The sequence below is a fragment of the Streptomyces sp. NPDC101181 genome, assembly GCF_044767975.1.
Taxonomy (GTDB): Bacteria; Actinomycetota; Actinomycetes; order Streptomycetales; family Streptomycetaceae; genus Streptomyces.
Map to the genome: position 1 here is coordinate 749,407 of NZ_JBIWOX010000001.1, position 56,180 is coordinate 805,586.

The window sequence follows — 56,180 nt, forward strand, 5'->3', positions numbered from 1 at the left end:
GGACGGTCACCAGGCCCGCCGCCCAGGCCGCGAAGTCCAGCAGCGTCCACTCGTACGTCGTACGGGCCATAATCGCGATCCGGTCACCCGCCCGCAGCCCCTCCGCCATCAGGCCCTTCGCCACCGCCAGCACCTCGGCGGCGAACGCGGCGGCGCTCACGTCCTGCCAGGCGCCCCCGGCGTCCTTACGGCTGAGGACCGGTTCCGCCGGGGCCTCGCGGGCGTTGTCGAAGGGGATCTCGGCCAGTGAGCCGCGCCGCACGACCGGCGCGAACGTCGGTACGGAGACCTCCCGGACCCGGCCGTCGGGGCCGCGCCTCTTCGTCGGTTCGACCAGGGCGGGGGCGGGGGCGGGCACGGGAACAGGGGCGGGCGCGGAAGATGGCGTTGACACGTGCGGCTCCTCGGTTCGGGGGTCGGGCGGGTCGGTTCGCCGGGTCGTCCGTCCGGCAGGGAAACAGAAGAAGCAAGCCCGTCACGGGCGTTCGAGGATCGCGGTCACCCCCTGGCCGCCCGCCGCGCAGATCGAGATCAGCCCCCGTCCCGAGGCGGCCCGCTCCGTCGGCGGCTTCGTCGGCGTGGCCACGATCCGGGCGCCTGTCGCGGCGAGGGGGTGGCCGGTGGCCGGGGAGGACCCGGCCACGTTCAGCCGGAACCGGTCCACGGGGGCCGGGGGGCGTCGGAGCCGAGGACGGGGACCCGGCGCGACTGCGGCAGGGGCGTCAGCACGGTGACCGCCTGGTTCCGTGAGGTTCGGGAGTGCGCATCTCGACCAGCTCCTGACTCTTCAGTAACCTTACTCCGCAGTAAATCTACGACCGCGCAGGGAGTCAGGACAATGGCCGATCGCTATCTGCGTCTCACCGGCACGGCACCCGGCCGCCTCCTCACCCGCGGGCTCGGTCTGCCCCAGCCCGTCCCGTTGCGCCGCTGGAGCCCGGAGACCCCCGGGCTGGACGGGCCGCTGCTGCACCTGACCGCCGGGGAGTCCGTGGTCACGGCCGGGCTCGCGAAGGCACTGGCCGCCACCGGGCTCCCCGTGAAGCAGCGAGCCGCGCGCCCCGCCGGGATCGTGCTGGACGCCACCGGGGTCACCTCCGTCACCGGCCTCGCCGAGGTGCACGCGGCCCTGCACCCGGTCGTACGGTCGCTCGCTCCCGGTGGCCGGATCGTCGTCATCGGCAGGCGCCCCTCCTCCGAGGACCACCATCAGGCCGCCGCCCAGCAGGCGTTGGAGGGTTTCGTCCGGTCGCTGGGCAAGGAGACGGGGCGCGGCGCGACCGTGCACCTGGTGCGGCTCCCGGCCACCGGGACGCCGGATGCCGCCGGGTCCACCCTGCGCTTCCTGCTCTCCCCCCGGTCCGCCTACGTCAGCGGCCAGGTCATCGAGCTGACCGACGCCGCCCCGGACGCGGAGTCCGACCCGGCCGCCCCGCTCACCGGCCGCACCGCGCTGGTCACCGGGGCCGCCCGGGGCATCGGCGCGTCCGTCGGCTCGGTGCTGGCCCGCGACGGGGCGCACGTCATCGTGCTGGACGTCCCCCAGGCGCGGGAGGACCTGGCGCGCACCGCCCACCGGCTCGGGGCCACCGGGCTGGCGCTGGACATCACCGCACCCGACGCCGCCGCCCGGATGGCCGCCGCCGCACCGGACGGGATCGACGTCCTCGTGCACAACGCGGGCGTCACCCGGGACCGCCGCCTGGTGAACATGCCCGCCGACCGCTGGGCCCAGGTCCTCGACGTCAACCTGGACAGCGTGCTGCGCACCACCGACGAACTCCTGGCCTCGGGGGCCCTCAACCGGGGCGGCCGGGTCGTCGCCACCGCCTCCATCGCGGGCATCGCGGGCAACAGGGGCCAGACCAACTACGCCGCGAGCAAGGCGGGGATCATCGGCCTCGTCCGCTCGCTCGGCCCGCGCGCCGCCGCCGAACACGGCGTCACCGTCAACGCGGTGGCGCCCGGCTTCATCGAGACGAGGATGACCGCCGCGGTGCCGCTCCTCATCCGGGAGGCGGGCCGCCGGATGAACTCCCTCGCCCAGGGCGGCCTTCCGGTCGACGTGGCCGAGGCCGTCGCCTGGTTCGCGCAGCCCGGCTCCGCCGCCGCCAACGGCCAGGTGCTGCGGGTCTGCGGCCAGAGCCTGCTGGGGGCGTGAGCGGTGACCTCCCTCAGCGCCTCCCTCGTCCGCGGGGCCCTCTCCTCCCCGTTCAAGCGCCCCGGCCGCCCCGGCGCCACCCTGCCCGCCGACCGCCTCACCCGCCCGGCCGCACCGCTGCCGCCCGGTCCCCTGGCCGCGTACAGCAGGGTCTGCGGCTTCGCCGAGTCCGGTCTCGTGCCGCTCACCTACCCGCATGTGCGGGCGTTCCCGCTGGCCATGCGGCTGATGACCGGCCGGGCTTTCCCGCTGCCCGTCGTCGGGCTCGTCCACACCTGGATCGAGATCGCCTCGCGCCGGCCGGTGCGACCCGTCGAACCGCTCGAACTGACCGTGTACGCGGATGGGTTGGCACCGCACCGGCGCGGCACCGAGGTCACCGTAGTGACCGAGGCACGGGCGGGCGGGGAGCTGGTGTGGGAGTCCCGCAGCGGCTATCTGTCCCGGCACGGCCGGAAGGACGGCCCAGCCGCACCGCCCTCCACCCAGCCCGACGCCCTCGCGGCGCCCGGCACCGCCGCACCGCCTTCGGCCCCGCCCGCCGCCGTCGCGGCCGGCCTGCCCGCCCTCGCCGAGTGGCGGCTGCCCGGTGACCTCGGGCGGCGGTACGGGGCCGTCTCCGGCGACCGCAACCCGATCCACCTGCACCCGCTGACCGCCCGGCTGTTCGGGTTCCCCCGGGCCATCGCGCACGGCATGTGGACGGTGGCCCGCTGCCTGGCCGAAGCCCCGGACCCCGCCGGCATCCGTTCCGTACGGGCCGAGTTCAGGGCCCCGGTCCTGCTGCCCGCCACCGTGACGTTCGCGGCCGACCCGGACACGGCCGCCTTCGCGCTGCGGGGAGCCGAGGGGCGGGTCCATCTCACCGGCGTGACGGCTCGGTGACCCGGGCGGCCGGTCCTCGTCACGGGCCGACCCGCCCGGCGGGCGTCTCCTCCCCGGCGCGGGACCGGCGTACCGGCCACTCCAGGCCGGGGCGGGCCAGGGCGCGGTCATGGACGCGGCTCAGGAGCAGCAGGGCGCTCAGCGCGCCGATCAGGGCGCAGAACATGTCCCACTGGGTGTCCCACACATCTCCCTGCGTGCCCAGGAACGCGTCCGCGGCCTCGCCGCCGGTGACGGCCGCCAGCCATTCCAGCATCTCGAAGACGGCGCTGAAGGCCAGGCAGGCGCAGACGGTGAGCACGGGGAGCCAGCGGCTGCCGCGCAACGGTGAGGTGCGGAGCAGGAGTTCACGCACCAGGACGGCCGGGACGAAGCCCTGCACGAGGTGGCCGAAGCGGTCGTAGGGGTTGCGGTCCCAGCCGAGCCAGTCGCGCACCCAGTCACCGGCGGGCACCTCGGCGTAGGTGTAGTGGCCGCCCACCACGAGCACCAGGGCATGGGCCGCTAGCAGCCCGCAGAGCAGACCGCTCAGCGGGAAGCGGACGCGGGACAGGACGACCAGCGGGAGACCCACCATCACCCAGACCGTCTCCAGCAGCCAGGTGGTCGGGTCGGCGGCGCCGAACCTCGACACCACGAGCGCCGCGGTGACCGCGACGGCGAGGACGGCCGGCAGGCGGCGGCGCGAAGCCGGTGTCCCGGCCGGGGACGGGACGGAGTACGGGGTGGTGGCGGCCATCGCCTGCTCCTCGGAGGTCGGGGCGGGCCCCCAGTCTCGGCCCCGCGGGCGACCGCCTCCTTGAGTACGGGTACTCAACCAGCCGCCGCCGAAAGCGAGTTGTCATCGTCCCGCGTCGGCATCGCCCCTCCCGCCGTGCCCCCTCGCCCGACGCGGGTCCCGGGTCGCCGCGCGCGGGAGAGCCCTCAGGCCACCGGGGGCGTCCAGGGTCGGGCGTGCATCAGGTTCTCCAGGCCCGCCCAGGCGAAGTTCATCAGCGTCGCCGCCGCCTCCTTCGCCGAGACGCCCGGGGTGTCGTTGGCCCAGCCCGCCAGTGACTCCGCGGCCCCCACCAGGGCCTGGGCCAGCCCCGCCACGTCCCGGTCCGCGAGGGCGGGGTCCCGGTGCGCCTCGCGGGCGGCGGCGACGATCAGGCCCGTCACGAACGCCACGATCTCGTCCCGCATCACGACGACCTCGCTGATGAACGGCTCACCGTGCGACCGCGCCTGGCGGTGCAGCACCGCCCAGCCGTCCGGGTTCTCCGCGGTGTGGGTGAAGAACGCCGTGAGCCCCGACCAGAGTTGGCGGTCGGCCGGCACCGCGGGCTCGACCCCCGCGCGCACCGCCGCCACCAGGGCCTTCGCCTCGCGCCTGATGCAGGCGGAGAACAGGTCCTCCTTCGAGTTCAGGTAGAGGTAGACCAGCGGCTTGGAGACTCCGGCCAGCTCCGCGATCTCGTCCATCGAGGCGGCACGGTAGCCGCGTTGCCCGAAGGTCCGCACCGCGGCGTCCATCATCTGCCGCTCCCGCACGGCGCGCGGCATCCGCTTGCCCTTCACAGCACCCACGTCCGACGTCCTCCCCACCCCATGGTCCCGCTCGCTCCCCCGGCCGCGCGCCCCCGTTCCGCTCCCGGCAAGCGTACGGGGCACGACGACGCGCACCGGACACGGCGACGCCCCCGGTCCGCGTACGGCGTGTGCGTACGCGGACCGGGGGCGCGGCCCCGCGGGGATGCCCGGGTCAGGCCGTGACCGGGACCTTCCGGTCGCTCGGCCCGGCGGCCGGGACGGTCTCCTCCGCCTCCTCGTCGAGGGAGTCGATCGGGGAGGCCGAGGCGGAGTCGTACCGGTCGCGGTCGAGGATGTTCTCGCGGGCCGCGACGATGACCGGGACGACCGCCTGGCCGGCCACGTTGGTGGCGGTGCGGATCATGTCCAGGATCGGGTCGATGGCCATCAGCAGGCCGACGCCCTCCAGCGGGAGTCCCAGCGTGGACAGGGTGAGGGTCAGCATGACCGTCGCGCCGGTGAGACCGGCGGTGGCGGCCGAACCGATCACCGAGACGAAGGCGATGAGGATGTAGTCGCCGATGCCGAGCTGCACGTCGAAGATCTGCGCGATGAAGATCGCCGCGAGCGCCGGGTAGATCGCGGCGCAGCCGTCCATCTTGGTGGTCGCGCCGAACGGGACGGCGAAGGAGGTGTACTCCTTCGGGACGCCGAGGCGTTCGGTGACCCGCTGGGTGACCGGCATGGTGCCGACCGAGGAGCGGGAGACGAAGGCGAGCTGGATCGCGGGCCAGGCGCCCTTGAAGAACTGGACCGGGTTGACCTTGGCGACGGTGGCAAGGAGCAGCGGGTAGACGCCGAACAGCACCAGGGCGCAGCCGATGTAGACGTCGGCGGTGAACGTGGCGTACTTGCTGATCAGGTCCCAGCCGTAGTCGGCGATGGCGTAGCCGATGAGGCCGACGGTGCCGATCGGGGCGAGGCGGATGACCCACCACAGGGCCTTCTGGAGCAGCTCCAGGATCGACTGGCTGAGGGTGAGGATCGGCTGGGCGCGGTCGCCCAGCTTGAGCGCGGCGATACCGGCGACGGCGGCCATGAAGACGATCTGGAGCACGTTCAGCTCGGTGAACGGCGTGATCACGTTGGTCGGGACGATGCCGGTGAGGAAGTCGATCCAGCTGCCGCGGTTCTCGGGGAGCTGGCCGTCCTTGGGGGTCAGGCCGGTGCCGGCGCCGGGGTCGGTCAGCAGGCCGATGGTGAGGCCGATGGCGACCGCGATCAGCGAGGTGATCATGAACCAGAGCAGGGTCCGGGTCGCCAGCCGGGCGGCGTTGTTGACCTTGCGGAGGTTGGTGATCGACACCAGGATCGCGAAGAAGACGAGCGGGGCGACGGCCAGCTTCAGCAGCTGGACGAAGATCGAGCCGATCTTGTCGAGCGTGGTGACGAGCCAGGAGACGTCCTGGCTGCGGGCCAGCCAGCCCAGCAGTACGCCGAGGACCAGACCGGCGACGATCTGGGCCCAGAAGGGGACGTTGGGTATACGGGAACCGGGGCCGGAGCCGGTGGACGGCTGCTCGGCCTCGGGGGCGGCGGACGCGGAGTTCGCGGACACGGACACACTCCAGTGGGGACGCATCGGGACGTACAGGGACACCCGGACGGTCGTGCGGTGGAACGGGGACGGGGTCGCGGCGCCCGCGTCGAGGGGCGGCGCCGCTGCATGATGCCGTATCAGACGTTGCGGCAACAGACCGCGGACATACAGCGGCAGAGATCGACATGCAGGCGCGCCACGAGCGGGATGCTCGCGGCATGACGGAGGCGCACAGCTGTCTTCACGTCGAACACGTTAACACTTGAACTTTGGGGAACCCAAAGTGTTTCTTTGGCCCCGGGCGGCACCCGCCACCGGTTCGCGGGCGACGCCCCGGCGGGCGCGCACCCGGGGAACGCCGAAGGCCCCGTGCCGGAGCGGGTTGCTCCGGCACGGGGCCGACGGAAGGGAGGGGACGCGCGGCGCGCGTACGGGGAGGCGTGTGAGGAACCTTACCCGCGCCCGGGGGCTACTGGACGGCGTCCTCGCGGGTGCGGTTGGCGTCGAGACGGGCCTTGGTGCGGGCGGCGCCGGCGACGATCTGCTCGGACATCGCGTCGCGCTGCTTGCGCAGCAGCACATAGCTGAGGGGGGCGGAGAGGACGAGGCCGAGCAGGATCACCCACACCGCGTTGGAGCCGCCGAGCCCGGCGGGGATCAGCCCGAAGTGGACGGCGACACCGGCGACGACGAAACAGCCGACGAAGATCAGCAGGCGCAGCGCGGTGTACCGGATCATCGCGTTCGGCTTGGCAGCGGACACGGCTGGCCCTCTCTTCCCATCAACTCTCGACACGGTCCTGCCCGTCCAGTGAAGCATGGTCCGAATTCTCTCGGTTCAGGGGGTTGCCGGGGCCCCGGCACGGGCCGCGTCGGCACCGAGCGGCAGCAGCATGACGATGTCGTCGCGGTCGTCGCCGGGGGCGACCCGGATGGCGTCCGGGATCCGGCCCACCTCCTTGTAGCCGCAGGCCGCGTAGAAGCGGTCGTTGCCGGTGCCGCCCCGGCAGGTGAGCCGGACGGCCTCGATGCCCTCGATGGAGCGCGCGGCGTCGGCGGCGGCCGCCATGAGGTCGCGGCCGTAGCCCTGCCCCTGGAGGCGGGGGTGGACCATCACGGTGTAGAGCGTGAGCCAGTGCCGCATCAGCCGGTGGTCGTTGAGGGTGAGGAAGGCGGTGGCGACGACGGCCCCGCCCCCGTCCCGGCCGACCAGCAGCCTGACCCGCCCCTTCTCCATGGCGGTGAGGTGCTTGAGCAGGTCGGGCCGGATCTCCTCGGGGGTGACGGGTGCGACGAAGCCGACGGCCCCGCCCGCGTTGGTGACGTCGGCCCACAGGGCGGTGATCCCGTCGCGCAGGGCGGGGGTGAAGGAGGGGTCCAGCTCGAAAGTAAGTGCCATAGAGGCAGAGTAACTATTACCACTGGCCGCCTCAACCGGGTCCGAAACGCGGACGAGCCCCGGCGGGAACGGCGGCCGGGGCTTGTCGGGGGTGCGGGAGGGGCGTGCGCGTCAGACCCGCATCGGCTGCGGCGACTCGCGCCGGTCCGCGTCCGGACCCGGGTACTCACGCAGGATCTCGTACCGGGTGTTCCGCTCCACCGGCCGGAATCCGGCGTCGCGGATCAGGTCGAGCAGATCCTCGCGGCCGAGCTTGTTCGGCGTGCCGAAGTCGTCGGCGTCATGCGTGATCTTGTACTCGACGACCGAGCCGTCCATGTCGTCGGCGCCGTGCTGGAGCGCGAGCTGGGCGGTCTGCACACCGTGCATCACCCAGAACACCTTGACGTGCGGCACGTTGTCGAAGAGCAGCCGGGAGACCGCGAAGGTCTTCAGCGCCTCAGCGCCGGTCGCCATCGTCGTGCGCGCCTGGAGCTTGTTGCGGACCTTGCCGTCCTTCATGTCCACGAAGTCGTGCTGGTAGCGCAGCGGGATGAAGACCTGGAAGCCGCCGGTCTCGTCCTGCATCTCGCGCAGCCGCAGCACGTGGTCGACGCGGTGACGGGGCTCCTCGATGTGCCCGTACAGCATGGTCGAGGGGGTCTTGAGCCCCTTCTCGTGCGCGAGGCGGTGGATGCGCGACCAGTCCTCCCAGTGGGTGCGGTGGTCGACGATGTGCTGGCGGACCTCCCAGTCGAAGATCTCCGCGCCGCCGCCGGTCAGCGATTCGAGACCGGCCTCGATCAGCTCGTCGAGGATCTCGGAGGCGGTGAGGCCGGAGATCGTCTCGAAGTGGTGGATCTCCGTCGCCGTGAACGCCTTCAGCGCCACGTCCGGCAGGGCTTCCTTCAGCGCGCTGAGCGAGCGCGGGTAGTAGCGCCACGGGAGGGAGGGGTGGAGGCCGTTGACGATGTGCAGCTCGGTGAGGTTCTCGCCCTCCATCGCCTTGGCGAGGCGGACGGCCTCCTCGATACGCATCGTGTACGCGTCCTTCTCGCCCGGCTTGCGCTGGAAGGAGCAGTACGCGCACGAGGCGGTGCACACGTTGGTCATGTTGAGGTGGCGGTTGACGTTGAAGTGCACCACGTCGCCGTTCTTACGCGTGCGCACCTCGTGCGCCAGACCGCCCAGCCACGCCAGGTCGTCGGACGCGTAGAGCGCGATCCCGTCCTCGCGGGTCAGCCGCTCGCCGGCCCGGACCTTCTCCTCCAGCTCGCGCTTGAGTCCCGCGTCCACTAGGGCGCCTCCCATTTCTCCGTACGACCGACTCCGCTCAACGGTACGCCTACGACTCCTCGGGGAGTTCCCCGACCCGGTTCTCCCACTTGGTGGAGAGCACGATCGTGGTGCGGGTCCGGGAGACGCCCTTCGTCCCGCTCAGGCGGCGGATGGTCTTCTCCAAGCCGTCCACGTCCCCGACACGCACCTTGAGCATGTAGGAGTCGTCGCCCGCGATGAACCAGCAGTCCTCGATCTCCGCGAGGTCCTTCAGCCGATGCGCCACGTCCTCGTGGTCGGTGGCGTCCGAGAGCGAGATGCCGATGAGCGCGGTGACGCCGAGCCCCAGCGAGGCGGAGTCGACGGTGGCGCGGTAGCCGGTGATGACACCGGCCGACTCCAGCCGGTTGATGCGGTCGGTGACGCTGGGCCCGGAGAGCCCCACGAGCCGCCCCAGCTCGGCGTAGGAGGCCCTGCCGTTCTCCCTGAGGGCCTGGATGAGCTGCCTGTCCACCGCGTCCATATGACCGAAGCCTTCCATTGTTCAGCAGTACCGCAAGTTTACGTGTAGAATCTAAGGCGCGCAGGGTCGCAGCCCTGCAAATCTTCTAGAACATCCAAAAAAAGCTTTCGAATCTTCAGGAGTGAACCTCACCGTGTACACGATCGAGATGGCCTACGCCCGGATGCGCGAGTTGCAGGGTCTGGCCGACCGCTCGCGTGCCCACCAGCCCGCCGCCGCCCACCGCGTCGACAAGACCCGCACCCGGCGCCCGGCCCGCAAGCGCTGACCGGAGCCGACGGCGCCCGCGGGAACCGTCGGAACGGGAACTACCGGTCCTGAGCGTCGCGGGAGCCGCCACCGAGCTCTCCTTCCCACCGGCGGTACAGCCGGTGCGGCACACCCGCCGCGTCCAGCACCCGCCCCGCGACGAAGTCCACCAGGTCCTGGATGTGCGTCGCACCCGCGTAGAACGCCGGAGAGGCGGGCAGCACGACCGCGCCCGCCTCGTCCAGGGCCACCATCTGCTTCAGCGTCCGGCCGCTCAGCGGGGTCTCGCGCACCGCGACGACCAGCGGACGGCGCTCCTTGAGCGTCACGCTCGCGGCCCGCTGGAGCAGATCCTTCGACAGACCGAGCGCCACCCCGGCCACACAGGCCGTCGACGCGGGCACGACGAGCATCCCCCGCGCCGGGTACGAACCGGAGGACGGCCCCGCAGCCAGATCCCCGGCCGGCCAGTGCCGTACGCGCTCCAGCTCCGCCCCGCCCACCGCGAACGCGTCCGGCTTGCCGTCCGCCCCCCGCGCCAGCCAGGCCGCCAGGTCCTCGCGCCAGTGGCCGTCCCGGAACGCGATGCCGGTCTCGTCCAGCAGGGTGAGCCGCGAGGCCCGGCTCACCACCAGATCGACGCTCTCCCCCGCGGCGAGCAGCCCGCGCAGCACGGCCGCCGCGAACGGGGTCCCCGAAGCACCGGACACCCCGACAATCCAAGGCCGCCGCTGCTCATCAGTCACTGAAGTACCGGATTCCACACCGGCGAGCCTATCCGGCACGCCCCCGCACGCCGCACCCGGAACCACACGGGCGTCAAGGACGTTCCTCAGTTGACGGCCAACCCGGGGGCAGGGGCAGACCATGGGCGACTACTGGACCACCGACCGCGGCACGGGCAGCGGCACCACCGGCAGCGCCCGCGCGCTGACCGCGGGCATCCTGATGGTGAGCTGGGTCGCCCTGCTGTGGCTCCTCGAAGCCGTCGACGTGGCGACGGGCCACGCCCTGGACACCTACGGCATCAGCCCGCGCGAGCTGACGGAGCTGCGCGACGTGGTGCCCGCCGCCTTCCTGCACAGCGGCTGGGAGCACGTCGCGTCCAACAGCGTCCCGCTGCTGGTCCTCGGCTTCATAGCCGCCCTCGGCGGTCTGCGCCGGTTCGCCGCCGTCGTCGCGACGGTCATCGTGATCAGCGGCCTCGGCGTCTGGCTGACCGCCCCGGCGTTCACGGTGACGCTCGGCGCGTCCGGTGTCGTCTTCGGACTGCTGGGCTATCTGCTGGTCCGCGGCTTCGTGGACCGCCGCCCCTGGGACGTGCTCATCGGCATCGGCGTCGCCGTGGTCTACGGCTCGCTGCTGTGGGGCGTCCTGCCCACCGACTCGGGCGTCAGCTGGCAGGGCCACCTGTTCGGCCTCGTCGGCGGGGTGGCGGCGGCCTTCTTCTTCCGCCGCCCGCCGGCCCGCCGCGGCCCGGACAACCTGGTCACGGTCTGAGCCGCACGGCCACCGGCCGCGCACCCGCCGGGCCGCGAGGTCTGCCGGGGCCGCGAAGCATTACGGGGCCGCGAGGCCTTACGGCCGTGGGCCCGCCGGGTGTGCCGTCACGGGGTCAGGCCCCGCACCAGCAGATCCAGCAGCGCGCAGGCGAAGAGCGCGATCCCGATGAAGCCGTTCACCGAGAAGAAGGCCCGGTTCAGCCGGGACAGGTCGTGCGGCCGCACCACGCGGTGCTCGTAGACGAACGCCACCGCCACGATCACCATGCCGATCCAGTAGAAGACCTCGGCGTCGGTGGCCAGCCCGAACCACACCAGCAGCCCCGTCGTGACCACGTGGCAGACCCGCGCGCCCCACAGCGCCGCCGGGATGCCGAAGCGCGCCGGGAACGAGAGCACCCCGTGGGCCCGGTCCGCCTGGACGTCCTGACAGGCGAAGATCAGGTCGAAGCCACCGATCCAGATGCCGACGGCGAGCCCGAGGATCACCGCGTCCCACGACCAGCTGCCGGTCACCGCCAGCCAGGCGCCGATCGGCCCGATGGCCTGCGCGAGCCCCAGGATCGCGTGCGGGAAGTTCGTGAACCGCTTGCCGTAGGGGTAGACCACCATCGGCACGACGGCCAGCGGCGCGAGCACCAGACAGAGCGGGTTGAGCAGGGCTGCGGCGCCGAGGAAGACGGCGAGCGCGACGATCGCCCCGGTCCACGCGGACTTCACCGACACCGCCCCGGTCACCAGCTCCCGGCCCGCGGTGCGCGGGTTCCGGGCGTCGATCTCCCGGTCGATGATCCGGTTGGCGGCCATCGCGAAGGTCCGCAGCCCCACCATCGCCAGCGTGACCAGCAGCAGCACGCCCCAGTGGATCGTCCCGTCCAGCCGGAACATCGCGGTCAGCGCGGCGATGTAGGCGAAGGGCAGCGCGAAGACCGAGTGCTCGATCATCACGAGCCGCAGGAAGGCCGCCACGCCCCCGCGCGGGCGGGGAACCTCCGCGCCGCCCTCGGCCCGCGCCACAGGGATGTCGGTCACAGGCCGTATTCCTTCCAGCGCCGGTCGACCTTGGCCGCCGTCTCGGGGTCGGAGACGACCATCTCCGGCCAGCCGCCGTCGCGGGTGTAGCCCTCGGTGGGCAGCTTCCTCGTCGCGTCGATACCCGCCTTGCCACCCCAGAACTGCTGGTAGGAGGCGTGGTCCAGGTGGTCGACCGGACCTTCGGCGACCGTGAGGTCCCGGGCGTAGTCGGTGTTGCCGAGCGCCCGCCAGGCGACCTCGTGCAGATCGTGGACGTCGCAGTCGGAGTCGACGACCACGATCAGCTTGGTCAGCGACATCATGTGCGCCCCCCAGATCGCGCTCATCACCTTCTGGGCGTGCTTGGGGTACTTCTTGTCGATCGAGACGATCGCGCAGTTGTGGAAGCCGCCCGCCTCGGGGAGGTGGTAGTCCACGATGTCCGGCACGATGATCTTCAGCAGCGGCAGGAAGAACCGTTCGGTGGCCCGGCCCAGCGGCCCGTCCTCGGTCGGCGGGCGGCCCACCACGATGGACTGGAGCAGCGGCCGCTTGCGCATGGTGACGCAGTCGATGGTCAGGGCGGGGAACGGCTCCTGCGGCGTGTAGAAGCCCGTGTGGTCCCCGAACGGGCCCTCGGGCAGCATCTCGCCCGGCTCCAGCCAGCCCTCCAGGACCACCTCCGCCTGCGCGGGGACCTGGAGCGGCACGGTCTTGCAGTCCACCATCTCGATCCGCTTGCCCTGGACGAACCCGGCGAACAGGTACTCGTCGATGTCACCGGGCAGCGGGGCGGTGGAGGCGTACGTCACGGCGGGCGGGCAGCCGAAGGCGATGGCGACCGGCAGCCGCTCCCCGCGCCTGGCCGCGACCTGGTAGTGGTTGGCGGAGTCCTTGTGGATCTGCCAGTGCATCCCGATGGTGCGCTTGTCGTGGCGCTGGAGGCGGTAGAGGCCCAGGTTCCGGACGCCGTTCTCGGGGTGCTTGGTGTGCGTCAGGCCCAGGTTGAAGAACGATCCGCCGTCCTCGGGCCAGGTGAACAGCGCGGGCAGCTGGTCCAGGTCAACGTCGTCGCCGGTCAGGACGGTCTCCTGGACGGGCGCGTCGCCGGACTTCACCTTCTTCGGCGGTACGTGCACCATCGAGCCGAGCTTGCCGAAGGCCTCCCGTACGCCGACGAAGCCCTGCGGGAGCTCCGGCTTGAGCAGGCCGCCGATCTTGTCGCTGATGTCGCTGTAGGAGGTCAGCCCGAGCGCCTTGAGCAGACGGCGGTCGGTGCCGAAGACGTTCATGGCCAGGGGCATCGAGGACCCCTTGACGTTCTCGAACAGCAGGGCCGGGCCGCCGGACTTGTTGACCCGGTCGACGATCTCACCGACCTCCAGGTGGGGGTCGACCTCGGCCTTGACGCGCTTGAGATCACCGTCGCGTTCGAGAGCCCGGAGCAGGGAGCGAAGATCGTCGTAAGCCATGCGGTCCAGTTTGTCATCCCCTCCCGCACGGCCCCGCTCGGGCTCCCCGCCGCCGGGCCCCGGATCCGGCGGCCGGGAACGGGACCGGTGAGCCGGTACCCTGGCCGCGACACCGGGGACGCATCTCGCCCCGCCGCCACCTTCTGGGGGACGCACCATGAGAGCCCTGATGATCCTCGTGCCGATGGCTCTGATGATCTACGCCTTCATCGACTGCCTGAACACCCCCGAGGAGGAGACGAAGCACCTGCCGAAGATCGCCTGGGTCTTCATCATCCTGCTGTTCTGGGTGGTCGGTTCGATCGGCTGGCTCGTGGCGGGCAAGGTCAGGCAGCGCGCGGGAGCGGGCGGCCCCGCCTCGTGGCAGCGCGGCAGGCGGACGCAGTGGGTGGCCCCGGACGACAACCCGGACTTCCTGAAGTCGCTCAAGGGCGAGGGCACGAAGAAGGACGCCGACGACGCCCCCGCCCCCGAGGGCCCGGACGCCGCCGGTCCGCAGGGTCCGCGGGAGCCCCGGCCGGAGGCGACGGGCGAGCCCGGGGAGGACCGCATCCGCCGCGAGCGCAGCACCGGCCCCGACGACACGGCCCCGCCCTCCGGCTCCTGACGCTCCGGCACGGCGGAGGAGCGGACGCGGGAGGCGGACCGGGAGACACGGCGGGGGACGGGGAGACGTGGAAAGGCCCCTGGGAGGACCAAGAGTCCTCCCAGGGGCCTTTCCGCTGTCACGGGCGCCGGGCGCCGGGCGCCTCCGGGGCGATGGGCGCCGGGTGCCGGGCTCCGCCGAGGCGACGAGGCGGCTCAGACGCCCGCGTAGGAGTGCAGGCCGGAGACGAACATGTTCACGCCGTAGTAGTTGAACAGCCAGCAGGCGAAGGCGAGGAGCGCCAGATAGGCGGCCTTGCGGCCCTTCCACCCGGCGGTGGCGCGGGCGTGCAGGTAGGCGGCGTAGGCGACCCAGGTGATGAAGGACCAGACCTCCTTGGGGTCCCAGCCCCAGTAGCGGCCCCAGGCGTCGCCCGCCCAGATCGCACCCGCGATGATCGTGAACGTCCACAGCGGGAAGACGGCCGCGTTGACCCGGTAGGCGAACTTGTCCAGCGAGGACGCCGACGGCAGCCGCTCCAGCACCGAGGAGGCGAACTTCCCCGGGGTGCCGCCGGAGGCGAGCTTGTTCTCGTAGCTGTCGCGGAACAGGTAGAGCACGGTGCCGACGGCGCCGAGGTAGAAGACGGCGCCGCAGAGGATCGCGGTCGAGACGTGGATCCACAGCCAGTACGAGTGCAGCGCGGGCACCAGCTGGTCACTCTCGGTGTAGAGGACCGTGGTGGCGAGCCCGAGGTCCAGCAGGACCGTGGTGACCAGAGGCAGGCCGATCCAGCGGACGTTCTTCTTCAGCGCGAGCAGCACCAGGTAGGAGCCGACGGCCACCGTGGTGAAGGTGATCGAGAACTCGTACATGTTGGCCCAGGGGGCCCGCTGCACGGACAGGGCGCGGGTGAGGACGCCGCCCGCCTCGACGAGGAACGCCACCACGGTCAGCGAGACCGCGATCCGGCCCCACAGGTCCCCCTCGAACGTGCCGCCCGCGGCCCCCGGCCCGTCGGGCACGTCCCGCGAGCCGACGGCGGCCCGGGTGACGACCTTGGGCCGCTCCAGCACGGCCGTGCCGCCCGTCTGCGCGCTCGCCGGGGCGGCGGCGGCCGGTGCGCCGGTCCGGGCGGCGGACAGCGAGGCGGCGGTGCGGCCGACCTTGCTGCGGCTGCCGAGGACCCACTCCGCGATGTGCGCGAAGAAGGCGAGGGTGTAGACGGCCATCGACGAATAGATCAGCACGTTGCTGGTGTTCGCCAGGCTCTCGTTGGTCGCGGCGGCGAGATTCACTTCTCAGCCCCTTCGGCAGGTGCTTCGGCAGGGTCTACGGGCCGGCTCCCGGCCTCGTGGGGGGCGTCGGGCGCCATGGCCCCGTCGCCCTTCTTCTCAGGTGCGCCGGTCTCCCCGGGCGCGTCGGGTCGGCTCGCCCCGTCCGGCTTCCGGCGTTGCTCCGGAGCCGGAGCCGGAGCCGGTTCCGGTTCCGGCGGCTCATCGGCCGCGTCCGGGCTGTCCGGCGCTTCGGCCGCGTCCGGGCTCCGTGGGCTTTTCGGTTTCTGGGGGCTCCCCGGACTTTCCGGTTTCTCCGAGGTCTGCGGGCTGTCCGGTTTCTGGGGGCTCTCCGGACTGTCCGGTGCGACGGGCGCCGTCGCGGTGAGCGCGGCGGCCAGGTCGCCCAGCTCCTCGGGGAGCCGGGCGGACTCGCTGCGGCCCAGGCCCGCCATCTCGACGACCGTGACGCCGTCCGCGCCGCGGACCGCCCGCACCCACACCCGGCGGCGCTGGATGAACAGCGATCCGGCGAGTCCGGCGATGGCGGCGATGGCTCCGCCGAGCGCCCAGCCGTTGCCCGGCTGCTGCGAGATCTGGAAGCTGGCCCACTCCTCGACGCCCTCGAAGGTGATCGACCCGGCGCCGTCCGACAGGTCCAGCTTCTCGCCGGGCATGAGCATCTTCTTCAGCAGCTCGCCGTTCTCGTCCTTGAATTCCTTCATCTTGGACGTGTCGAGCTGGTAGACGTTCTGCGCGAGACCGGAGTCGACGCCGAGGGAGCCGTGGTAGGCGCTGAGCGCCAGGACCGGGAACTCCGGACCGGGGAACTGCGAGAACATCTGGCCCTTGCCGTGCCCGGCGAAGGTCGGTACGAAGAACGCCTTGAAGCCCAGCTGGGTCTTCTTCCCGGCCTTGTCGCGGTAGCCGTCCATCACCTTGATCGCGCCGGTCGAGGTGACGTTGTTGTCGATCGGCAGCAGCGGTACGGCGCTGCGCGAGACGACCTTGCCCTTCGGGTCCCGGACGGTGACGACGGGCGCGTAGCCGTGGGCGATCAGATAGACCTTGGTGCCGTCCACGACGAGCGGTTCGTTGACCTTGATGACGCCCGTGCGGTCGGGGCCGTCGGCGCCCTCGGTGTACGTCACCCGGGCCTCGAAGGTCCGCGGGGTGCCGCGCTGCGGGCCGCTCTTCTCGTACGTACCGGCGAAGTCGTCCAGGACGAAGCTGAACGGGGCCAGCGAGTCGGAGTCGTAGAGCGAACCGGACTTGAAGTCGTCGTACTGGGTGAGCGTGTTGGAGAACCCGTCGCCCTCGACGACCAGCTTGCCGCCCTCGGACTTGAAGAGCTGTCCGGCGGCGAAGGCGACCAGCATCACGATCAGGGCGAGGTGGAAGACCAGGTTGCCCGCCTCGCGGAGGTAGCCCTTCTCGGCGGCGACCGCGTCGCCCACCGTGTGCGTCCGGAACCTCCGTCCGCGCAGCGTCAGCAGGGCCGCCTCGCGGACCTCATCGGGCTCCGCCTCGGTGCGCCAGGTGGTGTGGGCGGGCAGCCGGGTCAGCCGCTTCGGCGCGCCGGGCGGGCGGCTGCGGAGCTGGCCGACGAACTGGCCGGTGCGCGGCACGATGCAGCCGATGAGCGAGACGAACAGCAGGATGTAGATCGCGGAGAACCACACCGAGCTGTAGACGTCGAAGAGCTGGAGCTTCTCGTAGAGGGGGGTGAGGGTGGTGTGCTGGTCCTTGAAGGCCTGCACCTTCACCTCGTCGACGCTGGTCTGCGGGATCAGCGACCCCGGGATCGCGCCGAGGGAGAGCAGGAAGAGCAGGATCAGCGCGACCCGCATCGAGGTGAGCTGCCGCCAGAACCAGCGGACCCAGCCGGTCACCCCCATCGCGGGGAGGCCCCCGGCCCCGGTGTCGCTCTCGGGCCGCTCCTCGCGGGGGGCGGTGGAGAGCCGTTCACCGGCCGCGCCGTGGACGGACTCCCGCTCGCGCTCGTCGGTGCTGTTCGCGTTGCTCATGAACTCAGATCCCCACAACGAAGCCGCTGGACCAGCTCTGCATCTGCTGCATGAGCGTGGCCCACACTCCGGTCAGCAGCAGGATTCCGGTCACGATCATCATGCCGCCGCCGATCCGCATCACCCAGGCGTAGTGCCGCTTGACCCAGCCGAACGCGCCGAGCGCCCTGCGGAAGGCGACGGCGGCCAGGACGAACGGGACGCCGAGTCCGAGACAGTACGCCACGGTGAGGACCGCGCCGCGTCCGGCGGTGCCCTCGTTGAAGGCGAGGGTGCTCACGGCGGCGAACGTCGGGCCCATGCACGGCGTCCAGCCGATCCCGAAGAGCGCGCCGAGCAGCGGCGCCCCGGCCAGGCCGCTCACCGGCCGCTTGTGGATGCGGAACTCGCGCTGTGTGACGCCCGGCAGGAACCCCATGAAGAAGACGCCCATGAGGATCATGAGGACGCCGAGGATCTTGTTGATCAGCTCGGCGTGCATCTGGAGCTCACGGCCGAAGTAGCCGAAGAGCGCTCCGCCCGAGACGAAGACGACGGTGAAGCCGAGGACGAACAGCGCGGCGCCCGTCACGACCCGGCCGCGGCGGGCCTCGGCCAGGTCGGTGCCGGTGACCCCGGTGACGTAGCTCAGGTAGCCGGGGACGAGGGGCAGGACGCAGGGCGAGAAGAAGGAGATGAGACCGGCGAGCAGGGCGATGGGCAGGGACAGCAGCAGGGTCCCGCTCAGGACGGTCTCGTTGGCCGCGGCGAGCGTGGTCACCTGATCACTTCTCCGCGATGATCGGATCGACCATCTCGCGCAGCTGGTCCGCGTCGAGCGCCTGGAGCGTACGGGCCGCGATCCTCCCGTCCCGGTCGATGATCACGGTGGAGGGGATCGCCTGCGGGTTCAGGGTGCCCTTGGGGAAGCGGAGGATGAGCTTGCCGATCGGGTCGAAGAAGCTCGGGTAGGTGATCCCGAAGTCCTTCTCGAAGTTCACCGCGGCGTCCCGCTGGGCGTCGCGGGTGTTAATCCCCAAGAACTGGACGCCCTGGTCCTTCGTCTCCTCGGAGACCTTCGCGAAGTACTTCGCCTCCAGGCGGCAGGGGCCGCACCAGGAGCCCCAGACGTTGAGCACGACGACCTTGCCCTTGAAGCGGGCCAGGTCGAGCGGCTTGCCGTCCAGGCCGTTGCCCTCCAGCTTCGGGGCCGTGGCCCGCTCGCTCTTCGCGACGGTGGAGATGCCCCCGCTGCCGGTGACGAAGTTGGTGTTGCCGCCGCCCCCGGCCTTGTTGCCGTCGCCGCACGCGGTCAGCGTCAGGGCACCGGCCAGGGCGGTGGCGGCGAGGAGGGTGGAGCGGCGTCGGAGTGCGCGGCCAGAGCTCATGTGAAAAGTTTCGCATGGCAGTTCCGGCGATCTCCCTCACCCCCCTTGCTGCCCGTAAAGCCCCTTGTCAAGCCTGTTTAAAGAAGGAGTTCCAGCCACCGGCGGGCGCCTGTCCGACCTCCAGCGAGCGGAGCTTGGTGAGAACGGCGGGGTCCTGGACGTCGAGCCAGTCGACGAACTGCCGGAACGAGACGAGGCGCACGTCCTTCTTGCCCGCGACTTTCCTGATCACTTCTTCGACGGCGTCCATGTAGATACCGCCGTTCCACTCCTCGAAGTGGTTGCCGATGAAGAACGGCGCGCGATTCGACTCGTAGGCGCGCTGGAAACCGGCGAGATATGCCTCGGTGGCCTGCTTGCGCCAGCCGGGATAACGCGAGGGCATCCCCTTCGTCGAATTCTGCGACTGGTTGGCGAGGATGTTGTAGTCCATCGAGAGCACCTCGAAGGAGTGCCCGGGGAACGGCACCGCCTGGAGCGGCAGGTCCCAGACGCCGTCGCGCTTCACCGGCCACATCTGGCGTCCGCCGGGCGAACTGGCGTCGTAGCGCCAGCCCAGTTTGCCCGCGGTCGGCAGCAGGTTGTCCTGGCCGAGGAGGCACGGGGTGCGGCCACCGACCAGTTCCTTGCGGTAGTCGAACGGCAGCGGGTCCTCGTTCTCCCAGCCGGTGTTCGTCTTCCATTCCGTGACGAACGACACAGCCTGGTCGATCTCGCTGCGCCACTGCTCGGGCGTCCAGCGCTCCACCGAACCGGAACCGCCGCAGAAATGCCCGTTGAAGTGGGTGCCGATCTCGTGGCCGTCGAGCCAGGCCTGACGTACGTACTTCAGGGTGTCCTTGACGTGGGCGTCGGTGAGATAGCCGATATCGGATGCGCCGCGGGGATTGTTCGGCGGGCGGTAGAGGGATTTCTTCGACTCGGGCAGCAGATAGAGCCCGGAGAGGAAGAAGGTCATGGCCGCGTCGTGTTCCTTGGCCAGGTCGAGAAAGCGCGGGAAGAGCCCGTTGCCGACCTCGCCCGCCCCGTCCCAGGAGAAGATCACGAACTGCGGGGGTTCCTGGCCGGGTTCGAGGGGGACGGGCGCGTCGGGCTGGCGCGGCTGCTTGCCGGTGTCAGCGGTGGAGCCGTCACCGATCGGCCGGACCTTCTTCTTCGGAGAACCGTTTCCGCTGCCCTTGTCCCCGCTGCCGTCACCACCGGCACCGGTGTCCCCCTTGCCGCCGTCGTGACCGGAGCCCTCGCCTTCGGAAGAGCCCAGGGCCCCACAGCCGACGAGCCCGATCGCGGCCGCAGCACCGAGCCCGGCCCCGAGCAGCCCCCTCCTGTTGATGTCGCGCATACCGTCCCCATCTGCGGTCGTTTTACCTCAAGGTCATACAAACTGCTGAGGGGTGAGAGGGGACGAGCGACACAACGGTTCCGCTGATGCGGGGACTTTCTCTACCTTTTACCTGGTGACGGGCCGTCGCCTCCGGCGCACCCGGGCGGCGGGCGCGCACCTCGTTCCGTACCGTCGTCCCCCGGTCTGCGGAAGGACGCGCGCGGACCCCCGCGCCGTTCCCGAAGCGGGCCGCCGGATCGGCTTCCCCGTGAGGTGCGTCTCCTACGCGGACCGGGGCACCGCGCGCCGAAGACGTACGGGACCGCCCGCCGCGGTGCGCGGCAGCCGGTCCCGTACGCCCCCGCATCCCGTACGTCCGTACGTACGTCCCGTCTCATCGCGCCGGGGAGTTACGTACCGTCTTCGAGCGCTGGGGCGGCGCCTCCATTACGCCCGCGGTTACGCCCCGAACGCCTTCGACTGCCCCTGGGCGGCCCTGCCCCTCGCCGGCTTCGCGCCGGCCAGCAGATGCGGGGGCACCAGGTCCCGGGCCGGCTCGGAGTAGCCGACCGAGACGATCGTGTCGCCCCGGTAGGTGAAGGTGGTCAGCGAGGCCAGGGTGCACTGCCGCTTGCGCGGGTCGTGCCACAGGCGGCGACGCTCCACGAAGGAGCGGACGATCCAGATCGGCAGCTGGTGACTGACACAGACCGCCTCGTGACCGCGGGCCGCGTCCTTCGCGGCGTCCAGCGCGCTCATCATGCGGACGACCTGCTCGACGTACGGCTCACCCCAGGACGGCTTGAACGGGTTGGTGAGGTGCTTCCAGTTGTCCGGCTTGCGCAGGGCGCCGTCGCCGACGCCGAAGGTCCTGCCCTCGAAGATGTTCGCGGCCTCGATGAGCCGGCCGTCGGTGGCCAGGTCCAGGCCGTGCGCCTTGGCGACGGGGGCGGCGGTCTCCTGGGCGCGCTCCAGCGGGGAGGCGACGACGTGGGTGATGTCGCGCTTCTCCAGGTGCTCGGCGACCCGGTCGGCCATCGTCCGGCCGAGGTCGGAGAGGTGGTAGCCGGGACGGCGGCCGTAGAGGACGCCGTCGGGGTTCTCCACCTCGCCGTGCCGCACCAGGTGCACCACGGTCAGCTGCTCGTCGCGGCCGGCGTCCGCGCCGTTCACGTTCTGGCTCATGCGGTGGCCTCCGATGCGGCGCGGGCGGCGGCGGGCAGGGCGGCGGCGACGCGCTCGACCGCCCGCTCGTCGTGGGCGGTCGAGACGAACCAGGACTCGAAGGCGGAGGGCGGCAGATAGACGCCCTGCTCCAGCATCGCGTGGAAGAACGCGGTGAAACGGAAGGCGTCCTGCTGCTTGGCGTCGTCGTAGTTCCGCACCGGGCGGTCGGTGAAGAAGACGGAGAACATGTTGCTCGCGGCCGATACGGTGTGCGCCACGCCCTCCTTGGTGAGGGCGTCGCCCACCAGGGCGCGCAGCTCGGCGGAGACCGCGTCGAGCTTCGCGTACGCCGCGTCGTCGAGCAGCCGCAGCTGGGCGAGACCGGCGGCGGTGGCGACCGGGTTCCCCGAGAGGGTGCCCGCCTGGTAGACCGGCCCGGCCGGGGCGAGGTGGGCCATCACGTCGGCGCGGCCGCCGAAGGCCGCGGCGGGGAAGCCGCCGCCCATGACCTTGCCGAAGGTCATCAGGTCGGGGCGGACACCGTCGACGCCGAACCAGCCCGCCTTCGACGTACGGAACCCCGTCATGACCTCGTCGGAGACGTACAGCGCGCCCTCGGCCGCGCACAGCTCCTTGAGCCCGGCGTTGAAGCCGTCGGCGGGCGGGACGACGCCCATGTTGCCGGGCGAGGCCTCGGTGATCACACAGGCGATCTCGCCCGGGTGAGCGGCGAAGGCGGCCCGCACCGCGTCCAGGTCGTTGTACGGCAGCACGACCGTGTCCCCGGCCGTGGCGCCGGTGACCCCGGGGGTGTCGGGCAGCCCGAAGGTGGCCAGGCCCGACCCGGCGGCGGCGAGCAGGGCGTCCACGTGGCCGTGGTAGCACCCGGCGAACTTCACCACCTTGGCCCGGCCGGTGAAGCCGCGGGCCAGCCGGATCGCCGACATCGTCGCCTCGGTCCCCGAGGAGACCAGGCGGACCTGCTCGACGGGCTCGATCCGCGCCACGATCTCCTCGGCGAGCGCGACCTCGCCCTCCCCCGGCGTACCGAACGAGGTGCCCCGGGCGACCGCCTCCTGGACGGCGGCGATGACCTCCGGGTGGGAGTGGCCGAGAATCATCGGCCCCCACGAGCAGACGAGGTCGACGTACTCACGGCCGTCGGCGTCGGTGAGGTACGGGCCGGTGCCGGACACCATGAACCGGGGCGTACCGCCCACGGCCCGGAAGGCACGCACGGGAGAGTTCACGCCGCCGGGCGTCACGACGGACGCCCGGTCGAACAGCGACTGCGAAACTGGGGCTTCGTATGAATACGCCACTTTGGTCCTGATCTGCGATGCGGATGTCGGGAGGCCGGGCCGGAACGTCACAGGTGAATCCCGGCCACCGGTGAGCAGGGGGCGCCCTCCGCTCGTATCACGAAAGAGCGTCGGTCCCTCGCGTCTGCGAAACTGGGCCGACACAGGGAAAGCTCACACGTGCCATGGTGTCAGAGGCGCCGGCGGTCTTGCGGACAGGTGTTTCACCGCACGCCGGAGGGGGAGGTCACTGACACGATGATCGGGTTGCGCGGCGGGGACCGCGCCTCCTCAGAAGTAGTCGGGTGGAGATATGCATCGCGGTGGCGGAGTGGGCGAAGGGACCGACGACCTGGGGCCCGAGCCTGCCCGACGAGGGCGGCACCGGCGCAGGACCGAGCGCGTACACGGGAGGGAGGCGGAGGCGACTCCGGCTCCCGCGAGCAGGAGCGGTGGCGGAATGGGGGTGACCTACAAGTATTTCGGCGCCCCGGACGGCGCGACCGCGGCGCGGGTGCCGATCTCGATGCGCCCGGAGGAGCTGGGCGGCGACGAACTGGGCATGGGCGGCATGTTCACCAAGATCAAGCCGGAGACGGTGGCCGCCATGGTCCTCACCGGCATCCAGGGCATACCCCTGCACAAGGTCCCCCCGCTCGAACTGGTCGTCCTCCACCCCGACTACGCCGTGGTCAAGCTCCCGATGACCGTGGTCGACCCGCTGCGCGGCGTCGGCGAGGAGTCCGTCGGCGCGGCGGCCTTCATCTGGTCCACGGTCCCCGACCGCGGCGGCCCGCGCGACGCGTTCAACGTCTACCAACTGCTCCACCAGTGGCAGGACTTCTCCCACCGCCTGCACGACGCGGGACACCAGGCGTACTGCCTGGTGTGGCCCTGACCTGCCCCGAGCCGGAGTCTTCTCAACGACCGGGCCGCTGAACACGGGACAGCTGAACCAGGAGGACCGGGGCCTGCCCCGCCGCCGGACCTGAACCGGCCATCTCCCCGGTGGGGCCTGAACCGGCCGTCCGGGCCGCCGGACCGGCCGAGAGCTGCCCGTACAGCCGGTCGAAGGGTTCGGACGGGCGCGCCACGTGCATGTTTTCGGTCGGATCTCGCCATTCTCCGAGGGGAATTGGCCGACGACGGGTCTTCAGCCGACCCGCCCGGTGCGCCGATGCACAGGACATCCGACCGTCGTGGAGGTCCGCCGTGGGCGACGTACTGCTGGCCCTGTCCATCCCCGTCCTCGTCTTCGGCGGCGGGATCTACGCGGCCTGCGACTCCTGGTGGCGGCGCGGGCATCCGGCGCCGCCCTCCCCGTACACCCACCGGGCGGCCCGGCTCGCGGAGCGGGAGATGCTGCTCGTGGCGGAGGAGATCGTCGACAGCGCCTACGCCGCGCTCAGGCCCCTCTACGAAGCCCCGCCCGCCCCGAGCCCCGCCGGGCCGCCGCCCGCGTGACGTCGGCGGCCGACGCGGTACGGGCCCCCGGGGGCCCGGAGCAGTGCACCAGACGGGACGACGTCCGCAGCGCCCCCAGCGCCCCAGGCCTTCAGGGCTCTCCCGGCCCTCCCAGCCTTCCGGGCTCTCCCTGCCCTCCGGTCCCTCCGGCTCTCCCAGCTCTCAGCCGAGGACGTGCCGCAGATACGCCTGCGGGTCGGCGAGATAGCGCCGCCAGTGGTCGACCAGCTCCAGATCCGCCCACCGCACCCGCTCCATGCCGTCCTCCCCCACCTGCACGATGTCCGCGCCCGGCAGCGCGGTGAGCAGCGGCGAGTGGGTGGCGCACACCACCTGGCCGCCCGCTTCGACCAACTGGTCCATGTGGCCCAGCAGTTCGAGGCAGGAGGCGAAGGACAGCGCGGCCTCGGGCTCGTCCAGGACGTACAGCCCCGGCAGCGTGAACTTCTCCCGGAACGCGGCGAGGAACCCCTCCCCGTGACTGCGGGAGTCCGGGTCCAGGCTCTCCCGCTCCAACGCGTCCAGGGCGGTCTCCGCGCGCAGGAAGAACCCCTTGCGCGCGGCCCGGCTGCCGACCATCCGCCGCCCCCGGGGCGCGGCGTCGAAGCGGATGCGCTCCCCGAGCACGGACTTGCCCCGCGACGTGGCGTACTTCCAGTCCGCCGAACCGCCGTACGAGTCCAGCCCGAACCCCTCCGCCAGCGCCTCGACCAGCGTCGACTTGCCCGACCCGTTCTCACCGACGAGAAAGGTCACCGGGGCCCGGAACCGCAGCCCCTCGGCGAGGAACTGCCGCACGCAGGGCACGGACCAGGGCCAGGCGTCCGGGTCGGGGTCGTACACATGGGCGTAGGCGCGTTCGACGATCACCCGTCCATGATGGCCCGTCGCAGGCGCTGGTGGCGGTCCGTGCGGGCCCGTCGTCGGCGGTCCGGGCACCCGTCACCCCGACGACCTGCCCCGACGGCCGACGCCACCGCCAGTCCCGCCGACGCCGCGGTGATGGCCGCCGTCACGGCGACGGCCGCCGCCGCTCAGAACGCGTACGCGTCCCCGGTCGACGGCGTCAGCACCGCGTGCTCGTCGTTGCGGGGGTCCGCCTCGCGCGTCCCGCCGTTCCACACCGTGTCCACCCGGAGGACGACCTCGTCCGGCCGCCCCGCCAGCCGCAGGTCCAGCGAGGTCTGCCGGGCCGGGCCCCGGGAGCGCAGCTCCCCCGTCTCGCACAGCACGGCGGCCCTGCCGCCCCACACACAGCCCGGGGGCAGTTGCTGGCGCAGGGCCAGCGGCGCGGAGAGGCGGAGCCGTACTGTCGAGGCCGGTACGTCGGCGGGCCCCCGGTTCTCGGTCCGCAGCCGCAGTTCGATCCGGTCGGCCCAGAGGGTGGCGTGCCCGTGGTGGGCGATGTCCGCGACCGGCGCGGTGACGGCCGGTCCGGGCGCCGCGACGGCCGGTCCGGGCGCCGCGACGGCGGCCGACCCGGCCAGGAGCGCGGCGGTGGCGGTCACGACGGCGGACAGCGGAGCCAGCGGGCCCCTCCGGAGCAGGGCCAGTGGCCGTCTCTTGCGCATCAGCATGCCGGGAACATACCGATCCGCCCGATTAATCCGATGAACACACTGATGGGGCGCGCTCCAGCCCACCCACACGGCCGCACCGACACAGCCGTAGCCGCGCGACCCCACGCCGGACCGTGTCACCCGCGCCCGGTCCCGGCCGTCCCGCCCGACCACACCCGCGTGCGCCCGGTGGCGCCTGCCTATCCTTTTCCCGTAACCGATCAGCTGTCCGAGGAGATCGCCATGGCCGCCACCCCCATCGCCGTCGTCACCGGCGCGAGCAGCGGCATCGGCGCCGCGACCGCCCGTACGCTGGCCGCCGCCGGATTCCGCGTCGTCCTCACCGCCCGCCGCAAGGACCGCATCGAGGCGCTTGCCGCCGAGATCGGCGCGGCGGGCCACCAGGCGACGGCGTACGCCCTGGACGTCACCGACCGGGCGGCGGTGGACGAGTTCGCCACCGCCTTCCGCTCGCTCGCCGTCCTCGTCAACAACGCGGGCGGGGCGCTCGGGGCCGACCCGGTGGCGACCGGCGACCCCGCCGACTGGCGTCAGATGTACGAGACGAACGTCATCGGCACGCTCAACGTCACCCAGGCCCTGCTGCCCGCCCTCACCGCGAGCGGCGACGGCACGGTCGTGATCCTCTCCTCCACCGCGGCGCTCTCCTCCTACGAGGGCGGCGGTGGGTACGTCGCGGCCAAGCACGGCGAGCACGTCCTCGCCGAGACCCTGCGCCTGGAGATCGTCGGCACCCCGGTCCGCGTCATCGAGGTGGCCCCCGGCATGGTCCGGACCGAGGAGTTCGCCACCACCCGCTTCCGGGGCGACACCGAGAAGGCGGCCAAGGTCTACGCGGGCGTCGACGAGCCGCTGACCGCCGAGGACGTCGCGGACACGATCGGCTGGGCCGTGACCCGCCCGAGCCACGTCAACATCGACCTGCTGGTCGTCCGCCCGCGCGCCCAGGCCTCCAACACGAAGGTCCACCGGACGCTGTGAGACGACGGCCCGGAGCCGGTGACTCGTCACCCGCCCCGCACAGTCCCCGGGCTCCGGTCTTCGGTCCTCGACCTTCGGCCGCCGGTCTTCAGCGAGTCACCTGTTCGGACAAGTCATCGCCAGTAAGCCCGCCGAAGCTGGCAGGTGGATGACCGGCAGGTGAAGACTTCGATCCGAAAAAGGCTCAGCTCAGGAGCGTCATCAGTGCATAGAATGACGTTCCGCCGAACTGGGGGGGGCACCAGGACTTCCCGTCGATCGGAACGCCGATTGCGCGCAGCGGCGAGGGTGCGGAACGACTCGCGCGAATGGCATGATCGCCCCGGACCCCACGCGTACCGGCGTAACCCGCGCCCACCGGCGTACCCGCCTACCGCACCGCCTCGAAGCCTCATGACACCCCGGGGAGAGAAGTGACCCGACGGCACCAGCAGATCGCCGAGGAACTGCGCCTCGCCATCGCCGACGGCACCTACCCCGTGGGCTCCGAGCTGCCGTCCGAGTCCGAACTCGCCCTGGCCCACGGCGTGTCGCGCGGCACCCTCCGGCAGGCCTTCGGCACGCTCCAGGCGGAGGGGCTGATCGGCTCCCGGCAGGGCGCCCGCCGCACCGTCCTGTCCACCACCCCCAGCCAGAGCTTCACCGAACTGCGCAGCTTCGCCCAGTGGGCCAGGGCGGGCGGCCGCACCCCCGGTGGCCTGGTCCGGGGCTCCCGCCACGCGAAGGCCACCGAGGCGGAGGCCGCCCGGCTCCACCTCGCCCCCGGCGAACCGGTCCTCCACGTCCTGCGCGTCCGCACCCTGGACGGCGAACCGGCACTCCTGGAGCGCACGGTCTACGCGGGCTGGGTCGCGGCAGCCGTCGAACGCCTCCCGGACGACTGCGAGTCGGTCACCCAGAGCCTGTACGACGAGGCGGGCGTGGTCATGAGCCACGGCGAACACCACCTGGACGCGATCGCCGCGGGCACCACGGACGCCCGGGAACTGGCCGTACGACGCGGCGCCCCGCTGCTGCGGGTGCGCCGCACCACGACCACCCCGGAAGGCCGCCCGGTCGAGACGTCGGACGACCGCTACAAGCCGGAATCGGTGGTGTTCACCGTCCGCAACTCGGTCCAGGTGAACCCGCTGGTGCGTACGGCACCGGAGTGAGGCCCCGAAGGGCTCCGACGAGCCCCCACCACCGGCACACGGCGGCCGGCGACCCGCGCCCCGCAACCCCCCAGCACCCGCCCCCGGCCCCGGCCCCGGCCCCCAGGAACAGTGAGCCCCGCATCATGCCTCCGCTCCCCCGGCATCAGCACCGGCAGCGCCCCCGACTCCCCCGCCCGGCGGCCCTGCTCTGCGACATGGACGGCACCCTCGTCGACACCGAACACGCGTGGCTGGACACCGTCGCCGGGTTCCTGCGCGCGCAGGGCTCCCCGGCGGACGCGGACACCCTCGCCCCGTTCGCGGGTGCGGCGCTCGCTGACGCCGCCGACCGCCTCGTACGCGACGGCCTGACCGCCCTGTCCGCGGCGGAGGCGACCGCCCGGCTGGACCGGGCGTTCACGGCACAGGTGGCGGCGGGGGTGACCGTACAGCCGGGGGCCCTGCGGCTGTTGGACCGGGCGCGGGCACTCGGCGTGCCCACGGCCCTGGTGACGGCGTCGGAGCGGCACGTGGCGGATCTGGTGCTCGACACCCTGGGCCGGCACCGCTTCGACACCTCCGTCGCCTCGGGCGAGGCCCCGCGCGGCAAGCCGCACCCCGACCCGTACCTGACCGCGGCGGCCGCACTCGGTGTCGACCCGCGCGACTGCCTGGCCGTGGAGGACACGCCGACGGGCGCGGCCGCCGCCCTGGCCGCGGGGTGCCGCCTGCTCGCCGTGCCGTCGGTACCCGGCATCGAACCGGGCCCGCGCACGGTCCTGGTCGCCTCGCTGACGGAGGCGGACCTGGCGGGCGCGGCGTAGGGGACACGGGTCCGGCCGCGCGTGCTAGGAAGGACTGCCGCGACGGCCCCGTACCGTCGGACGGCCCCACACCCCGCACAGAGGAGTGCCGCGCGATGAAGCTGGTGGTGCAGGAGTTCCTGACGCTCGACGGTGTCTCCCAGGGGCCGGGAGCTCCGGACGAGGACACCAGCGGCGGCTTCACCCGGGGCGGCTGGTTCGTCCCGCACCTGGACGAGGAGTTCGAGCGGCTGGCCGGGGAATGGCTCGGCGAGGCGGACGCGCTCCTGTTCGGCCGCCGCACCTACGAGAACTTCGCCCGGGACTGGCCGACGATGACCGACCACCCCTTCGCGCCCGTCCTCAACGGCCTGCCGAAGTACGTGGCGTCCAACACGCTGACCGAGGCGTCCTGGGACCCCACCACGATCCTCTCGGGCGATGTCCCCGCCCAGGTGGCCGAGTTGAAGCGCCGCCCCGGCCGGGACCTCCAGATCCACGGCAGCGCCGACCTGGCCCGGTCCCTGCTGGCCGCGGGCCTGGTCGACGAACTGCGCCTGGCCATCGCCCCGGTGGTGGTCGGCGAGGGCCGCCGCCTCTTCCCCGAGGGCGCCGCCCCGACGGCCCTGCGACCGCTCAGCACCCGCACGACCCCGGGCGGCCTGTCGGTGCAGATCTTCACGGTGACGGGCCGCCCGGAGTACGGGACGTACGGGGCGGGGGCGTAGGGGCAGAGCGCGGGGAGCAGAGCGTGGGGGCTGGGCGCGAGGCGTCAGCCCTTGACGCAGATGACCTGCTTGAGCTTGGCGACGACCTCCACGAGGTCCCGCTGCTGCTCCATGACCTGTTCGATCGGCTTGTACGCGGCCGGGATCTCGTCCAGGACGCCGGAGTCCTTCCGGCACTCCACGCCCCGGGTCTGCTCCTCCAGGTCCCGGGTGGAGAAGCGCCTCTTCGCCGAGTTCCGGCTCATGCGGCGGCCCGCTCCGTGCGAAGCCGAGTGGAACGACTTCTCGTTCCCCAGCCCCTTCACGATGTACGAACCCGTGCCCATGGATCCCGGGATGATCCCGTAGTCCCCGGAGCCCGCCCGGATCGCGCCCTTCCGGGTGACCAGGAGGTCCATACCGTCGTACCGCTCCTCCGCCACGTAGTTGTGGTGGCACGAGATGACCGGCTCGAAGGTCACCCGGGCTTTCTTGAACTCCTTGCGGACCACCTCCTGGAAGAGGCCCATCATGATGGCGCGGTTGAATTTCGCGTACTCCTGCGCCCAGAAGAGGTCATTGCGGTACGCCGCCATCTGCGGGGTGTCCGCGATGAAGACCGCCAGATCCCGGTCCACCAGCCCCTGGTTGTGCGGCAGCTTCTGCGCCTGACCGATATGGAAGTCGGCCAGTTCCTTACCGATGTTCCGGGAGCCGGAGTGCAGCATCAACCAGACATGACCTGCACTGTCCAGGCAAAACTCGATAAAATGATTTCCCGAGCCCAGCGTTCCCATCTGCTTCGTGGCGCGCTCCTGCCGGAACCTGACCGCCTCCGCGATCCCCCCGAACCGCCCCCAGAAGTCGTCCCACCCCGCCGTCGGGAACCCGTGCAGCCGTCCCGGGTCCACCGCGTCGCCGTGCATCCCCCGGCCCACCGGAATGGCCTGCTCGATCTTGGAGCGGAGCCGTGACAGGTCGCCGGGGAGATCGTTCGCCGTCAGGGACGTCTTCACCGCGGACATCCCGCAGCCGATGTCCACCCCGACCGCGGCCGGGCACACCGCGCCGTGCATCGCGATCACCGAACCGACCGTCGCACCCTTGCCGAAGTGGACGTCCGGCATGACCGCGAGACCCTTGATCCACGGCAGCGTGGCCACGTTGCGCAGCTGCTGCATCGCGACGTCCTCGACCGACGCGGGGTCGGCCCACATCCGGATGGGGACCTTCGCACCCGGCACCTCTACATACGACATAGCTCCTCGATTCCCCCGAACATACGGAAAGCGCAAAACCGGTGCCAAGGTCGGCGAACACATCGGCCGACCGGCGTCCTCAGCAGTGCGTGCGGTACACATTGTCTCCATCGGCCGCCTCGGAGCGGCAACCGCTTTTCCGTACCGAAGGGAGCCTGGGACGGTGCGACACAAGGCGTACGTACCCGGCGTCGCACTCCTCGCAGCGCTCGCCGTCGGCTGTAGCGCGGGCGGTGACGGCGACGCGAGCGGCGGTGACAGCAAGCCGGGCGGCCCGACGGTGTCGCCCGCGCCTCCCGGCAAGTACCTGACCCTGCCCGCGCCCTGCCGCGCCGTACCGCGCACGACGCTGGGGGACCTGCTGCCCGGGACGGCGGAGCTGCCGGATGCGCAGCGGGACAAGGTGTTCCGCGGGGTCCCGGCCGTCACGCACGACACCGACCGGAAGGTCGGGTGCGGCTGGAAGTCCGACGCCCCGGACGCCACCCGGAGCCTCTCCGTCGACCTGGAGCGGGTCGTCTCCTACGACCCCGCCGTCAGCGACGACGACCGTGCCGACACGGTCTACGGGAAGAAGGAGCGGGCCGCCGACCTGTCGGCGGCGACGCCTGGACCGGACGCGGAGAAGAGCGCCGGGAAGAGCGGGGAAAGCGGCGAGCCGGACCCGGAGAAGGCGAAGCCGACCCCGTCGGACGGTGCCGCCCCGCCCCCCTCGGCGTCGCCCTCGCCGTCCGGCTCCTCCGCGTCCGCCTCGTCCTCCGCCTCACCGGGCGTCGACGGCGGTGGTGACGGCGGCAGCCCGGCCGACGACCTCCGGCCGCGGGTCCTCGACAACCTCGGAGATGCCGCTTTTCTGGACGATCTGCTCACTCGGGCAGGTTCCACCGCACAGCACCGCACGGTGAGCGTGGTGTTCCGCACATCGAACGTGATCGTGACCGTCCGGTACGCCGAGCAGCCCGTGCTCGTCACCAAAGTGCCCGACAGCAGGGAACTCCAGGAGAAGGCCCAGGCACTGGCCCGGAAGCTGGCCGAGACGCTCAGCGAGTAGCGGCCCCTCCGGGGTGTCCTCCGGCGCCGTTCTGCGGTGCGCGGGGGATCGCGAGGGGGGCGCGGGACGGTCGTCGGCCGTCGTACCGTGGCTGTCCGGAAGATGCCCGCCCCCGACCCGCCGGCCGCCCGACGACCGACCGACGGCCGCCCGACGACCGGCCGAAGACCGACCGACGACCGCCTGACGACGATCCGGGAACCCCCGGTCCGCCCGTCGAGCCCGCCGCGCCACCCGAGTGAAGGAACCATGCACCGTTCAGCTCCGCGTCTGTCCCGCCTCCTCGCCTGCGCCGCCGTCCCGGTGATGCTGGTAGCCGTCGGCTGCTCGTCGGACTCCGGCTCCGGCTCCGACGGCAAGAAGGACGAGGGCTCCTCGTCCGGTTCCCCCAGCGCCGAGCCCTCGGCCTCCGCGGTCGCCCCGGCGAAGTTCTCCGACCTGCCCGACCCGTGCTCGTCCGTCGCGAAGAAGACGGTCGAGAACCTGGTGCCGGACGCGAAGAAGAAGAACGGCACCGCGGGCCGCTCCAACGACCTCTCGATCCGGGGGAACTGCTCCTGGAACGGCCTGGACGACAAGGGCGTGGACGGGTCGCAGTACCGCTGGCTGGACGTCGGCTTCACCCGCTTCGACTCCGACCAGGCGCTCGGCAGCGGTGCCGAGCGGGCCACCGCCGACTACACCAAGCAGGTCGCGCGGGCGAAGGTCGCCGAGGGCGCCAAGAAGATCGCCGCCGAGCCCGCGACGGGGCTCGGCGAGGGCGCCACGGTCGTCACCTACGCCTTGAAGCAGACGGACGAGGACTTCGAGCACGCCACCGTCGTGGCCCGCACGGGCAACGTCGTCGTCACCCTGACGTACAACGGCGCGGGCTACGCGGGCGCGAAGACGCCTTCCGCGTCCGACATCTCCAAGGGCGCCCTGAAGGCCGCGAAGGAGGCCATCGCCGCGGTCGAGGCGAAGGCCGGGTCCGGAGCGACCACGCCTCCGGCGAAGGACGGGGACAAGGCCGGGGACGACGCGAAGAAGGACGACAAGAAGTCCGACGCGTAACCAGCGCCCGCGGCGCGGCCCGAGGGGTGGGCGGCCCGAACTCCCCTGTCGCATAAGCCATTTTGGCGCGGTTCCGGGAAGCGGCCGACGGCCGTCCCGCCCCTCCCCGCGCGCCGGAGCTCGTACGCGTGTGCCAGGCTGTCCCCTCGCCGGGTGCACAGGCCGGGCAGCAGACGCCGGTTGGAGCCGGGCACAGAGGTCGGGGAGGGGATCGCAGGTGGCCGCGATGCAGCTGACGCGCACGCACCGCATACTCATCGGGGTCGTCGTGGCGGGCGCGGTGGTCATCGCCGCGATCGGGTTCGCCGGTTCCTACGCCGCCGTGCGCGAACTCGCGGAGGAGAAGGGCTTCGGGTCGTTCTCCCTGGTCTTCCCGATCGGCATCGACGCGGGCATCTGCGTGCTGCTCGCCCTGGACCTCCTGCTGACCTGGATGCGCATCCCGTTCCCGATGCTGCGTCAGACGGCGTGGCTGCTGACGGCCGCGACGATCGCGTTCAACGGCGCGGCGTCCTGGCCCGATCCACTGGGCACCGCGATGCACGCGGTGATCCCGGTGCTGTTCGTCGTCTCCGTCGAGGCCGCCCGGCACGCGGTGGGCCGGATCGCGGACATCACGGCGGACAAGCACATGGAGGGCGTCCGCCTCACCCGTTGGCTGCTCTCGCCGATCCCGACGTTCAAGCTGTGGCGGCGGATGAAGCTGTGGGAGCTGCGCAGTTACGAGCAGGTCATCAAGCTGGAGCAGGACCGGCTGATCTATCAGGCGCGCCTCCAGGCCCGGTTCGGCCGGAACTGGCGTCGCAAGGCCCCCATCGAGTCGATGATGCCGCTGCGCCTGGCGAAGTACGGCGTCCCGCTCGCCGAGACCGCCCCGGCCGGACTCGCCGCCGCGGGCATCGAACCGGCCCTGCTGCCGCCCGCGCCCGCCGAGATCGAGGGCGACCGTCCGCAGGCCGGGCTGGGCCCCGCCGCGCAGGGCCACCCGGAACTGCCGTACGAGCCGCGCCGGGAGCACGTACAGGGGCCGGAGCACCGGGAGCCCCACGGGCCCCAGCCGCACGGGCCCCAGCACGAGCAGGCCCAGCCCCACCCCCAGCAACAGCAACAGCAACCCGAGCAACAGCAACAGCCTGAGCGGCAGCAACAGCGGGAACAACAGCAGCCCCACCCCGCCTCGCTCCAGAAGCAGGATCCGCCCGCCGCGCCGACCCATGACAGCCCCTGGTTCGCCGCGCAGAAGCTGCCGGACAACGTCCACGAGAGCGCGTACGACCCGCAGTACGTCGAGGGTCTTGAGCCCACCCCGGTCCAGATCCCCGCGGGGCCCGGCCGTACCCGGCCGCTGGGTGACGTCGGCGCCGTCGGCGCGGTGCCGCGCGCCCGCCGAGAGGAGCCGTCCCCCGGTCCTTCGCCCGAGCCGCGGCAGGCGCCCGAGGAGCTGGCCCCCGAAGAGGCCCCGCAGGTGGAGGAGTGGCCCATGGAGGACGCCGACTTCGCCGCGGAGGCGTACGACGTGTTCCGCGCGTACACGGACGAGCAGGGGCAGCATCCGTCCCTGGAGGCCCTGGACATCCACCTGGCCGATGCCCGCAGCATCCGCCACCCGCGCTCCCGGCAGCTGCTCAAGGACCTGATGCCGCAGTTCCGGCGGGCCTACGAGCAGCAGGCGCCCGCCGACCAGAGCGCCTGACCCGGCGCGTCCGTCGTCCGCACCCCGCGCCGTCGCCCGCGTACGCGGAAGGGGCCGCCGCCCAGGAGAAACCCTCCCGGGCGGCGGCCCCTTCGCCGTCCGTACGCCGTTACGCGGCCAGCAGCCTGCGCACCCGCTCCGCGCCGACGGCGAGCAGCAGCGTGGGCAGGCGGGGACCCGTGTCGCGGCTGACGAGCAGGCGGTACAGCAGCGCGAAGAAGGACCGCTGGGCGGCCTTCAGCTCGGGCGTCGGACTGGCGTCGGGCTCCAGCCCGGCCAGCACCTTCGGCACGCCGTAGACGAGCGTGGTGAGGCCGTCCAGCGACCAGTGGGTGTCCAGGCCCGCCAGGAGCAGACGCAGGGACTCGCGGCCCTGGTCGTCGAGCGAGCCGAGCAGGTCCTTGTCGGGCTCGTCGCGGACGATGGTGCGGGCCTCGGCCGGGACCTGGGTGGTGATCCAGTTCTCGGCCCGGTCCAGGCGCGGGCGCGCCTCGTCCAGGGAGGTCAGCGGGTTGTCCGGGTCCAGCTCGCTGAGGATGCGCAGCGTCTGGTCGTCGGCCCCGGCGGTGATGTCGACCACCGAGGCGAGCGTCCGGTAGGGCAGGGGGTGCGGGGTGCTCGGGAGCTGTCCGGCGGCCGTGCTGACGGCGCGGGAGTGCGCGGCGGCGTCGGCGGGCAGCACCGTGCCGTCGGCCACCTTGCGGCCGAGCGAGTCCCACTCGTCGTAGAGCCGCTGGATCTCCTGGTCGAAGGCGATCTTGAACGACTGGTTGGGCCTGCGGCGGGCGTAGAGCCAGCGCAGCAGCGGCGCTTCCATGATCTTCAGCGCGTCGGCCGGGGTGGGGACCCCGCCCTTGCTGGAGGACATCTTGGCCATGCCGGAGATGCCGACGAAGGCGTACATGGGGCCGATGGGCTGGACGCCGTCGAAGACCTCGCGGACGATCTGGCCGCCGACGACGAAGGAGGAGCCGGGCGAGGAGTGGTCGACGCCGCTGGGCTCGAAGATCACGCCCTCGTAGGCCCAGCGCATCGGCCAGTCGACCTTCCACACGAGCTTGCCGCGGTTGAACTCGCTGAGCCGGACCGTCTCGGCGAAGCCGCAGGCGGAGCAGGTGTAGTTCAGCTCGGTGGTGTCGTCGTCGTAGGAGGTGACGACGGTGAGGTCCTTCTCGCAGTTGCCGCAGTAGGGCTTGTACGGGAAGTAGCCCGCGCTGTTGCCGCTGCCGTCGTCCTCGGCGGCGGCGCCGGAGCCCTCGGCGGCCTCCAGCTCGGCCTCGTCGGCCTTCTTCTGCTGCTGCGGCTTCTTGCCGCCCTTGCCCTGGGCCGCGGCCGGGTCCTTCTTCGTGCGGTACCGGTCGAGGACGGCGTCGATGTCCGCGCGGTGCTTCATCGCGTGCAGGATCTGCTCGCGGTAGGTCCCGGCGGTGTACTGCTCCGTCTGGCTGATGCCGTCGTACGCGACGCCCAGCTCGTCCAGGGCGGCCGTCATGGCGGCCTTGAAGTGCTCGGCCCAGTTCGGGTGCGCCGATCCGGCCGGGGCGGGCACCGAGGTGAGCGGCTTGCCGATGTGCTCGGCCCAGGAGGCGTCGACGCCCGGGACGCCCTGGGGGACCTTGCGGTAGCGGTCGTAGTCGTCCCAGCTGATCAGGTGGCGCACGGTGTGGCCGCGGCGGCGGATCTCGTCGGCGACCAGGTGCGGGGTCATGACCTCGCGGAGGTTGCCGAGGTGGATCGGGCCGGACGGGGAGAGCCCGGAGGCGACGACGACCGGTTTGCCAGGCGCACGACGCTCCGATTCGGCGATGACATCGTCCGCGAAGCGGGAGACCCAGTCGGTCTCGGTGCTGGTCTGACTCTCGGCCACGGTCGGCACGTCCTTCTCTCGTTCTGTCGGTTCCCGGTGGGTCACCGGCCATTCTCCCAGCTACCCCCCGTAGCGCGAAAACGGCTTTGCGCCCCGTGGGATACTGGACCGACCCCTCGTACCCCTACGGAAACGGCAGCCCGTCCCATGCCTGAGCCCGGCTCGGTCCCTTCCCTCGCTTCCACGCTCCAGCGGCAGCTGGCGGACGCCCTGACGGCAGCTCTGCCGGAGGCCGGCGCCGCGGACCCGCTGCTGCGCCGAAGCGACCGGGCCGACTTCCAGGCCAACGGCATCCTGGCGCTGGCCAAGAAGCTCAAGGGCAACCCGCGCGAGCTGGCCGCCCAGGTCACCGCCGCCCTTCCGGCGGGTGAGCTGATCCAGGACATCGAGGTCTCCGGCCCCGGCTTCCTCAACATCACCCTCACCGACCGGGCGATCACCGGGACGCTCGCCGCCCGGTCCGCCGACGCCTCGGGCCGCCTCGGTGTGCCGGTGGCCGCGGACGCCGGGCGGACGGTCATCGACTACGCCCAGCCGAACGTGGCCAAGGAGATGCACGTCGGCCACCTGCGGTCGGCGGTCATCGGTGACGCGATGGTCAGGATTCTGGAGTTCACCGGCGAGGACGTCGTCCGGCGGCACCACATCGGCGACTGGGGCACCCAGTTCGGGATGCTCATCCAGTACCTGATCGAGCACCCGGGCGCCCTGGAGCACGAGGGCGGGGCGAGCGACGGCGAGGCGGCGATGTCGACGCTGAACCGCGTCTACAAGGCTTCCCGGGCCCTGTTCGACTCGGACGAGGAGTTCAAGGCCCGCTCCCGGGACCGGGTGGTGGCCCTCCAGGCCGGGGACCCGCGGACGCTGGAGCTGTGGCAGGGCTTCGTCGACGAGTCGAAGATCTACTTCCACTCGGTCTTCGACAAGCTCGACATGGAGGTCCGCGACCCCGACATCGTCGGTGAGTCCGGCTACAACGACATGCTGACGGAGACCTGCCGCATCCTGGAGGAGACGGGTGTCGCCGTCCGCTCCGAGGGCGCGCTCTGCGTGTTCTTCGACGATGTGAAGGGCCCCGACGGCAACAAGGTCCCCCTCATCGTCCAGAAGAGCAACGGCGGCTTCGGCTACGCGGCCACCGACCTCTCCGCGATCCGCGACCGGGTCCAGGACCTCAAGGCCGACACCCTGCTGTACGTGGTGGACGCGCGGCAGTCGCTGCACTTCAAGATGGTCTTCGAGACGGCCCGCCGGGCGGGCTGGCTGAACGAGGACGTCAAGGCCGTGCAGCTCGCCTTCGGCACGGTCCTCGGCAAGGACGGCAAGCCGTTCAAGACCCGCGAGGGCGAGACGGTCCGGCTGGAGGACCTGCTGGACGAGGCGGTCGAGCGGGCGACCGCGGTCGTCCGGGAGAAGGCCGCGAAGGTGGGCCTGTCCGAGGAGGAGATCACCGAGAACGGCCGGTACGTCGGCGTCGGGGCCGTGAAGTACGCGGACCTGTCGACCTCCGCCGTGCGGGACTACAAGTTCGACCTGGACCAGATGGTGTCGCTGAACGGCGACACGTCGGTGTACCTCCAGTACGCGTACGCGCGTATCCAGTCGATCCTGCGCAAGGCGGGGGACGCGGTCCCGGCCGCCCACCCGGAGCTGGCGCTGGCCCCGGCGGAGCGCGCGCTCGGGCTGCACCTGGACCAGTTCGGCGAGGTGCTGGCGGAGGTCGCCGCCGGCTACGAGCCGCACAAGCTGGCGGCGTATCTGTACCAGCTGGCCTCGCACCTGACGACGTTCTACGACCAGTGCCAGGTCCTCAGCCCGGACAACGCGCCCGAGGTCGTGGAGAACCGGCTGTTCCTGGTCGGCCTCACCGCCCGGACCCTGCACCAGGGCATGGAGCTGCTCGGCATCCGGACGCCCGAGCGGCTCTGAGAGCACCGGCTGTACGTACGAGACCGGCCCCGGCACCTGCGGAACAGGTGCCGGGGCCGGTCTCGTCTCGTATCTAGGACCTACGGCGTCACTGCGGGCGGCCCAGGGCCCAGCCCGAGACGTCCGCGAGCCGTCCGCGCCACAGGGGCAGCGAGATGGCGCTCATGGACCCGGTGATCAGCGTCACGTCCCGCAGGTGGATCCAGCGCGGCAGCCGGGCGCCCTCCGCATCCCCCTCGTGGGCGTGCAGTTCCCGTACGCCCTGGTCGACGGTCTCGGGGAACTCGGCGAGCAGGTTGGCGCCCTCGCCCTCGACCTGCCGCAGGCTCCGGGCCCACTCGGCCTTCCACTGCTCGTGGCCGATGGCGTCCCCGTGCAGCAGGCCGCCGGGGTGGGTGAGGGTCAGCGGCAGACCGGCGCGCGGGTCCTCGTCGAGGAGCTGGATGAGCAGCTGGAGCTGGAGGTCGGGCAGAGGCTCGGTGATCACCGCGGCTGCCGGTGCCGATGAGGTGTCGGCGGAGACGCTCATGGACCCTTCCCTTCGTATGACGGTCGACGTGACTGCTCTGCCCATCTGCCCGGTCAGCCCCGTCGCACACCCGGCGCGGACGGCTCAGAGGTAGCGGCGGATCGGCACCACGGCCGCTTCCCGGACCCGCTGGACGACGTCGCGCCGCCTCCAGCGGGCGCCCTCGATGAGGACGCTCTTCTCGCGGTCCTCGTCGAAGTGCTCGTCGAGGGCGTCGGTGAAGTCGCAGTCCATCACCGCGAGCATGACCTCCTCGTCGTGCTCGAAGGAACGCCGGTTGAAGTTGGTGGAGCCGATGAGCGCGGCGACCCGGTCGATGGTGACCGTCTTCGTGTGCATCATCGTCGGCTGGTACTGGTAGATCTTCACCCCGCACGCGGTGAGCTGTTCGTAGTACCGCTGTCCGGCGAGCTGGCAGACCCGCTTGTCGGTGTGCGGGCCGGGCAGCAGGATCTCCACCTCGACGCCGCGCCGGGCGGCGTCGCAGAGCAGGCCGGTGAAGTAGTCGTCGGGTGCGAAGTAGGCGGTGGTGAGGCGGATGCGCTCCTCGGCCGATTCCAGGACGACCCGCATCAGGGTCTGCATGTCCTGCCAGCCGAAGGAGGAGGAGCCGCGGACGACCTGGACGACCGCGTCGCCGTGCTGGTCGCTGGGGACGAACCGGTCCCGCTCGTCGAACAGCTCGTCCTGGCACTCGGCCCAGTTCTGCGCGAAGGCCGCGGCCAGGCCGTCGACCGCGGGGCCCTGGACCTGGACGTGGGTGTCGCGCCACTCGTGCTCGTTGCGCGCGTCGCCGCACCACTCCTCGGCGATCCCGACGCCGCCGGTGAAGGCGATGGACTCGTCGGTGATGAGGACCTTGCGGTGGCAGCGGTGGTTCTGCTTGAGCGGCGAGAGGTAGAGCGGCTTCCTGAACCAGGCCACGGTCACCCCGGCCTCGTCCATCACGTCCAGCTGGCCCTTCTCGATCAGCCGGGAGCCGAAGCCGTCGAGCATCAGCCGCACCCGCACCCCGGCGCGGGCCCGCTCGGCGAGGGCCTCGGCGAACTCGTGGGCGATGTCACCGCGCCAGTAGACGAAGGTCATCATGTCGATGGTGTGCTCGGCCTCGCGGATCGCCTTCAGCATCGCGCCGAAGATCGCGTCGCCGTTGCGGAGCGGGATGAGCGCGTTGCCCTCGGTGGCCGCGATGCCGATGAGCCGTTCCAGCCGGCGTCTGAGCCGACGGGAACGTTTCTCGCACACGTCTGGGTCGAGATCGGCCCGCGGGGAGACCGCCGTGCGGGCGTTCGGGATCTGCCCGGCTTGCTCGGAGGCTTCGGCTATTCCTGACATGGCTATCGGTCACCTGGGGTTCGGGGGCGGGGCCGCCCGCCGCTCCGGCACACGGCCGCAGCGGCCCGGGCGGCCAGGGCCTCGCAGACTGTACTCCCGGGTCACCTGGGTGGCGGACCCGGCAGTCGACGCTGTCGAGAAATCACGTGTGCCCCGCCGGAATCCCGCCAACCCCCACCCTCCAGCGACTATGGTTAGGCTAACCTAACTAACGGCTCGTCCCCGGAGGACCCGTTGACGTCAGCGCCCCCGCTCGCCCCGCCCGTCGCCGATGGCACCGCCCCGGCCACGCCCCGCGCGTCCGCCCCCCTTCTCCCCGGCGAGACCGCCCCGCGCACCACCGGCGCGGCCGCCCCGCACACCACCGGTGGAGCCTCCGCGCTCGTCACGGGCGGGACCCCCTCGCTCATCACCAGCGAGGCCCTGCCGCTCGGCGGCCACCTGGTGCACCTGCCCGCCGCCCCGCCCGCCGGCCTCGCCACCGCGACCGCCGTCGTCCGCGACCACCTGACCCGGCTCGGCGCCCGCTTCGGCCCCGCCGAGGCCCCCTGGCGCCACGCCGGGCCCGGAGCGGCCCCGGCCCGCGACCGGTACGCCACGGCGGGCCCGGAGACGGTCATCGGGCTCGGCGGACCGCTCCCCGGCCTGGGCACCGACCTGACGCTGCGGGGCTGGCCCGCCGGGGACGCCTCGCCCTTCGACGAGACGACCGCCCAGGCCGCGACCGGGCTCATGGCCCTCCACGGCCGGGCCAACGGCGGCCCCCGCCCACTCGGCCTCGACTACCTCTCCACCCTCGCCGGGGTCGCCGCCACCCAGGCCCTGCTGGCCGCCGCCCTCTCCGGCCTGCGCGCCACCCCGGTCCGCTCGGTGCGGCTCAGCGTGGCGGAGACGGCCCTGTTCTCCCTCGGCCCGTACGTGGCCGCCGCGACGGCCGACGGCGGCCCCGAGGAGGTCGACAGCCCGCCCTACCGCCGGACCGCCCGGCCCCCGTTCGTCTCGGCCGACGGCGTCCGGTTCGAGGTGGAGGCGCTCGACGTCCAGCCCTGGCGCGACTTCTGGAAGGCGGCCGGAGCCCCCGCCAAGGACATCGCGAACAGCTGGCGCTCCTTCGCCGCCCGCCACGCCCGCGCCGCGTCCCCGCTGATCACGACGCTCGCCCAGAGCGCCGCCCGCCACTCCTACGCCGATCTCCAACTCCTCGCCGAGCGGACCGGGATGGGCCTCTGCGCCCTGCGCACCCTCGCCGACCGCCGGGCCGACGACGACGTACGGCACGACGACGACCCCTGGGAGCTGCGCGAACTGTCCCGGGACGAGGGCCACCCGGCCGCCCCGCACCGGGAGCCGCCCCCCGGCGCGCTACCGCTCCCGCTCACCGGCCTCACTGTCGTGGAGTCCACCCGGCACCTCCAGGGCCCGTTCGCCACCTCCGTACTCCGCGCGCTCGGGGCGCACGTGATCCGGATCGAGCCCCCGGGCGGCGACCCGGCACGCGGGGCGGCGCCCCTGGCCGCAGGCGTCTCCGCCCGGTACGCGACGCTCAACGCGGGCAAGGAGGTCCGCGAGGCCGACATCCGGACGGCGGCGGGCCGCCGCGCCGTCGCGGAGGCCGTGGCGGACGCCGATGTCTTCCTGCACAGCTGGGACCCGGGCGAGGCGGCCCGGCTCCGGCTCGACGACGAGGACCTGGCCCGGGTCAACCCCCGCCTGGTCTACGCGCGGGCCGCCGCCTGGGACCGCGCCCCCGGTGAACAGCGCCCGCCGGGCACCGACTTCATGGTCCAGGCCTGGTCGGGCGTCGCCGATACCGTACGGACCCCGGACGGCGGTCCTGCCCCGTCCCTGGTGACCCTGCTGGACATCCTGGGCGGCCACCTGGCGGCCGAGTCCGTACTGGCCGCGCTGCTGGCCCGGACGTCCGGCGCGGCGAGCGGACGGCTGCGCGTCGACACCTCCCTGCTCGGGGCCTCCCGCGTGCTGCTGAGGCCCCAACTGCGCGGACTGGACGAGCTGTCGGCGGCCGACCGGCAACCGGTGGCACCACTCGTCGCCCCGACCGCCGACGGGCTGATCGCGATCGGAGGAGCAGCCGGAGAGGCGGCCGGAGGGGCAGCCGCCAGGGCGTTCGCGGGGCCGTCGGGAGAACCGGCCGGAACTCCCCCCGCCACGCTGGCCACCGCCCCCACCGCCGCCTGGCTCAAGCACTTCCACGCGGCCGGGGTCCCCGCCCGCGACGTGGTCACCGACCTCGCCGGACTCCCCAAGGACCCGGCGTTCGCACGGAACTTCACCCACGACGGCTGCGCCCGGCCCACACCCCCCTGGAGCTTCTCGTGAGCCCCACGACGACCGCCCCCGCACGCGCCCACGCTGCTGACCACGGAGGAGCTGTCCCGGGGCTACGCGCCACCGGCTCACGTCGCACGGCTACCGACTCGCTTTGTGGAGACGCCGGTTCACCTCGTGGAGCCGCCGGTTGACCTCGTGCGCCCGCCGGTTCGCCCCGGGTGCCTACCGGTTCACCTCGTGCGGCTCCCACTTCACCTCGTCGTTCATGTACGTGTACGCGGGCCGCCCCCGCATCCCGCTGGTGCGGAACGGCTGCCCGGCGTCGTCGATCCGCAGCGTCCCCTCGCGCCCGCCGCTGCTCCACTTCAGCTCCAGATACCAGCTGACGTCGTAGCCGACGGACTTCATGTCGAGGTTGAAGACCTCCACGTCCTCGGAGGTGACCTTGAACGGGAAGGGCCGGGCCGGGAGCGTCGTGTCGCCCTGCGTCCCGGGTACGGGGGTGACGACCGGGTGCCCCGCGTCGAGGTCGGAGACGAACGTCTGGGGCGAGATACCGCTGCCGCAGCCGTTCCCCATCAGATAGGCCGACCAGGGCAGCGGCGCCTTGCGGGACACCACGCGCACGTACAGGCCCTTCAGCACGACGGCCTCGCGCGCGGTGCCCTGCACGGTCAGCTGAAGCAGCGTGTTCCCGCCCTCCACCCCGCCGTACTTCCGCGCCCAGCCGCGCCGGTCCTGCGGCGGGGGCGGCGGATCGACGCCCTCCGGCCCCCGGTTCAGCAGGTAGAACTGACCGCAGGGCTCTTCCCAGTTGTACGAGGAGATGGTGACGGCCGGAGGCGCGCCGAGCCCCGTACCACCGCCCTCGGGCCCCCGCGCCCCGCCCGCCGCACCGGCCTGCGCCGAGGTTGCGGCCGACGGCTCCCCCGGCGACGCGGACGGCGACGGGGGGACCGACGAGCCGGAGGGCCGCGGCGCGGCGGACTCCGGCGCCCCGGGCGGTGCGGTGTCCCCGGCCTCCCGCCCGCCCCGGGCCGCCGCGTCGGCGCCGCCCTCGGCCCCCGTACCGGGCCCGACGAGGTCGGCGGCGACGACGGTGGTGGGCACGAGGAGCGCGGCGACCCCGGCGGCGGCCAGCAGCACCCGGGTACGCCGCGAGAGCCGGGCCCACCGGGAGCGGGGGTCTCCGGGGCCGGGCACACCGGTGGGCGCGTCGGTGACGACGGAGGAGGGTGCGGAATCGGCGGAGGGTACGGGGTCGGGCTCCGCAGCGGGCGCAGGCACAGAGGCAGGGGCAGGCGCAGAGACAGGGGCAGGGGCAGGGGCACGGTCGGGGTCAGTCCCAGCCGCAGCCCCAAGTCCGGCCCCGGCTCCTGCTCCGGCTCCGCCTCCACCCCCGCCCGCCCCAGCCGTCGGCCGTCGCCGGGCCGCCTCGGCGACGATCCAACGCCGGTGCACCTCCACCAGTTCCTCGCCCGTCGCCCCGCAGAGCCGCGCCAACCGCTCGACGGGGGCGTACTCGTTCGGCACGGCATCACCGTTGCAGTACCGGTGCAGGGTGGACGTGCTGACGTGCAGTCGCCCCGCGAGAACCCCGTAGCTGCGCCCCGACCGGTCCTTCAGTTCCTTCAGCAGGGCCGCGAAATGCTCGGCCTCCGGCGTCGCCACGACGGCTTTCCCCTCCCTCTTCCATCCCGGAACGGCGTTCCAGGGACGCGGAATTCCCGCAGGTCACCGTATGCGTAGACGTTCCAGCGTCCCCAATGGTTCGCCAGACGTTGCGGCCGGAATCAGCCAACCCACAAGCTCGGACCGAGCCACAGCACCACGGCTTCACCGATCACGTCCGACGCACCCGACGCACCCAACACGCTGATCACACGGGGAGTACCGCCACCATGCGCATCAACCGCATCCGCACCACCGCCCTCGCCGCCACCACCCTCGCGGCCGCCCTGTCGCTCACCGCCTGCGGGGGCGACGGCCAGGCCATGGGGACCAAGTCGGCCGGCTCCGTCGAGATCGCGCCCCCCGCGGCGACGAACACCGGCGACGAGGCGACGAGCACCGACGACAAGGCCCGGTCCGAGGGCCCGGGGACAGGCGCGGCCGAGACGCAGACCGTCGCCGCCGAGAGGAAGCACGCGGGCGGCAACGCCAGCAACCAGAACAAGACGTCGGAGACCGCGGCGAACGCCGGGGCGGCGGCCTCGATCCCGGCCTGCACGCCCAAGAACTCCACGGTGAAGGTCTCCAAGGTGAGGCGCCCGATCAACCACCTGCTGCTCACGGTGACGAACACCGGCTCGAAGGACTGCGCCGCGTACCACGCGCCGTTCCTCCGCTTCGACAACGCGCAGGCGGTGTACCCGATCCTCGATGACAGCAGGCCGCAGGCGGTCGTCGTGCTCTCGCCCGGCGAGAAGGCGTACGCGGGCATCGGGCTCCGCGGCCAGCCCGGCGAGGGCGAGCCGGTCAAGAGCGACAACCTCGGCGTGATCATGGTCGGCAAGAACAACAAGCCCACCAGCGAGGCCACGCTGAAGCTCCCGGCGGAGACCTACACGGACCACCTGGGCTTCGTCACCTACTGGCAGTCGGACGTCGAGACCGCACTGATGTTCTGAGCCGCGGAGACCCTTCCGGAAACACCTCAGGCCACCGCCTGACCTGCCGTAACCCTGCGCGGCCCGTACAGATTTGTTGTACGGGTCGCGCAGGCGTGAAGTGGGTTCCGGGGTGGGAGTGGGAACCGTATGCACCCCAGAAAGCGACAGCGTAAGAACGCGTCGACCATGAAGCTCGTGGGCAAGCTCCTGGCCCGGTTCCGCACCGAGGCGGGCGTGACCCAGGTCGAACTGGCCCGAGCCACAGGCGTTCAGGAGGACTTGATCGCCTCCATCGAGCAGGGCAGACGCTCGCTCGTGCCGGATCTGGCGGAGACGATCGACGATCTGCTGGACACCAAGGGGGCGTTGTCGACAGCGGTCGACAACATGCCGGAGTACGACCTGATCCCGCTGTGGGCCGAGCACTACCTCAACATGGAGCACGAGGCGCTGGCGCTCTCCTGGTACGACAACCAGGTCATCCCGGGGCTGCTCCAGACGAAGGCGTACGCGGACGCGGTGTTCAGCAACAAGATTCCGGTCTACAGCCCGGAGGAGGTCGAGACGCAGACGGTGACGCGGCTGCAACGCCAGCAGATCCTGGACCGGAAGAAGCCGCCGACGATCAGCATGGTGATGTGGGAGCCGGTGCTGATGATGAGACTGACCTCGGACGAGGACCACCGGGAGCAGTTGCGCCACCTCTACGCGATGGCTCAACTCCCGGGCGTCTGCCTCCAAGTGCTCCCGCTGGACAGCAGGGCCCATGCGAGTCTCGACGGACCCTTCACTCTCCTGGAGACCCCGGACCACCAGCACATCGCCTACTCCGAGACCCAGCGCGGCAGCCACCTGATCTCGGACCGGAACGAGATCAGCATCCTCGCCCAGAAATATGCGATGCTGCGAGCCCAGGCGCTCACCCCGCTGGAGACCCTGCGCCTGCTGGCCCGTTTACTGGGAGAGACATGAGCACCGCACTGAACTGGTTCAAGTCGAGCTACAGCGGCAGCGAGGGCGGCCAGTGTCTCGAAATCGCCTACACCTGGCGGAAGTCGAGCTACAGCTCCGATGAAGGCGGCGCCTGCCTCGAAATCGCCTACGACTGGCAGAAGTCGAGCCACAGCAGCGACGAGGGCGGGCAGTGCGTCGAGATCGCCGCGCACCCCGCCGCCGTCCACGTCCGCGACTCGAAGGACATCGAGGGCCCGACGTTCACCGTCGCCCCTGCGGCCTGGTCGGCGTTCGCCGCCTACGCGGCCACCGCCTGACCCTCACCCGCACCCCTGCTCAGCACCGCAAGCCTCATCCCCGGACCGTCTCGTAACGGAGCATCGCGACCCCGTTCCCGAAGGTCCGGGTCTCCACCAGCCGGAGCGTCTGCCGCTCCTCGCTGTCCCGGAAGAAGCGGCGGCCCCGGCCGAGGATGACGGGGTGGACGTAGACCCGGTACTCGTCGATCAGATCGGCCTGCCGGAACGACTCAAGCAGGTCCGCGCCGCCGACCGCCAGGTCCCCCGAAGCGGCGTCCCGCAGACCGCGCACCTGCTCGGGGGCGACCTCATGGAGCAGGGTCGCGTTCGGCCCCACGCTCTCCAGCGTCCGGGAGAAGACGAACTTCGGCGTGTCCCGCCAGATGCCCGCGAATTCGGCCATCGGCCCTTCGTTGGCCGGGTCCTGGTCGGCGGTCGGCCAGAACTCCTCCATCAGCTCGTAGGTGACGCGCCCCTCGACGAAGCCGCCCATGGTCCGGAAGTAGTCGTTGAAGTGCTGGTGCACTTCCTCGTCCACGGTGTGCCAGTCGATGTCGTGGTCGGGCCCCTCGAAGAATCCGTCGAGGGAGAGCGAGATGGACGTGATGATCCTGTTCACGGCGGCTCCTGCCGGATCGGCCCGGCCCTCGGTGACCGGGCAGCGCGCAACGGGCCTCGACCATACGTCTCCCAGGGCCTGCGGCCCCGGTCGCCGGGCCCGCCGTCACCGGACCGGCCGCTGCCCGGGGCGTTGTCAGTGGTGCCGCCTAGGCTCCCCTCCATGGCGACGCTTCCGAATCCTCTGCCCGATCTGGCGACCTCCGGCCTGGATCTCCCGCCCGGCTCCCTGGTGGACGCCACGCTGGACGGCACCTGGCACGAACCCCTGCTGTGGTACGCGGACGGCCCGGCCGCCCCCGCCGACTGGACGGCCCTCGGCGCGGCCGGGCGGCGGCTCGGGCTGCTGCCGGTCCTGGTCAGCGGCGGGGCGCGCGACCAGTGGCCCGAGGCGTGGGACCTGTGCCCGGACGCCACGTCGTATCCGGGCGACCACGACCCGGACGAGGTGCTCGCGGGGTACTGGTCGGACTACGCGGCGGACGAGGTGGCGGCCGACGGGCCCGCCGCCGCGGCGGACGAGGGCGAGGATGAGGACGAGGACGACCTGTGGCCCGGCCTCGCCCCCGTTCCCGCCCAGGCGGCCCGCGTCGGCGCGGACGAGGCGGCGGCGGGGCTGGTGGGTGTGCTCACCGCGGATCCGGACGGCTGGCCCGGCGGGACCCGGATGGCGCTCGTCCCGGCCCGGCGCAGCGCGGACATACCAGCGGCGATCGGCTGGTCGGGCCCGATGAACCACGAGGGGGACGTGGCCCGGCTCTGCGCGGTGCTCCGCTCCTGGGAGGAGCGCTACGACGCGCGGGTCGTGGTGCTCGGCTTCGACACCCTGCTCGTCTCCGTGGGCCGCCCGCCCACCACCCTGGAGGAGGCCCGTGCCCTGGCCGCCGAGCACTACGCCTTCTGCCCGGACAACATCGACCAGTCCCCGCCGTACGATCTCGACGTCTACGCGCAGAAGGCACTGCTGAACCAGGAAGCGTGGTCGTTCTGGTGGGACTGAACACGGACCTCAGCACGATCAAGGCCTGGTGGCGCACGCTCGGCGGCGACGGCTTCGCCGTCCTGCCTCCCCCGACCAGGGGCCGCTACACCCAGTCAGACGGCCATGAGGACGCGGCGGAGATGTTCGCGACCCGAGGCCTCGCGACCGACACCTCCTTCGCGTACTGGCACTGGCAGTCCCACGACGCTTTCGACCGCTCCGGCGACCTGCGGGGCGCGCTGTATCTGCACTGGGGCGGTGACCACGCCACGGTCGCCGCGGGCCTCGGCGAAGGACCTCCCGGCTACCGGATCGTCAACGGCGGCCCCCGGGGCGCCTTCCAGCTGGACCGGGTCACGGCGACGGACGACGACGGGCTGCCCGACCCCCAGGACCCTTCAGGGGTACGCCAGTTGCTGGGCCGCCTCGACGAGCCCCGCAGCCGCAGCACCCGGGCCGTGGAGTACGACCCGCTGACCGCCGCCGAGGAACGCTGGCTGCACGAGCGGCTGTCGGGGCCGGACCCCGTGGACCTGGCCGCCGCCGCCCGCTTCGCCGTCCCGCTGGAGCACCGGCGGGCGCTGACCCCCGACGAGGCGGCGCGACTGCTGGCCGCCTGGCGGGAGGAGTACGCCGGGCGGCTCGCGGCGTGGAGCGGCTGGCGCCCCGTGCTGGACGCGCTGCTGCGCCAGGAGCACCCGGCCGCCCGTGAGGTGGCCGCCGAGCTGGGGTCCGAGGCGTCCTACGCCCTCGCCGCGCACCCGTCCCCGCGCTCGCTGGAGCTGCTGCGCACCTGGGCGCTGACCGGTGACGACGGTGCCGTAGCCGGCTGGTTCCGCGTCCACCGGGCCCTGCGCGAACCGGACCCGGTCGAGGCGGCCCGCACGCTCTCCGAGGAGCTGACGGCCCGTACCGCGCCCGAGACCGCGCAGACCGCCCTCCTGCGGGCGCTGCGGGAAGCCGTCACGGACGAGCCCGACACCCGCCGCTCCGCCGCCGACGCGTTCTCCCCGCTGCTCCTCACCACCATCCGGTTCACCACGGACGAGCGGCTGCCGCGCCCGCTGCGGGTCGCCGCCGCGAAGGCGGCCACCGACACCACCGCCCGGGTGCGCGAAGCGGCCGCCCGGCTCACCGGCGACGCGGGGGCGGAGCGGGACGGCCAGGCGGCCGACGCGCTGGCCGCCGTCGAGCGCTACGAGGCCGCCCGGGACGGCCTCCTCGCGGGCACCGGCCCCGACCTGGACGGATACGAGGGCGGCCTCGGCGACATCTACCACCGTTACCGCACGCTCTCCCCCGACGACGTGCGGTGGCTGCGCGACCGGCTGGCCGACCCGGCCACCGGCGTCCAGGGCGTCGCGTTCTGCCTGGAGCTGCTCCACGCCCATGGCGAGGGCACCGAAGCGGACCTGGTCGCCCTCCTCCCCCGCTGGAAGAAGGAGCTGACCAAGCAGTACCGCACCACGTACACCGAGTGGCGCCACCCGATGGTCACCCTGACCTGCCTCGCCCAGGACCTGGGTCACCCGGCCACCGCGGCGATGCTGGCTTGGTGGGCGAAGCCCAAGCCGCTCTGGAAGGAGCCCGTCCGGCTGCTCACCCACCTGGGAGCGCCCGACGAGGCGAAGGCCGCCGAGCTGTGGGAGTTCGTCGCCTCCGGAGACCACGACACCGGCCACCTGATGACCTGGGTGCTGCTCCGGGCCCGGCTGGACGGCGTCCACCCCCTGCACGTCGCCGACGGGCTGATCGGGCAGCCGAGCGTCCGCCCGTACGTCCTGCACCGGGTGCTGATCGGCGTCGCCGACCCCGCCCAGCCGCTCTGGCACTACGCGATCGACCCACGCTCGCACGGCTGGTGGCACCGTGCCAAGGAGGTCGCGGACCACCCCGGCCTCACCCCCGCGGCCCGCGCGGTCGGCATGAAGGCGGCCCGCGAGCACTACGTCACGCGCTACCCGGACCAGGTGCGCCCCGTCCTCACCGAGGGCGAGGTGAACGAGGCCCGCGCCTGGCTGGCGGCCCGCGCCGACCGGCCGGAGGCGGACTGAGCCCGCACCGGGGAGGGTGCGGACCGGGCCCGCACCCTCCCGTGGACGGCGGCCCCGGCCCCGGAGGCGTCCGCCACCGTGGGGGGCACTTTCGTAGCATTCATGGCACAGGTCGACCGGCTCCGGCAGGCCGACTGGCCCTGACAGAAAGTGTCCACCCCCATGAACGACACGCACCCCCAGGCCACGGAGGCGGCTTCAGCGGCAGCCGAGGCCGCCGAACGCCTGATAGCGGAGTTCCGCGCCCTGCCTCCGGGCAGCGACCGCAAGCGCGAGATCATCACCGAGCTGGACGCGAACGCCCAGGCGCTGCCGTTCCTCGTCTCGGTCGTCGCGGACCCCGCCGAGTACGACCTGGCCCGCGTCGAGAGCGCCACCGTGCTGCGCGTGTGGCCCCCGGCCGACCCGGCCCTGCGCCACGAGGCGGGCCGCGCGCTGCTCACCGCGCTGCGCGCCCCGGAGGAGGACCTGGTCCGCCAGTACGCGGCGATGTCCCTGGCCCCGTACACCGGCGACCCGGTCGTCGCCACGGTCTTGGACACCACCGCACGGGCCGACGAGGACCCGCTCGTACGGGACAGCGCCCGCTTCTCCCTCCAGGAGGCCCACCGCCTCCAGAGCGCGGGCGCCTGCGCCCCCTGATCACCCGGCCGCCACCGGTCACGCCTCACCGATCAGGCGCCTTCCCGGCCGGGCGCCTTCCCGGCCGGGCGCCTTCCCGGCCGGGCGCCTTCACGGTCAGGCTCCCCGCCGCCGACCTGGTCCGCCGCCGTCAGTCCGGCGGGTCGGCCCCCGTGGGCAGCGGCGGTTCCGCCTCGACGCGCCGCCACTCCTCGTCGGTCAGCACCCGGGAGCGCAGCAGGAAACGGACTCCCTCGGGGGCCTCCAGCGAGAAGCCGCTCCCGCGCCCCGGCACCACGTCGACGGTGAGGTGGGTGTGCCGCCAGTAGACGTACTGGTCGGCGCTCATCCAGAACGGCGCGTCCCCGGCGACCCGGCCCAGCAGGACGTCCGAGCCGCCGACCCGGAACTCGCCGCGCGGGTAGCACATCGGGGCGCTGCCGTCGCAGCAGCCGCCGGACTGGTGGAACATCACCGGCCCGTGCTGGGCCACCAGCCGCCGCACCAGATCCTCCGCGGCCCCGGTCAGCTCCACCCTGGCGGTCCGCGCGGCCATCAGAAGAACCCGAGCTTCTTCGCCGAGTAGGACACGAGCAGGTTCTTGGTCTGCTGGTAGTGGTCGAGCATCGACTTGTGGTTCTCGCGGCCGATGCCGGACTTCTTGTAGCCGCCGAAGGCCGCGTGCGCCGGGTAGGCGTGGTAGCAGTTGGTCCACACCCGCCCGGCCTTGATCTCCCGGCCCATCCGGTAGGCGGTGCCGCCGTCCCGGGTCCACACGCCCGCGCCGAGTCCGTAGAGCGTGTCGTTGGCGATCTTCAGCGCCTCGTCGACCGAGTCGTACGTCGTCACCGACACCACCGGGCCGAAGATCTCCTCCTGGAAGATCCGCATGTCGTTGGTGCCGCGGAAGATGGTCGGCTCGATGTAGTAGCCGTCCTCGAAGCCGTCGACCGTGCGGCGGCCCCCGCCGGTGACCAGCTCCGCCCCCTCCTTCTTGCCGATGTCGATGTAGGAGAGGATCTTCTCGTACTGGTCGTTGCTGGCCTGGGCGCCGATCATGGTCGCCGGGTCCAGCGGGTCGCCGCCGACGATGGCCCTGGTGCGCTCCAGGCAGCGGGCCATGAAGTCGTCGTAGACCGAGGAGTGGATCAGGGCCCGCGAGGGGCAGGTGCACACCTCGCCCTGGTTGAGGGCGAACATCACGAAGCCCTCGACGGCCTTGTCCAGGAAGTCGTCGTCGGCGGCCATGACGTCGGGCAGGAAGATGTTGGGGCTCTTGCCGCCCAGCTCCAGCGTGACGGGGATGATGTTCTCGCTCGCGTACTGCATGATCAGACGGCCCGTGGTGGTCTCGCCGGTGAACGCGACCTTGGCCACCCGCGGGCTGGAGGCCAGCGGCTTGCCCGCTTCGACGCCGAAGCCGTTGACGACGTTCAGCACCCCCGGCGGCAGGAGGTCGGCGATCAGCTCGACGACCTTCAGCAGGCTGACCGGGGTCTGCTCGGCCGGTTTGATGACCACGCAGTTCCCGGCGGCCAGGGCGGGCGCCAGCTTCCACGCGGCCATCAGGATGGGGAAGTTCCACGGGATGATCTGGGCGACCACGCCCAGCGGCTCGTGGAAGTGGTAGGCGATGGTGTCGGCGTCGATCTCGGCGATGCTGCCCTCCTGCGCGCGGATCACCCCCGCGAAGTAGCGGAAGTGGTCGACGGCCAGCGGGAGATCGGCGGCGAGCGTCTCGCGGACCGGCTTGCCGTTCTCCCACGTCTCGGCGACGGCGAGCTGTTCGAGGTTCGCCTCGATCCGGTCGGCGATCTTGTTGAGGATGTTGGCCCGCTCGGTCGTGGACGTCCGGTTCCACTTCGGCGCGGCGGCATGGGCCGCGTCCAGGGCCAGTTCGACGTCCGGGGCGGTGGAGCGGGCGACCTCGGTGAAGACGCCGCCGGTCACCGGTGTCGGGTTCTCGAAGTACCGGCCGTCGGCCGGGGCGACCCAGTCGCCACCGATGAAGTTGTCGTAGCGGCGGTCGAAGCTGACGATGCTGCCCTCGGTTCCGGGCTGCGCGTACACCATGGCGGCTCTCCTCGGCAGGACGATGGCGTGGCCACGGCGGCCCGTACCACCGTGACGCATCTCACTGTGGCAGCCCGAGGTTGGCGGGAGGTTGGCGTCCTGCGTACGGCCCCGGCACGGCACCGGGCCATCCGCCCGCGTGCGCCCGCGTGCGCCCGCGCACAGCTTCGGCGCGCACAGCCCGTATGTGCACGCGCCCATCCCGTCCCTGGGCGGACCGCCCCGGCCCGGGGTGCTGCCGGGCCGTCTCAGTCCAGGGCGCTGCTGAGCCGCCCGGCCGCGAGGGCGCGTCTGGCGTCCGCCGGGTCCAGCAGCCGCAGGGCGTGCTCGTGCACCTCCGCGTCGTAGGGCGCCCTGGCCCCGTAGCTCAGCGCGTGCTCGGGCCGCGCGCTGGCCAGGACGGCCTGGCGCACGGCCACCGTGGTCCGCGTGCGCCACGCGACGATGCCGGGGGCCTCGGACCGCGGCAGCAGCGGCCCCCGGTAGAGGCGCAGCGCGTCCGCCGTGTCACCGCGCTCCAGGGCCCGCAGCAGTGCGACCGCGTCGCAGGCGACCGGGACGGTGAGGGCGTAGCGCCGGGGAGCGATGCCGCCGCCGAGGACGCGGCGCAGATGGGAGATCTCGGCCTTGAGCGTCGACACGCTCACGAGCCGGCCGCCGTAGAGGGCGTCGCGCAGGCCCTCGGAGGTGAAACCGTCCGGTTCGAGCGCGAGCAGGGTGAGGATCTCCAGCTGACGGGGGCGCAGCGACAGCGGGCGGCCGCCGTAGGAGGCTTCCTCGGCGCCGAGGCCGGTCAGCCTCACCGCCGCGGTGTCCCCGGACGGTGCGGGCGGTTCGGCGCGCAGCCGGGTCTCGACGGCGGACACCAGCGAGCGCACGGTGGACATGGCCAGCGGGTGCGAGCGGTCCCAGGTGGTGGACATGTCCAGCACGCCGAGCATCCGCCCGTCCGGCGCGCGCACCGGCGCGCAGTAGCAGACCCAGCCGTGCAACGCGCTCACCAGGTGTTCCGCGGAGAACACGGTGCTGGGGCGCCCGGTGCGCAGGGCCAGGGACAGGGCGTTGGTGCCCATGGCGCTCTCGTCCCACCGGCCGCCGGGCGCGAAGTTGACGCGTTCGGCCCGCCGGCGCATCGCCCGGCCGCCGCAGGTCCACAGGATGGTGCCGGAGGCGTCGGTGACCGCCGTGACGAACCCGGCGTCGTCGGCGATGCCGCGCAGGGCGTCGGACAGGTCCTCCAGCGGGCGGCGCAGCGGCGAGCGGGCCCAGCGTTCGTGGACCGGGCCGTCCCGCGTCGCGGGGGCGCTGCCCGTACCGGGGTCGACGCAGACCAAGGACCGGGCCCACGACTCACCGACCTCGGTGCTCAGGGCTCCCGCGTCCGGCAGCGGTCCGCTTCCCGCGCGCATCGCCGGAACCCAGCGCGACCACTCCCCCTCCAGCACCGCTCTGCGCCGCCGGAGGTCATCGTCTGCCAGCATGCCCTTCCCCTGTCATCCAACGGGGGCGGAGCCCCATTGTCCTGCCGATCGCCGTCGGGCGCACCCGTGCGGCAACAGGGAATTCCCACCACCGCACGGACGGAAGACGCACCGGAAGCTGCACGGAGGACGGACGGAAGTCGGTCGGAGGAAGGACGGAAGGATGCGGCGGGCCGGTCGTCGGCCCACCGGCCCGGTCAGCGCACCGGCCCGGTCAGCCGGGTCCGCCTGTCAGCCGGTCGGCCGGATCAGCCGGTGGGCCCCCGGGTGGACGCCCGGCCGGGACCGGGCGCGGTCAGCGGGCGTCCCGCCGCAGCCACCCGGCGACCTCGGTGGCCCAGTAGGTGAGGATCAGCTGCGCCCCGGCCCGCCGGATACCGGTCAGGCTCTCCAGGATCGCCCTGTCCCGGTCGATCCAGCCCTTCTCGGCGGCGGCCTCGATCATCGCGTACTCGCCGCTGATCTGGTACGCGGCGACCGGCACGTCCACCGACCCGGCGACCTTGGCGAGGATGTCCAGATACGGTCCGGCGGGCTTGACCATGACCATGTCCGCGCCCTCGGCCAGGTCGAGCGCCAGCTCCCGCAGCGACTCCCGGGCGTTGGCCGGGTCCTGCTGGTAGGTCTTGCGGTCCCCGGTCAGCGAGGAGCCGACGGCCTCGCGGAAGGGGCCGTAGAAGGCGGAGGAGTACTTCGCGGTGTAGGCGAGGATCGACACGTCCTCGTGCCCGGTCTGGTCCAGGGCGTCCCGGACCACGCCGACCTGGCCGTCCATCATCCCGCTGGGACCCACCACGTGGGCCCCGGCGTCCGCCTGGACCTGGGCCATCTCCGCGTACCGCTCCAGGGTGGCGTCGTTGTCCACGCGCCCGTCGGCGTCCAGGACGCCGCAGTGGCCGTGGTCGGTGTACTCGTCCAGACACAGGTCCGACATGACGACCAGGTCGTCCCCGACCTCCTCGCGCACCGCGCGCAGGGCGACCTGGAGGATTCCGTCCGGGTCGGTGCCCGCCGTTCCCCGGGCGTCCTTCTTCGCGTCCTCCGGCACCCCGAAGAGCATGATCCCCGAGACCCCCGCCGACACCGCCTCGACGGCCGCCTTCCGCAGAGTGTCCAGGGTGTGCTGGTGCACCCCGGGCATGGCCGAGACGGCGACCGGGGCGTCGATGCCCTCCCGGACGAACGCGGGGAGGATCAGGTTCGCCGGGTCGAGCCGTGTCTCGGCGACCATCCGCCGCATCGCCGGGGTCGTCCGCAGCCGCCGGGGGCGGGAGCCGGGGAAGTTTCCGTACGCAGTCATCCTTCGACGATAGACCCGTACGGGACTTGGTCTTACCGACACCGGTACCGGCAAAGACGCCTTCCGGCCGGGCGGCACAGGGCCCCGGGAACGGCGGCGGCGAGCACCCGGACACGGCGACGGCGAGCACCCGGAAAGGACAGCGGGCCCGGCCGCCGAAGCGACCGGGCCCGCCTGCCCCCGTGGAACCGTTACGTCGTCGACCGGCGCCTGCGCGCACCCGGGCGGCGCTCGCTCGGCCGGGTCACCGGGTCACCGGCCTCCTTCGCCGCGTCCCGCCGCTGCGCGCCGAAGGCGGCCAGCGCCTCGGCGAGCTTGTGCACGGACGGCTCCGGGGACAGCACGTCCACGCGCAGGCCGTGCTCCTCGGCGGTCTTCGCGGTGGCCGGGCCGATGCACGCGATGACGGTCACGTTGTGCGGCTTGCCCGCGATGCCGACCAGGTTGCGGACGGTCGAGGACGAGGTGAACAGGACCGCGTCGAAGCCGCCGCCCTTGATCGCCTCGCGGGTGTCGGCGGGCGGCGGCGAGGCGCGGACCGTGCGGTAGGCGGTGACGTCGTCGACCTCCCAGCCCAGCTCGATCAGCCCGGCCACCAGGGTCTCGGTGGCGATGTCGGCGCGCGGCAGGAACACCCGGTCGATCGGGTCGAAGACCGGGTCGTAGGGCGGCCAGTCCTCCAGCAGCCCGGCGGCGGACTGCTCACCGGAGGGCACCAGGTCCGGCTTGACGCCGAAGTCGATCAGCGCGGCGGCGGTCTGCTCGCCGACCGCGGCGACCTTGATCCCGGCGAAGGCGCGGGCGTCCAGGCCGTACTCCTCGAACTTCTCCCGGACCGCCTTGACGGCGTTGACGCTGGTGAAGGCGATCCACTCGTAGCGCCCGGT

The 56,180-nt window shown here is 72.3% G+C and carries 53 protein-coding genes and 1 pseudogene (2 of these 54 only partly in view); 22 read left to right on the forward strand and 32 right to left on the reverse strand.

Annotation, left to right across the window (positions count from 1 at the left end; all coding sequences use genetic code 11):
• Positions 1-394: the start of an AMP-dependent synthetase/ligase gene (locus ACIRRU_RS03200; protein WP_403675436.1), read on the reverse strand. It extends 1,538 nt beyond the left edge of the window; only the first 394 of its 1,932 coding nucleotides appear in the window; the start codon lies at positions 392-394; its stop codon lies beyond the left edge, outside the window.
• Between the two features lie 81 nt (positions 395-475).
• Positions 476-670, reverse strand: a pseudogene (locus ACIRRU_RS03205) (acetyl-CoA C-acyltransferase); the annotation flags it as partial.
• A 168-nt stretch (positions 671-838) separates the two neighbouring features.
• Between ACIRRU_RS03205 and ACIRRU_RS03210 the strand changes: the two are divergent.
• Both ACIRRU_RS03210 and ACIRRU_RS03215 read left to right on the forward strand, forming a co-directional pair.
• Entirely contained in the window at positions 839-2,161 is a 1,323-nt protein-coding gene (locus ACIRRU_RS03210; RefSeq protein WP_403675439.1) for a 3-oxoacyl-ACP reductase, read from the forward strand.
• A 3-nt stretch (positions 2,162-2,164) separates the two neighbouring features.
• Positions 2,165-3,046 carry a MaoC family dehydratase gene (locus ACIRRU_RS03215; protein ID WP_403675442.1) on the forward strand — a complete coding sequence of 294 codons (882 nt, stop codon included), beginning with the start codon at positions 2,165-2,167 and terminating at the stop codon, positions 3,044-3,046.
• Positions 3,047-3,065: 19 nt separating this feature from the next.
• On the opposite strand, the gene ACIRRU_RS03220 is transcribed toward ACIRRU_RS03215, so the two are convergent.
• From ACIRRU_RS03220 to ACIRRU_RS03250, 7 genes are all read right to left on the reverse strand, one after another.
• Complete coding sequence (locus tag ACIRRU_RS03220) at positions 3,066-3,785, reverse strand: DUF2238 domain-containing protein (RefSeq protein WP_403675443.1); 720 nt, start codon at positions 3,783-3,785, stop codon at positions 3,066-3,068.
• Between the two features lie 185 nt (positions 3,786-3,970).
• Positions 3,971-4,615, reverse strand: a complete 645-nt coding sequence (locus ACIRRU_RS03225; protein WP_363201107.1) for a TetR/AcrR family transcriptional regulator — start codon at positions 4,613-4,615, stop codon at positions 3,971-3,973.
• Positions 4,616-4,790: 175 nt separating this feature from the next.
• Complete coding sequence (locus tag ACIRRU_RS03230; RefSeq protein WP_403675446.1) at positions 4,791-6,176, reverse strand: dicarboxylate/amino acid:cation symporter; 1,386 nt, start codon at positions 6,174-6,176, stop codon at positions 4,791-4,793.
• 451 nt (positions 6,177-6,627) lie between these two features.
• The gene (locus ACIRRU_RS03235) at positions 6,628-6,921 is read right to left on the reverse strand and encodes a DUF4229 domain-containing protein (RefSeq protein WP_363201105.1); all 294 of its coding nucleotides are present in this window, start codon (positions 6,919-6,921) and stop codon (positions 6,628-6,630) included.
• A 75-nt stretch (positions 6,922-6,996) separates the two neighbouring features.
• A complete protein-coding gene (locus ACIRRU_RS03240; RefSeq protein ID WP_403675449.1) occupies positions 6,997-7,557 on the reverse strand; it encodes a GNAT family N-acetyltransferase in 561 nt (186 codons plus the stop codon).
• Positions 7,558-7,668: 111 nt separating this feature from the next.
• Complete coding sequence (mqnE, locus tag ACIRRU_RS03245) at positions 7,669-8,832, reverse strand: aminofutalosine synthase MqnE (protein WP_363201330.1); 1,164 nt, start codon at positions 8,830-8,832, stop codon at positions 7,669-7,671.
• Positions 8,833-8,881: 49 nt separating this feature from the next.
• Positions 8,882-9,337 carry an Lrp/AsnC family transcriptional regulator gene (locus tag ACIRRU_RS03250; RefSeq protein WP_363201103.1) on the reverse strand — a complete coding sequence of 152 codons (456 nt, stop codon included), beginning with the start codon at positions 9,335-9,337 and terminating at the stop codon, positions 8,882-8,884.
• A gap of 121 nt (positions 9,338-9,458) precedes the next feature.
• Here ACIRRU_RS03250 and ACIRRU_RS03255 point away from each other — a divergent pair, with 121 nt between their 5' ends.
• On the forward strand, positions 9,459-9,605 hold the full coding sequence (locus ACIRRU_RS03255; protein WP_363201102.1) for a hypothetical protein: 147 nt from the start codon (positions 9,459-9,461) through the stop codon (positions 9,603-9,605).
• Positions 9,606-9,645: 40 nt separating this feature from the next.
• On the opposite strand, the gene ACIRRU_RS03260 is transcribed toward ACIRRU_RS03255, so the two are convergent.
• Positions 9,646-10,332 (reverse strand): UbiX family flavin prenyltransferase, encoded by a 687-nt coding sequence (locus tag ACIRRU_RS03260; protein WP_403675453.1) that lies wholly within the window; start codon positions 10,330-10,332, stop codon positions 9,646-9,648.
• Between the two features lie 121 nt (positions 10,333-10,453).
• Between ACIRRU_RS03260 and ACIRRU_RS03265 the strand changes: the two genes are divergently transcribed.
• The gene (locus tag ACIRRU_RS03265) at positions 10,454-11,086 is read left to right on the forward strand and encodes a rhomboid family intramembrane serine protease (RefSeq protein WP_403675454.1); all 633 of its coding nucleotides are present in this window, start codon (positions 10,454-10,456) and stop codon (positions 11,084-11,086) included.
• Between the two features lie 107 nt (positions 11,087-11,193).
• Here ACIRRU_RS03265 and mqnP read toward each other — a convergent pair whose 3' ends face one another.
• Positions 11,194-12,111 (reverse strand): menaquinone biosynthesis prenyltransferase MqnP, encoded by a 918-nt coding sequence (gene mqnP, locus ACIRRU_RS03270; RefSeq protein ID WP_403675637.1) that lies wholly within the window; start codon positions 12,109-12,111, stop codon positions 11,194-11,196.
• Between the two features lie 5 nt (positions 12,112-12,116).
• Positions 12,117-13,574: a menaquinone biosynthesis decarboxylase gene (locus tag ACIRRU_RS03275; RefSeq protein WP_363201099.1), complete on the reverse strand. Its 1,458-nt coding sequence runs from the start codon at positions 13,572-13,574 to the stop codon at positions 12,117-12,119.
• Between the two features lie 157 nt (positions 13,575-13,731).
• Between ACIRRU_RS03275 and ACIRRU_RS03280 the strand changes: the two genes are divergently transcribed.
• Complete coding sequence (locus tag ACIRRU_RS03280; RefSeq protein ID WP_403675457.1) at positions 13,732-14,181, forward strand: PLD nuclease N-terminal domain-containing protein; 450 nt, start codon at positions 13,732-13,734, stop codon at positions 14,179-14,181.
• Positions 14,182-14,375: 194 nt separating this feature from the next.
• On the opposite strand, the gene ccsB is transcribed toward ACIRRU_RS03280, so the two are convergent.
• From ccsB to hemL, 7 genes are all read right to left on the reverse strand, one after another.
• A complete protein-coding gene (ccsB, locus tag ACIRRU_RS03285; RefSeq protein ID WP_403675459.1) occupies positions 14,376-15,458 on the reverse strand; it encodes a c-type cytochrome biogenesis protein CcsB in 1,083 nt (360 codons plus the stop codon).
• A complete protein-coding gene (locus ACIRRU_RS03290) occupies positions 15,455-17,461 on the reverse strand; it encodes a cytochrome c biogenesis protein ResB (protein WP_403675462.1) in 2,007 nt (668 codons plus the stop codon). Before ACIRRU_RS03290 ends, ccsB begins: the two co-directional genes overlap by 4 nt.
• Before the next feature lie 4 nt (positions 17,462-17,465).
• Entirely contained in the window at positions 17,466-18,221 is a 756-nt protein-coding gene (locus ACIRRU_RS03295; protein WP_403675464.1) for a cytochrome c biogenesis CcdA family protein, read from the reverse strand.
• A gap of 4 nt (positions 18,222-18,225) precedes the next feature.
• Positions 18,226-18,828 (reverse strand): TlpA family protein disulfide reductase, encoded by a 603-nt coding sequence (locus ACIRRU_RS03300; RefSeq protein WP_403675467.1) that lies wholly within the window; start codon positions 18,826-18,828, stop codon positions 18,226-18,228.
• Between the two features lie 67 nt (positions 18,829-18,895).
• Entirely contained in the window at positions 18,896-20,170 is a 1,275-nt protein-coding gene (locus ACIRRU_RS03305) for a hypothetical protein (RefSeq protein ID WP_403675470.1), read from the reverse strand.
• Between the two features lie 441 nt (positions 20,171-20,611).
• Entirely contained in the window at positions 20,612-21,337 is a 726-nt protein-coding gene (locus tag ACIRRU_RS03310) for a histidine phosphatase family protein (RefSeq protein WP_403675473.1), read from the reverse strand.
• Complete coding sequence (gene hemL / locus ACIRRU_RS03315) at positions 21,334-22,605, reverse strand: glutamate-1-semialdehyde 2,1-aminomutase (RefSeq protein ID WP_363201327.1); 1,272 nt, start codon at positions 22,603-22,605, stop codon at positions 21,334-21,336. The genes ACIRRU_RS03310 and hemL overlap by 4 nt, the downstream gene beginning before the upstream one ends.
• Before the next feature lie 328 nt (positions 22,606-22,933).
• Here hemL and ACIRRU_RS03320 point away from each other — a divergent pair, with 328 nt between their 5' ends.
• Both ACIRRU_RS03320 and ACIRRU_RS03325 read left to right on the forward strand, forming a co-directional pair.
• Positions 22,934-23,518, forward strand: a complete 585-nt coding sequence (locus ACIRRU_RS03320) for a hypothetical protein (protein WP_363201092.1) — start codon at positions 22,934-22,936, stop codon at positions 23,516-23,518.
• Between the two features lie 314 nt (positions 23,519-23,832).
• Positions 23,833-24,084, forward strand: a complete 252-nt coding sequence (locus ACIRRU_RS03325; RefSeq protein WP_403675476.1) for a hypothetical protein — start codon at positions 23,833-23,835, stop codon at positions 24,082-24,084.
• A 162-nt stretch (positions 24,085-24,246) separates the two neighbouring features.
• Here ACIRRU_RS03325 and ACIRRU_RS03330 read toward each other — a convergent pair whose 3' ends face one another.
• Together ACIRRU_RS03330 and ACIRRU_RS03335 are read right to left on the reverse strand one after the other, a co-directional pair.
• The gene (locus ACIRRU_RS03330; RefSeq protein WP_403675477.1) at positions 24,247-24,954 is read right to left on the reverse strand and encodes an AAA family ATPase; all 708 of its coding nucleotides are present in this window, start codon (positions 24,952-24,954) and stop codon (positions 24,247-24,249) included.
• A 164-nt stretch (positions 24,955-25,118) separates the two neighbouring features.
• Positions 25,119-25,661 (reverse strand): hypothetical protein, encoded by a 543-nt coding sequence (locus ACIRRU_RS03335; RefSeq protein ID WP_403675479.1) that lies wholly within the window; start codon positions 25,659-25,661, stop codon positions 25,119-25,121.
• Positions 25,662-25,886: 225 nt separating this feature from the next.
• On the opposite strand from ACIRRU_RS03335, the gene ACIRRU_RS03340 reads away from it, so the two are divergent.
• The 4 genes from ACIRRU_RS03340 (at position 25,887) to ACIRRU_RS03355 (ending at position 29,312) form a co-directional block, all read left to right on the forward strand.
• On the forward strand, positions 25,887-26,645 hold the full coding sequence (locus ACIRRU_RS03340) for an SDR family NAD(P)-dependent oxidoreductase (protein ID WP_403675480.1): 759 nt from the start codon (positions 25,887-25,889) through the stop codon (positions 26,643-26,645).
• A gap of 413 nt (positions 26,646-27,058) precedes the next feature.
• Entirely contained in the window at positions 27,059-27,799 is a 741-nt protein-coding gene (locus ACIRRU_RS03345; protein WP_403675483.1) for a GntR family transcriptional regulator, read from the forward strand.
• Between the two features lie 125 nt (positions 27,800-27,924).
• The gene (locus tag ACIRRU_RS03350; RefSeq protein ID WP_403675486.1) at positions 27,925-28,605 is read left to right on the forward strand and encodes an HAD family hydrolase; all 681 of its coding nucleotides are present in this window, start codon (positions 27,925-27,927) and stop codon (positions 28,603-28,605) included.
• Between the two features lie 95 nt (positions 28,606-28,700).
• The gene (locus ACIRRU_RS03355) at positions 28,701-29,312 is read left to right on the forward strand and encodes a dihydrofolate reductase family protein (protein ID WP_403675488.1); all 612 of its coding nucleotides are present in this window, start codon (positions 28,701-28,703) and stop codon (positions 29,310-29,312) included.
• 44 nt (positions 29,313-29,356) lie between these two features.
• Here the strand turns inward: ACIRRU_RS03355 and ACIRRU_RS03360 are convergent, their stop codons facing one another.
• Positions 29,357-30,550: an RtcB family protein gene (locus ACIRRU_RS03360; RefSeq protein ID WP_403675491.1), complete on the reverse strand. Its 1,194-nt coding sequence runs from the start codon at positions 30,548-30,550 to the stop codon at positions 29,357-29,359.
• A gap of 163 nt (positions 30,551-30,713) precedes the next feature.
• Between ACIRRU_RS03360 and ACIRRU_RS03365 the strand changes: the two genes are divergently transcribed.
• The 3 genes from ACIRRU_RS03365 to ACIRRU_RS03375 all read left to right on the forward strand — a co-directional run bounded on the left by ACIRRU_RS03365 (position 30,714) and on the right by ACIRRU_RS03375 (position 34,347).
• The gene (locus ACIRRU_RS03365) at positions 30,714-31,601 is read left to right on the forward strand and encodes a DUF3558 domain-containing protein (protein WP_403675493.1); all 888 of its coding nucleotides are present in this window, start codon (positions 30,714-30,716) and stop codon (positions 31,599-31,601) included.
• Between the two features lie 249 nt (positions 31,602-31,850).
• Positions 31,851-32,654: a DUF3558 domain-containing protein gene (locus ACIRRU_RS03370; protein ID WP_403675496.1), complete on the forward strand. Its 804-nt coding sequence runs from the start codon at positions 31,851-31,853 to the stop codon at positions 32,652-32,654.
• Between the two features lie 217 nt (positions 32,655-32,871).
• A complete protein-coding gene (locus ACIRRU_RS03375; protein WP_403675497.1) occupies positions 32,872-34,347 on the forward strand; it encodes a DUF2637 domain-containing protein in 1,476 nt (491 codons plus the stop codon).
• Positions 34,348-34,456: 109 nt separating this feature from the next.
• Here ACIRRU_RS03375 and lysS read toward each other — a convergent pair whose 3' ends face one another.
• The gene (gene lysS, locus ACIRRU_RS03380) at positions 34,457-36,223 is read right to left on the reverse strand and encodes a lysine--tRNA ligase (RefSeq protein ID WP_403675499.1); all 1,767 of its coding nucleotides are present in this window, start codon (positions 36,221-36,223) and stop codon (positions 34,457-34,459) included.
• A 138-nt stretch (positions 36,224-36,361) separates the two neighbouring features.
• On the opposite strand from lysS, the gene argS reads away from it, so the two are divergent.
• Positions 36,362-38,143, forward strand: coding sequence for an arginine--tRNA ligase (gene argS, locus ACIRRU_RS03385; protein WP_403675501.1), 1,782 nt, complete (start codon positions 36,362-36,364; stop codon positions 38,141-38,143).
• A gap of 88 nt (positions 38,144-38,231) precedes the next feature.
• Here argS and ACIRRU_RS03390 read toward each other — a convergent pair whose 3' ends face one another.
• Both ACIRRU_RS03390 and ACIRRU_RS03395 read right to left on the reverse strand, forming a co-directional pair.
• Positions 38,232-38,672 (reverse strand): hypothetical protein, encoded by a 441-nt coding sequence (locus tag ACIRRU_RS03390; protein ID WP_403675502.1) that lies wholly within the window; start codon positions 38,670-38,672, stop codon positions 38,232-38,234.
• An 84-nt stretch (positions 38,673-38,756) separates the two neighbouring features.
• The gene (locus ACIRRU_RS03395; protein WP_403675504.1) at positions 38,757-40,007 is read right to left on the reverse strand and encodes a phosphatidylserine/phosphatidylglycerophosphate/cardiolipin synthase family protein; all 1,251 of its coding nucleotides are present in this window, start codon (positions 40,005-40,007) and stop codon (positions 38,757-38,759) included.
• A gap of 234 nt (positions 40,008-40,241) precedes the next feature.
• Between ACIRRU_RS03395 and ACIRRU_RS03400 the strand changes: the two genes are divergently transcribed.
• A complete protein-coding gene (locus ACIRRU_RS03400) occupies positions 40,242-42,347 on the forward strand; it encodes a CoA transferase (protein WP_403675507.1) in 2,106 nt (701 codons plus the stop codon).
• A gap of 174 nt (positions 42,348-42,521) precedes the next feature.
• Here the strand turns inward: ACIRRU_RS03400 and ACIRRU_RS03405 are convergent, their stop codons facing one another.
• Positions 42,522-43,970 (reverse strand): helix-turn-helix domain-containing protein, encoded by a 1,449-nt coding sequence (locus tag ACIRRU_RS03405; RefSeq protein ID WP_403675510.1) that lies wholly within the window; start codon positions 43,968-43,970, stop codon positions 42,522-42,524.
• A gap of 230 nt (positions 43,971-44,200) precedes the next feature.
• On the opposite strand from ACIRRU_RS03405, the gene ACIRRU_RS03410 reads away from it, so the two are divergent.
• From ACIRRU_RS03410 to ACIRRU_RS03420, 3 genes are all read left to right on the forward strand, one after another.
• On the forward strand, positions 44,201-44,929 hold the full coding sequence (locus tag ACIRRU_RS03410; protein ID WP_403675513.1) for a DUF4232 domain-containing protein: 729 nt from the start codon (positions 44,201-44,203) through the stop codon (positions 44,927-44,929).
• A gap of 168 nt (positions 44,930-45,097) precedes the next feature.
• Positions 45,098-45,883 (forward strand): helix-turn-helix domain-containing protein, encoded by a 786-nt coding sequence (locus ACIRRU_RS03415; protein ID WP_403675516.1) that lies wholly within the window; start codon positions 45,098-45,100, stop codon positions 45,881-45,883.
• A complete protein-coding gene (locus ACIRRU_RS03420; RefSeq protein ID WP_403675518.1) occupies positions 45,880-46,182 on the forward strand; it encodes a DUF397 domain-containing protein in 303 nt (100 codons plus the stop codon). Before ACIRRU_RS03415 ends, ACIRRU_RS03420 begins: the two co-directional genes overlap by 4 nt.
• 34 nt (positions 46,183-46,216) lie before the next feature.
• Here ACIRRU_RS03420 and ACIRRU_RS03425 read toward each other — a convergent pair whose 3' ends face one another.
• Positions 46,217-46,783 (reverse strand): dihydrofolate reductase family protein, encoded by a 567-nt coding sequence (locus ACIRRU_RS03425; protein WP_403675521.1) that lies wholly within the window; start codon positions 46,781-46,783, stop codon positions 46,217-46,219.
• Between the two features lie 162 nt (positions 46,784-46,945).
• On the opposite strand from ACIRRU_RS03425, the gene ACIRRU_RS03430 reads away from it, so the two are divergent.
• The 3 genes from ACIRRU_RS03430 to ACIRRU_RS03440 all read left to right on the forward strand — a co-directional run bounded on the left by ACIRRU_RS03430 (position 46,946) and on the right by ACIRRU_RS03440 (position 50,460).
• On the forward strand, positions 46,946-47,782 hold the full coding sequence (locus ACIRRU_RS03430) for a DUF4253 domain-containing protein (protein WP_403675524.1): 837 nt from the start codon (positions 46,946-46,948) through the stop codon (positions 47,780-47,782).
• The gene (locus tag ACIRRU_RS03435; protein WP_403675526.1) at positions 47,761-49,818 is read left to right on the forward strand and encodes a hypothetical protein; all 2,058 of its coding nucleotides are present in this window, start codon (positions 47,761-47,763) and stop codon (positions 49,816-49,818) included. Before ACIRRU_RS03430 ends, ACIRRU_RS03435 begins: the two co-directional genes overlap by 22 nt.
• A gap of 162 nt (positions 49,819-49,980) precedes the next feature.
• Positions 49,981-50,460, forward strand: coding sequence for a hypothetical protein (locus ACIRRU_RS03440; RefSeq protein WP_363201069.1), 480 nt, complete (start codon positions 49,981-49,983; stop codon positions 50,458-50,460).
• Positions 50,461-50,590: 130 nt separating this feature from the next.
• On the opposite strand, the gene ACIRRU_RS03445 is transcribed toward ACIRRU_RS03440, so the two are convergent.
• The 5 genes from ACIRRU_RS03445 to ACIRRU_RS03465 all read right to left on the reverse strand — a co-directional run.
• Entirely contained in the window at positions 50,591-50,995 is a 405-nt protein-coding gene (locus tag ACIRRU_RS03445; RefSeq protein ID WP_403675530.1) for a DUF779 domain-containing protein, read from the reverse strand.
• Positions 50,995-52,512: an aldehyde dehydrogenase gene (gene adh / locus ACIRRU_RS03450; protein WP_363201067.1), complete on the reverse strand. Its 1,518-nt coding sequence runs from the start codon at positions 52,510-52,512 to the stop codon at positions 50,995-50,997. Before adh ends, ACIRRU_RS03445 begins: the two co-directional genes overlap by 1 nt.
• A 248-nt stretch (positions 52,513-52,760) precedes the next feature.
• Entirely contained in the window at positions 52,761-53,993 is a 1,233-nt protein-coding gene (locus ACIRRU_RS03455) for a transcriptional regulator (protein ID WP_403675533.1), read from the reverse strand.
• Between the two features lie 295 nt (positions 53,994-54,288).
• Positions 54,289-55,293 (reverse strand): porphobilinogen synthase, encoded by a 1,005-nt coding sequence (gene hemB, locus ACIRRU_RS03460; protein WP_363201065.1) that lies wholly within the window; start codon positions 55,291-55,293, stop codon positions 54,289-54,291.
• Between the two features lie 191 nt (positions 55,294-55,484).
• On the reverse strand, positions 55,485-56,180 hold the end of the coding sequence (locus ACIRRU_RS03465) for a uroporphyrinogen-III synthase (RefSeq protein ID WP_403675536.1). The gene runs 975 nt beyond the window's last position; only the last 696 of its 1,671 coding nucleotides appear in the window; the start codon falls outside the window, past its right edge; it ends in the stop codon at positions 55,485-55,487.

Bases quoted from the DNA above. Each gene is read 5' to 3' on its own strand.
- ACIRRU_RS03430 (WP_403675524.1), top strand. From the start codon at position 46,946: ATGGCGACGCTTCCGAATCCTCTGCCCGATCTGGCGACCTCCGGCCTG.
- ACIRRU_RS03440 (WP_363201069.1), top strand. From the start codon at position 49,981: ATGAACGACACGCACCCCCAGGCCACGGAGGCGGCTTCAGCGGCAGCC.
- ACIRRU_RS03455 (WP_403675533.1), bottom strand. From the start codon at position 53,993: ATGCTGGCAGACGATGACCTCCGGCGGCGCAGAGCGGTGCTGGAGGGG.
- ACIRRU_RS03240 (WP_403675449.1), bottom strand. From the start codon at position 7,557: ATGGCACTTACTTTCGAGCTGGACCCCTCCTTCACCCCCGCCCTGCGC.
- ACIRRU_RS03310 (WP_403675473.1), bottom strand. From the start codon at position 21,337: ATGAGCCAGAACGTGAACGGCGCGGACGCCGGCCGCGACGAGCAGCTG.
- ACIRRU_RS03265 (WP_403675454.1), top strand. From the start codon at position 10,454: ATGGGCGACTACTGGACCACCGACCGCGGCACGGGCAGCGGCACCACC.
- ACIRRU_RS03445 (WP_403675530.1), bottom strand. From the start codon at position 50,995: ATGGCCGCGCGGACCGCCAGGGTGGAGCTGACCGGGGCCGCGGAGGAT.
- ACIRRU_RS03335 (WP_403675479.1), bottom strand. From the start codon at position 25,661: ATGCTGATGCGCAAGAGACGGCCACTGGCCCTGCTCCGGAGGGGCCCG.
- ACIRRU_RS03350 (WP_403675486.1), top strand. From the start codon at position 27,925: ATGCCTCCGCTCCCCCGGCATCAGCACCGGCAGCGCCCCCGACTCCCC.
- ACIRRU_RS03305 (WP_403675470.1), bottom strand. From the start codon at position 20,170: ATGCGCGACATCAACAGGAGGGGGCTGCTCGGGGCCGGGCTCGGTGCT.
- ACIRRU_RS03420 (WP_403675518.1), top strand. From the start codon at position 45,880: ATGAGCACCGCACTGAACTGGTTCAAGTCGAGCTACAGCGGCAGCGAG.
- ACIRRU_RS03355 (WP_403675488.1), top strand. From the start codon at position 28,701: ATGAAGCTGGTGGTGCAGGAGTTCCTGACGCTCGACGGTGTCTCCCAG.
- hemB (WP_363201065.1), bottom strand. From the start codon at position 55,293: ATGACTGCGTACGGAAACTTCCCCGGCTCCCGCCCCCGGCGGCTGCGG.
- ACIRRU_RS03340 (WP_403675480.1), top strand. From the start codon at position 25,887: ATGGCCGCCACCCCCATCGCCGTCGTCACCGGCGCGAGCAGCGGCATC.
- ACIRRU_RS03275 (WP_363201099.1), bottom strand. From the start codon at position 13,574: ATGGCTTACGACGATCTTCGCTCCCTGCTCCGGGCTCTCGAACGCGAC.
- argS (WP_403675501.1), top strand. From the start codon at position 36,362: ATGCCTGAGCCCGGCTCGGTCCCTTCCCTCGCTTCCACGCTCCAGCGG.
- ACIRRU_RS03415 (WP_403675516.1), top strand. From the start codon at position 45,098: ATGAAGCTCGTGGGCAAGCTCCTGGCCCGGTTCCGCACCGAGGCGGGC.
- ACIRRU_RS03395 (WP_403675504.1), bottom strand. From the start codon at position 40,007: ATGTCAGGAATAGCCGAAGCCTCCGAGCAAGCCGGGCAGATCCCGAAC.
- adh (WP_363201067.1), bottom strand. From the start codon at position 52,512: ATGGTGTACGCGCAGCCCGGAACCGAGGGCAGCATCGTCAGCTTCGAC.
- ACIRRU_RS03300 (WP_403675467.1), bottom strand. From the start codon at position 18,828: ATGAGCTCTGGCCGCGCACTCCGACGCCGCTCCACCCTCCTCGCCGCC.
- ACIRRU_RS03210 (WP_403675439.1), top strand. From the start codon at position 839: ATGGCCGATCGCTATCTGCGTCTCACCGGCACGGCACCCGGCCGCCTC.
- ACIRRU_RS03290 (WP_403675462.1), bottom strand. From the start codon at position 17,461: ATGAGCAACGCGAACAGCACCGACGAGCGCGAGCGGGAGTCCGTCCAC.
- ACIRRU_RS03390 (WP_403675502.1), bottom strand. From the start codon at position 38,672: ATGAGCGTCTCCGCCGACACCTCATCGGCACCGGCAGCCGCGGTGATC.
- ACIRRU_RS03410 (WP_403675513.1), top strand. From the start codon at position 44,201: ATGCGCATCAACCGCATCCGCACCACCGCCCTCGCCGCCACCACCCTC.
- ACIRRU_RS03320 (WP_363201092.1), top strand. From the start codon at position 22,934: ATGCATCGCGGTGGCGGAGTGGGCGAAGGGACCGACGACCTGGGGCCC.
- ACIRRU_RS03360 (WP_403675491.1), bottom strand. From the start codon at position 30,550: ATGTCGTATGTAGAGGTGCCGGGTGCGAAGGTCCCCATCCGGATGTGG.
- ACIRRU_RS03370 (WP_403675496.1), top strand. From the start codon at position 31,851: ATGCACCGTTCAGCTCCGCGTCTGTCCCGCCTCCTCGCCTGCGCCGCC.
- ACIRRU_RS03220 (WP_403675443.1), bottom strand. From the start codon at position 3,785: ATGGCCGCCACCACCCCGTACTCCGTCCCGTCCCCGGCCGGGACACCG.
- ACIRRU_RS03280 (WP_403675457.1), top strand. From the start codon at position 13,732: ATGAGAGCCCTGATGATCCTCGTGCCGATGGCTCTGATGATCTACGCC.
- ACIRRU_RS03250 (WP_363201103.1), bottom strand. From the start codon at position 9,337: ATGGACGCGGTGGACAGGCAGCTCATCCAGGCCCTCAGGGAGAACGGC.